Source organism: Bradyrhizobium elkanii WSM2783 (assembly GCF_000472865.1).
Lineage (GTDB): Bacteria > Pseudomonadota > Alphaproteobacteria > Rhizobiales > Xanthobacteraceae > Bradyrhizobium > Bradyrhizobium elkanii_A.
Map to the genome: position 1 here is coordinate 1 of NZ_AXAP01000049.1, position 55,460 is coordinate 55,460.

The 55,460-nt window shown below is 63.4% G+C and carries 52 protein-coding genes and 1 tRNA gene; 25 read left to right on the forward strand and 28 right to left on the reverse strand.

The genetic code is table 11. From position 1 onward, the window contains the following. Nucleotides 1–490 precede the first annotated feature (490 nt). From YY7_RS0132025 to YY7_RS0132060, 6 genes are all read right to left on the reverse strand, one after another. Nucleotides 491–757 carry a hypothetical protein gene (locus YY7_RS0132025; RefSeq protein ID WP_028166793.1) on the reverse strand — a complete coding sequence of 89 codons (267 nt, stop codon included), beginning with the start codon at nucleotides 755–757 and terminating at the stop codon, nucleotides 491–493. Nucleotides 758–1,429: 672 nt separating this feature from the next. Next, nucleotides 1,430–1,588: a hypothetical protein gene (locus YY7_RS60815; protein WP_155255395.1), complete on the reverse strand. Its 159-nt coding sequence runs from the start codon at nucleotides 1,586–1,588 to the stop codon at nucleotides 1,430–1,432. 180 nt (nucleotides 1,589–1,768) lie between these two features. Next, nucleotides 1,769–2,119 carry a hypothetical protein gene (locus YY7_RS0132040; RefSeq protein ID WP_028166795.1) on the reverse strand — a complete coding sequence of 117 codons (351 nt, stop codon included), beginning with the start codon at nucleotides 2,117–2,119 and terminating at the stop codon, nucleotides 1,769–1,771. Between the two features lie 174 nt (nucleotides 2,120–2,293). After that, nucleotides 2,294–3,475, reverse strand: coding sequence for an acetate/propionate family kinase (locus tag YY7_RS0132045; RefSeq protein ID WP_028166796.1), 1,182 nt, complete (start codon nucleotides 3,473–3,475; stop codon nucleotides 2,294–2,296). 31 nt (nucleotides 3,476–3,506) lie between these two features. After that, complete coding sequence (locus YY7_RS0132050; RefSeq protein WP_035691447.1) at nucleotides 3,507–5,915, reverse strand: phosphoketolase family protein; 2,409 nt, start codon at nucleotides 5,913–5,915, stop codon at nucleotides 3,507–3,509. A 294-nt stretch (nucleotides 5,916–6,209) separates the two neighbouring features. Then, nucleotides 6,210–6,449 (reverse strand): hypothetical protein, encoded by a 240-nt coding sequence (locus YY7_RS0132060; RefSeq protein WP_028166798.1) that lies wholly within the window; start codon nucleotides 6,447–6,449, stop codon nucleotides 6,210–6,212. Between the two features lie 205 nt (nucleotides 6,450–6,654). On the opposite strand from YY7_RS0132060, the gene YY7_RS0132065 reads away from it, so the two are divergent. Next, entirely contained in the window at nucleotides 6,655–7,431 is a 777-nt protein-coding gene (locus YY7_RS0132065) for a cyclase family protein (RefSeq protein ID WP_028166799.1), read from the forward strand. A gap of 98 nt (nucleotides 7,432–7,529) precedes the next feature. On the opposite strand, the gene YY7_RS0132070 is transcribed toward YY7_RS0132065, so the two are convergent. Beyond that, nucleotides 7,530–7,805 carry a hypothetical protein gene (locus YY7_RS0132070; RefSeq protein ID WP_028166800.1) on the reverse strand — a complete coding sequence of 92 codons (276 nt, stop codon included), beginning with the start codon at nucleotides 7,803–7,805 and terminating at the stop codon, nucleotides 7,530–7,532. A gap of 355 nt (nucleotides 7,806–8,160) precedes the next feature. On the opposite strand from YY7_RS0132070, the gene YY7_RS0132075 reads away from it, so the two are divergent. Continuing rightward, nucleotides 8,161–9,972 (forward strand): carbamoyltransferase family protein, encoded by a 1,812-nt coding sequence (locus YY7_RS0132075; protein WP_028166801.1) that lies wholly within the window; start codon nucleotides 8,161–8,163, stop codon nucleotides 9,970–9,972. A 183-nt stretch (nucleotides 9,973–10,155) separates the two neighbouring features. Here YY7_RS0132075 and YY7_RS0132080 read toward each other — a convergent pair whose 3' ends face one another. Further along, a complete protein-coding gene (locus YY7_RS0132080; RefSeq protein WP_028166802.1) occupies nucleotides 10,156–11,310 on the reverse strand; it encodes an OpgC domain-containing protein in 1,155 nt (384 codons plus the stop codon). A gap of 222 nt (nucleotides 11,311–11,532) precedes the next feature. Here YY7_RS0132080 and YY7_RS0132085 point away from each other — a divergent pair, with 222 nt between their 5' ends. Then, nucleotides 11,533–11,841, forward strand: a complete 309-nt coding sequence (locus tag YY7_RS0132085) for an ETC complex I subunit (protein ID WP_035691450.1) — start codon at nucleotides 11,533–11,535, stop codon at nucleotides 11,839–11,841. Between the two features lie 240 nt (nucleotides 11,842–12,081). Here the strand turns inward: YY7_RS0132085 and YY7_RS53415 are convergent, their stop codons facing one another. After that, the gene (locus YY7_RS53415; protein ID WP_035691452.1) at nucleotides 12,082–12,534 is read right to left on the reverse strand and encodes a DUF2000 domain-containing protein; all 453 of its coding nucleotides are present in this window, start codon (nucleotides 12,532–12,534) and stop codon (nucleotides 12,082–12,084) included. Nucleotides 12,535–12,626: 92 nt separating this feature from the next. On the opposite strand from YY7_RS53415, the gene YY7_RS0132095 reads away from it, so the two are divergent. Then, on the forward strand, nucleotides 12,627–13,043 hold the full coding sequence (locus YY7_RS0132095) for a MarR family winged helix-turn-helix transcriptional regulator (protein ID WP_028166804.1): 417 nt from the start codon (nucleotides 12,627–12,629) through the stop codon (nucleotides 13,041–13,043). Here YY7_RS0132095 and YY7_RS0132100 read toward each other — a convergent pair. Together YY7_RS0132100 and YY7_RS0132105 are read right to left on the reverse strand one after the other, a co-directional pair. Then, entirely contained in the window at nucleotides 13,040–13,504 is a 465-nt protein-coding gene (locus YY7_RS0132100; RefSeq protein WP_028166805.1) for an Lrp/AsnC family transcriptional regulator, read from the reverse strand. The two genes, YY7_RS0132095 and YY7_RS0132100, sit on opposite strands and share 4 nt — an antisense overlap. Before the next feature lie 26 nt (nucleotides 13,505–13,530). After that, complete coding sequence (locus YY7_RS0132105; protein WP_028166806.1) at nucleotides 13,531–14,181, reverse strand: TetR/AcrR family transcriptional regulator; 651 nt, start codon at nucleotides 14,179–14,181, stop codon at nucleotides 13,531–13,533. Between the two features lie 319 nt (nucleotides 14,182–14,500). On the opposite strand from YY7_RS0132105, the gene YY7_RS0132110 reads away from it, so the two are divergent. From YY7_RS0132110 to YY7_RS0132120, 3 genes are read left to right on the forward strand one after another with little or no spacing between them, the layout of a single operon-like run. Next, nucleotides 14,501–16,105, forward strand: coding sequence for a carboxyl transferase domain-containing protein (locus YY7_RS0132110; protein ID WP_028166807.1), 1,605 nt, complete (start codon nucleotides 14,501–14,503; stop codon nucleotides 16,103–16,105). A 2-nt stretch (nucleotides 16,106–16,107) separates the two neighbouring features. After that, the gene (locus tag YY7_RS0132115; RefSeq protein ID WP_028166808.1) at nucleotides 16,108–18,114 is read left to right on the forward strand and encodes an acetyl/propionyl/methylcrotonyl-CoA carboxylase subunit alpha; all 2,007 of its coding nucleotides are present in this window, start codon (nucleotides 16,108–16,110) and stop codon (nucleotides 18,112–18,114) included. Next, entirely contained in the window at nucleotides 18,114–19,013 is a 900-nt protein-coding gene (locus YY7_RS0132120) for a hydroxymethylglutaryl-CoA lyase (RefSeq protein ID WP_028166809.1), read from the forward strand. Before YY7_RS0132115 ends, YY7_RS0132120 begins: the two co-directional genes overlap by 1 nt. On the opposite strand, the gene YY7_RS56915 is transcribed toward YY7_RS0132120, so the two are convergent. The 4 genes from YY7_RS56915 to dctP form a co-directional block, all read right to left on the reverse strand. Next, nucleotides 19,008–20,093 (reverse strand): HD domain-containing protein, encoded by a 1,086-nt coding sequence (locus tag YY7_RS56915; RefSeq protein WP_028166810.1) that lies wholly within the window; start codon nucleotides 20,091–20,093, stop codon nucleotides 19,008–19,010. The two genes, YY7_RS0132120 and YY7_RS56915, sit on opposite strands and share 6 nt — an antisense overlap. A 144-nt stretch (nucleotides 20,094–20,237) precedes the next feature. Beyond that, a complete protein-coding gene (locus YY7_RS0132130; protein WP_028166811.1) occupies nucleotides 20,238–21,596 on the reverse strand; it encodes a TRAP transporter large permease in 1,359 nt (452 codons plus the stop codon). Next, entirely contained in the window at nucleotides 21,593–22,147 is a 555-nt protein-coding gene (locus YY7_RS0132135; RefSeq protein ID WP_028166812.1) for a TRAP transporter small permease, read from the reverse strand. Before YY7_RS0132135 ends, YY7_RS0132130 begins: the two co-directional genes overlap by 4 nt. After that, nucleotides 22,144–23,166, reverse strand: coding sequence for a TRAP transporter substrate-binding protein (dctP, locus tag YY7_RS0132140; protein ID WP_028166813.1), 1,023 nt, complete (start codon nucleotides 23,164–23,166; stop codon nucleotides 22,144–22,146). The genes YY7_RS0132135 and dctP overlap by 4 nt, the downstream gene beginning before the upstream one ends. A 320-nt stretch (nucleotides 23,167–23,486) precedes the next feature. On the opposite strand from dctP, the gene YY7_RS0132145 reads away from it, so the two are divergent. Further along, nucleotides 23,487–23,732 carry a pentapeptide MXKDX repeat protein gene (locus YY7_RS0132145; protein WP_028166814.1) on the forward strand — a complete coding sequence of 82 codons (246 nt, stop codon included), beginning with the start codon at nucleotides 23,487–23,489 and terminating at the stop codon, nucleotides 23,730–23,732. Between the two features lie 208 nt (nucleotides 23,733–23,940). Here YY7_RS0132145 and YY7_RS0132150 read toward each other — a convergent pair whose 3' ends face one another. Next, nucleotides 23,941–24,297, reverse strand: coding sequence for a DUF6481 family protein (locus tag YY7_RS0132150; RefSeq protein WP_028166815.1), 357 nt, complete (start codon nucleotides 24,295–24,297; stop codon nucleotides 23,941–23,943). A 215-nt stretch (nucleotides 24,298–24,512) separates the two neighbouring features. Further along, a complete protein-coding gene (locus tag YY7_RS0132155) occupies nucleotides 24,513–24,728 on the reverse strand; it encodes a hypothetical protein (RefSeq protein WP_028166816.1) in 216 nt (71 codons plus the stop codon). A 208-nt stretch (nucleotides 24,729–24,936) separates the two neighbouring features. On the opposite strand from YY7_RS0132155, the gene YY7_RS62140 reads away from it, so the two are divergent. The 3 genes from YY7_RS62140 to YY7_RS0132170 all read left to right on the forward strand — a co-directional run bounded on the left by YY7_RS62140 (nucleotide 24,937) and on the right by YY7_RS0132170 (nucleotide 26,952). Continuing rightward, nucleotides 24,937–25,113 (forward strand): hypothetical protein, encoded by a 177-nt coding sequence (locus tag YY7_RS62140; protein ID WP_165435193.1) that lies wholly within the window; start codon nucleotides 24,937–24,939, stop codon nucleotides 25,111–25,113. A gap of 106 nt (nucleotides 25,114–25,219) precedes the next feature. After that, nucleotides 25,220–25,453 carry a hypothetical protein gene (locus tag YY7_RS0132165; protein WP_028166817.1) on the forward strand — a complete coding sequence of 78 codons (234 nt, stop codon included), beginning with the start codon at nucleotides 25,220–25,222 and terminating at the stop codon, nucleotides 25,451–25,453. Between the two features lie 377 nt (nucleotides 25,454–25,830). After that, a complete protein-coding gene (locus tag YY7_RS0132170; protein ID WP_028166818.1) occupies nucleotides 25,831–26,952 on the forward strand; it encodes a helix-turn-helix transcriptional regulator in 1,122 nt (373 codons plus the stop codon). 610 nt (nucleotides 26,953–27,562) lie between these two features. Here YY7_RS0132170 and YY7_RS53430 read toward each other — a convergent pair. Continuing rightward, complete coding sequence (locus tag YY7_RS53430; protein ID WP_063623410.1) at nucleotides 27,563–27,829, reverse strand: hypothetical protein; 267 nt, start codon at nucleotides 27,827–27,829, stop codon at nucleotides 27,563–27,565. Nucleotides 27,830–28,158: 329 nt separating this feature from the next. After that, the gene (locus tag YY7_RS0132185) at nucleotides 28,159–28,497 is read right to left on the reverse strand and encodes an H-NS family nucleoid-associated regulatory protein (protein ID WP_028166819.1); all 339 of its coding nucleotides are present in this window, start codon (nucleotides 28,495–28,497) and stop codon (nucleotides 28,159–28,161) included. 255 nt (nucleotides 28,498–28,752) lie between these two features. On the opposite strand from YY7_RS0132185, the gene YY7_RS0132195 reads away from it, so the two are divergent. The 9 genes from YY7_RS0132195 (at nucleotide 28,753) to YY7_RS0132240 (ending at nucleotide 42,391) form a co-directional block, all read left to right on the forward strand. Next, a complete protein-coding gene (locus YY7_RS0132195) occupies nucleotides 28,753–29,223 on the forward strand; it encodes a protein-tyrosine-phosphatase (protein WP_028166820.1) in 471 nt (156 codons plus the stop codon). A gap of 605 nt (nucleotides 29,224–29,828) precedes the next feature. Continuing rightward, nucleotides 29,829–29,905: transfer RNA gene (locus YY7_RS0132205), tRNA-Arg, on the forward strand. Nucleotides 29,906–30,175: 270 nt separating this feature from the next. Beyond that, nucleotides 30,176–30,835, forward strand: coding sequence for a hypothetical protein (locus YY7_RS0132210; protein ID WP_028166821.1), 660 nt, complete (start codon nucleotides 30,176–30,178; stop codon nucleotides 30,833–30,835). Between the two features lie 287 nt (nucleotides 30,836–31,122). Then, nucleotides 31,123–36,330, forward strand: a complete 5,208-nt coding sequence (locus YY7_RS0132215) for an alpha-2-macroglobulin family protein (protein WP_028166822.1) — start codon at nucleotides 31,123–31,125, stop codon at nucleotides 36,328–36,330. An 83-nt stretch (nucleotides 36,331–36,413) separates the two neighbouring features. Next, on the forward strand, nucleotides 36,414–38,528 hold the full coding sequence (pbpC, locus tag YY7_RS0132220; RefSeq protein WP_028166823.1) for a penicillin-binding protein 1C: 2,115 nt from the start codon (nucleotides 36,414–36,416) through the stop codon (nucleotides 38,526–38,528). Between the two features lie 74 nt (nucleotides 38,529–38,602). Continuing rightward, nucleotides 38,603–40,348, forward strand: a complete 1,746-nt coding sequence (locus YY7_RS0132225; RefSeq protein WP_028166824.1) for an ArnT family glycosyltransferase — start codon at nucleotides 38,603–38,605, stop codon at nucleotides 40,346–40,348. A 3-nt stretch (nucleotides 40,349–40,351) separates the two neighbouring features. Then, nucleotides 40,352–41,209, forward strand: a complete 858-nt coding sequence (locus YY7_RS0132230; protein ID WP_028166825.1) for a phosphatase PAP2 family protein — start codon at nucleotides 40,352–40,354, stop codon at nucleotides 41,207–41,209. Between the two features lie 82 nt (nucleotides 41,210–41,291). Beyond that, nucleotides 41,292–42,053 carry a glycosyltransferase family 2 protein gene (locus YY7_RS0132235; protein ID WP_028166826.1) on the forward strand — a complete coding sequence of 254 codons (762 nt, stop codon included), beginning with the start codon at nucleotides 41,292–41,294 and terminating at the stop codon, nucleotides 42,051–42,053. Continuing rightward, nucleotides 42,053–42,391: a lipid-A-disaccharide synthase N-terminal domain-containing protein gene (locus YY7_RS0132240; RefSeq protein WP_028166827.1), complete on the forward strand. Its 339-nt coding sequence runs from the start codon at nucleotides 42,053–42,055 to the stop codon at nucleotides 42,389–42,391. The genes YY7_RS0132235 and YY7_RS0132240 overlap by 1 nt, the downstream gene beginning before the upstream one ends. Nucleotides 42,392–42,415: 24 nt before the next feature. On the opposite strand, the gene YY7_RS0132245 is transcribed toward YY7_RS0132240, so the two are convergent. Next, a complete protein-coding gene (locus YY7_RS0132245; protein ID WP_028166828.1) occupies nucleotides 42,416–43,828 on the reverse strand; it encodes a PLP-dependent aminotransferase family protein in 1,413 nt (470 codons plus the stop codon). Nucleotides 43,829–43,917: 89 nt separating this feature from the next. Between YY7_RS0132245 and YY7_RS0132250 the strand changes: the two genes are divergently transcribed. Together YY7_RS0132250 and YY7_RS0132255 are read left to right on the forward strand one after the other, a co-directional pair. Beyond that, complete coding sequence (locus YY7_RS0132250) at nucleotides 43,918–44,334, forward strand: cupin domain-containing protein (RefSeq protein ID WP_028166829.1); 417 nt, start codon at nucleotides 43,918–43,920, stop codon at nucleotides 44,332–44,334. A 25-nt stretch (nucleotides 44,335–44,359) separates the two neighbouring features. Beyond that, the gene (locus YY7_RS0132255; protein ID WP_028166830.1) at nucleotides 44,360–44,833 is read left to right on the forward strand and encodes a carboxymuconolactone decarboxylase family protein; all 474 of its coding nucleotides are present in this window, start codon (nucleotides 44,360–44,362) and stop codon (nucleotides 44,831–44,833) included. 39 nt (nucleotides 44,834–44,872) lie between these two features. On the opposite strand, the gene YY7_RS53435 is transcribed toward YY7_RS0132255, so the two are convergent. Beyond that, nucleotides 44,873–45,106, reverse strand: coding sequence for a hypothetical protein (locus tag YY7_RS53435; RefSeq protein ID WP_245287481.1), 234 nt, complete (start codon nucleotides 45,104–45,106; stop codon nucleotides 44,873–44,875). 437 nt (nucleotides 45,107–45,543) lie between these two features. Here YY7_RS53435 and YY7_RS0132265 point away from each other — a divergent pair, with 437 nt between their 5' ends. Next, the gene (locus YY7_RS0132265) at nucleotides 45,544–45,951 is read left to right on the forward strand and encodes a hypothetical protein (RefSeq protein WP_028166831.1); all 408 of its coding nucleotides are present in this window, start codon (nucleotides 45,544–45,546) and stop codon (nucleotides 45,949–45,951) included. Between the two features lie 75 nt (nucleotides 45,952–46,026). Here YY7_RS0132265 and YY7_RS53440 read toward each other — a convergent pair whose 3' ends face one another. Next, nucleotides 46,027–46,323, reverse strand: coding sequence for an EF-hand domain-containing protein (locus YY7_RS53440; protein WP_433994539.1), 297 nt, complete (start codon nucleotides 46,321–46,323; stop codon nucleotides 46,027–46,029). A gap of 58 nt (nucleotides 46,324–46,381) precedes the next feature. Continuing rightward, the gene (locus YY7_RS0132275; RefSeq protein WP_028166832.1) at nucleotides 46,382–48,076 is read right to left on the reverse strand and encodes a Na/Pi cotransporter family protein; all 1,695 of its coding nucleotides are present in this window, start codon (nucleotides 48,074–48,076) and stop codon (nucleotides 46,382–46,384) included. 280 nt (nucleotides 48,077–48,356) lie between these two features. Between YY7_RS0132275 and YY7_RS0132285 the strand changes: the two genes are divergently transcribed. Then, nucleotides 48,357–48,602 carry a PilZ domain-containing protein gene (locus YY7_RS0132285; protein WP_028166833.1) on the forward strand — a complete coding sequence of 82 codons (246 nt, stop codon included), beginning with the start codon at nucleotides 48,357–48,359 and terminating at the stop codon, nucleotides 48,600–48,602. A gap of 164 nt (nucleotides 48,603–48,766) precedes the next feature. After that, nucleotides 48,767–49,594, forward strand: coding sequence for a tetratricopeptide repeat protein (locus YY7_RS0132290; protein WP_028166834.1), 828 nt, complete (start codon nucleotides 48,767–48,769; stop codon nucleotides 49,592–49,594). A 13-nt stretch (nucleotides 49,595–49,607) separates the two neighbouring features. Here the strand turns inward: YY7_RS0132290 and YY7_RS0132295 are convergent, their stop codons facing one another. The 5 genes from YY7_RS0132295 to metC form a co-directional block, all read right to left on the reverse strand. Continuing rightward, on the reverse strand, nucleotides 49,608–50,897 hold the full coding sequence (locus tag YY7_RS0132295; protein ID WP_028166835.1) for an AAA family ATPase: 1,290 nt from the start codon (nucleotides 50,895–50,897) through the stop codon (nucleotides 49,608–49,610). After that, nucleotides 50,894–51,628: a CpaD family pilus assembly protein gene (locus tag YY7_RS0132300; RefSeq protein ID WP_028166836.1), complete on the reverse strand. Its 735-nt coding sequence runs from the start codon at nucleotides 51,626–51,628 to the stop codon at nucleotides 50,894–50,896. Before YY7_RS0132300 ends, YY7_RS0132295 begins: the two co-directional genes overlap by 4 nt. A gap of 16 nt (nucleotides 51,629–51,644) precedes the next feature. Next, nucleotides 51,645–53,096: a type II and III secretion system protein family protein gene (locus YY7_RS0132305; RefSeq protein WP_028166837.1), complete on the reverse strand. Its 1,452-nt coding sequence runs from the start codon at nucleotides 53,094–53,096 to the stop codon at nucleotides 51,645–51,647. A 14-nt stretch (nucleotides 53,097–53,110) separates the two neighbouring features. Continuing rightward, nucleotides 53,111–53,908 carry a Flp pilus assembly protein CpaB gene (cpaB, locus tag YY7_RS0132310; RefSeq protein WP_028166838.1) on the reverse strand — a complete coding sequence of 266 codons (798 nt, stop codon included), beginning with the start codon at nucleotides 53,906–53,908 and terminating at the stop codon, nucleotides 53,111–53,113. A 205-nt stretch (nucleotides 53,909–54,113) separates the two neighbouring features. Next, a complete protein-coding gene (gene metC, locus YY7_RS0132315) occupies nucleotides 54,114–55,307 on the reverse strand; it encodes a cystathionine beta-lyase (protein WP_028166839.1) in 1,194 nt (397 codons plus the stop codon). Nucleotides 55,308–55,460: the final 153 nt, after the last annotated feature.

Genomic DNA, 55,460 nt, shown 5'->3' on the forward strand with positions numbered 1-55,460 from the left:
ACCTCCGCCTCGATCGCCCGCGCAAGAAGCTGGCGTGCTCCATGCCGCAAAATACTCGTCAGTGGATCATCCATCGCGCCAGGCTGGCGAAGCTCTACAATCTTGCTATTCTCGTTCATGGCGTATCGCTCTGCATAAGAGGTTCTGGCTGGCTGGTTACCCGCCTCGATACGCCGCCCTTCTCAGGCCGTCATCACCCAGATTCCGCCATAGCTCCAGTCGTGAGGCTCAACCGCAGATCCCCTCATAACGGGGAGGTAGAAATGCGCCCTTGGCACCGACGAGGGGCCATAGACAACGGACCGCGAACTCTAGCCGCCAGCCAGCCATCGGTCCACTCCCTTCAGGGTGGAGTGGGCATCGCGCTGGAGATCAGGGAGCGTGTGAGGTCCGCTGGGCCCCTGATAGCGCCGCGGTAGCAGACCTCACCGAGGGGCCAGAAGCGGAAGTCGCACCGTTCGCGACAGCCATCAATCGATGCGCGTTCGCCTCACTTGAGGACGTGCGGAAAGTACTTTTCATCCCACTCGTCGGTCCGAAGGTAAACCTTTCCCCACTCAAGCACGCGATCGCCTTCGTGATAGGCTTTAGTGGCGACTTCAAGTTCTCCAACAGGCGCAGGGCCTAGATGAAAGTGCTCGTTCTCGAATGTAAGCGCTTGCAGCTTCTGGACGAGGAGGTCACGCCCCTCGGGATTGAGCCACATCTCAAACAGACCATCGGCAGCCAAACTTAAGGTGATGCGGGGTGGTGCCATGAGGTTTCTTTCTAAGAGGCACGATCAACAGGCTAGCTATGACGACGGCGACCGATCAACATCCAACTTTATGTGCCAATTGCCGACAAGCAGTTGATGTCGGAAGGCCTGCGAGAGCCTCCCTAGCTTATCTTCTCGCCTGACCTAAGCTGGCGGCTTTCGGGAGTATGTCTTTGGGTCAAGAAGTGCGGCCAAACCGGCGACAAGTGCGATCGCCGCGATAAACAGGACCGTGATAGGATCTATGAATAGATACAAGACTGCCGCTATTGCCAGCAACGTCAGAGCAGGACCGACGAGCGCAGGGTGCATCTTAAGCGAATTGATCACCCTGTTGCGAACTTCAGGAATGCAGGCCGCGGTGGCGACAAGGCCAACAATTACGACAAGCCATTTCGGCATAACTTGCGCGCCTCGTTAGTAGCATTACGAATACGTAAGCACCCTTTCGCTCCGATTAAAGAACATAGTGCAAATCACATGGTTTCCGGGGGATGGCCGCCTCGGGGCAAACTCAGACCTGTGGCTGTCAGGACGTTCGTTTAGCAAAGAACCGTGTGTCGCAATTCATTTCACCCGTGAAGCTGGTCCTAGTACTCTCAGAGGCTGACATCTAACCTTTGTGAGAACACACCCTAGCCATCACTCCCTTCAGGCGAGCGCGCAGGTACCTTAGTCGTTTGACGTGAGGAACGGCAGAACCGGCACGTCGATGCCGATGGCCAATTCGAGCACCGCGCCGATCGCAGCGATTGCCGCGCACAATTCAAGCAGGACGAATGCGAACAGCGCGCTGAGCCCAATAAGTGCGTTCTTGCGGCCGTTCCACATGATGTCACCTGCAATCCTGGCTGTCGGAAAGAAAGCTCGATTTAGCCCGGTCGGGTCATAAGCCGGAAATCTGGTACGGTAAACTCGCTTACCATCGCGGCCACCAAGCTCAAGACAAGCCTGATCTTAACCTAACCGATCAACCTTAACATCCGGCCGCGAGGTGCTTTTGCTGCCGCTTCAGCATCCGCGGCAGATCGATCCGATCATCTTGTCGACTTTGGCGTCCTCGCGATCGAGCGAGGGATCGGTGCCAAGCAGCGGGCCTTTCTGGGGACCGTTGGCGATGCCTTCGGAGGAAAGTGCGGTTCCGAGCGAGTTGGTGCCGGGCGTGGTGGGGCTGGTTCCGAAAGCGCCGCCGGTCACCGGCAGGCCCCCGCTGGTGGGCAGGCCGCTGCTCATGGGCATGCCTCCGTGCATCCCCATGCCACCCATACCGTGTCCCATGCCGCCTCCGCCGCCGCGTGCGAATGCTGCGGTGGTCGAAAGGCCGACGGCGAGGGCGATGCAGAGCAGGGATAGTTTCTTCATGGCGAGACTCCTGTCTTCGCGAGACGGCTGAGCCAGCCCGTCCGGCCGGCGCCAGTAGAAGTGAAGTAGGTGTTGTGGTGCCGCGCGAATGCGGTCTCGCTCATCAAATCCTTTGGCGCGAACCGTCCCGCCGGATCGCGGCCGTGAGAGCGACGGCAATGCCGTTCGTCATTCTCAACGATTTGTAATCAAGGCCTGGCTGTGAGCGGCGATAGCCGCTTCCTCATCGGTCGGGACTACCAGGGTTGCAACACGCGCCGTCTTCGCACCGATCCTGAGTTCATTGGCGCGGTTGGCGCGATCATCGATCTCCACGCCGAGCCAGCCAAGGCCGGCGCAGATCCGCTTCCGCACCTCGGGGCTGTTCTCGCCGATCCCGGCGGTGAAGACGATCGCATCCAGGCCGCCCAGGCTGTGGGTCATCGCGGCGATTGCCGCCCCCGCGCGGAAGGCGAACAGTTCGAGCGCCTCGGCGGCACGCGGATCGTCGCTCGTGGTGAGCACGCGCACGTCGGCGCTGATCCCGGACACGCCGAGCAGCCCGGACTCGTAATAGAGCACGTACTCGATCTCGTCGGCCGAGAGCCCACGCTGCTGCTGCAGGTAGAGCGGTAGGCCGGGATCGATCGCCCCGCAGCGCGTGCCCATCATCAGCCCGTCCAGCGTCGTGAAGCTCATCGTCGTGTCGATGCTGCGCCCGTTGCGCATCGCGCACAGGCTAGCGCCGCTGCCGAGATGGGCTGTCACGATCCGCCCCGTCGCCAGATCCGGTGCGATCTCGCGCAGGCGGCGGGCGATGAACTCGTAGGAGAGCCCGTGAAAGCCGTAGCGGCGCACGCCTTCCTGTTCGAAATGCCGCGGCAGCGCAAAGCGGCTCATGGGCGGCGCGACGCTGTGGTGAAAGGCGGTATCGAAGCAGGCGACCTGCGGCAGGTCCGGCCGCAGCTTCTGCATCGCCTCGATCGGCGCCAGACAGACCGGCTGGTGCAAGGGCGCGAGCGGGGTGAGCTCGCGCAGCGCCTGCAGGATGGCCGGCGTCACCTGCACCGGCGCAAAGAATTTCAGGCCGCCATGGACGACGCGGTGACCGACCGCGACGAGAGTTCCGCCGGCGAGGAATTCGTCGAGCCAGTGCAACAGATCCGAGAAGAAGCTCTCGTCGCCCGCTTCCGCCGCGGCGTGCCGCTCGAACAGTACGTTGCCGTGGAGGTCCTTCACGACCATCTGCGGCTGATGCTGATGATGGTCGAGCATGCCCTTGCACAGCAGTGCGGGATCGCCTGAGCCGCCGCTCGCAAACAGCGCCAGCTTGATCGTGGACGATCCCGCATTGAGGACGAGGAGGGCGTTTGGCATCTTCTTCAGCCTCAACGCTTGTGATCGGAGATCAGTCGCCGGCGTTTGCCGCAGTGCCATATGGCCAAGACCAGTCGCGGATATCGGGCATGTCCTCGCCGTGCTCGCGGACATATTTGCCGTGCTCGATCAGCCGGTCGAGGCAATGCTGCTTCACGGCCGCTGCGGAGGCCGCAAGTCCCGGCACGCGGTTGATGACCGCGATCGCCAGATGGAAGCGGTCGAGCTCGTTGAGCACGACCATGTCGAACGGCGTCGTCGTCGTTCCCTCTTCCTTGAAGCCGCGCACATGGATGCCGGAGTGGTTGGTGCGCGCATATGTGAGGCGGTGGATCAGATAGGGATAGCCGTGATAGGCGAAGATCACCGGCTTGTCGCGGGTGAACAGGGTGTCGAAGTCGCGGTCGGTGAGGCCATGCGGATGCTGCTCGCGCGGCTGCAGGGCCATGAGGTCGACGACGTTGACGACCCTGATCTTGAGCTTGGGGATCTGCTTCCGGAGAATGTCGACAGCGGCGAGTGTCTCCAGCGTCGGCACGTCGCCGGCGCAGGCCATCACCACGTCGACGTCGCTATCAGGTGTTTCCGTTCCGGCCCATGGCCACGCGCTGATTCCAGCCTCGCAATGAACTGCGGCCTCCTTGATCGTCAGCCATTGCGGCGCTGGTTGCTTGCCGGCCACGATGACGTTGATCCGGTCGTAGGTGCGCAGGCAATGGTCGGTGATCCATAGCAGCGAGTTGGAATCCGGCGGGAAGTAGACGCGTACGATGTCCGCCTTTTTGTTGGCAACGAGATCGACGAAGCCCGGGTCCTGGTGGCTGAAGCCGTTGTGATCCTGCCGCCAGACATGTGAGGTGAGCAGATAGTTCAGCGAGGCGATCGGGCGCCGCCAGGGCAGGCCGCGGGAGACCTTCAGCCATTTGGCGTGCTGATTGAACATGGAATCGACGATGTGGATGAAAGCCTCGTAGCAGGAGAACAATCCGTGTCGCCCGGTGAGCAGATAACCCTCGAGCCATCCCTGGCAGAGATGCTCGCTTAAGATCTCCATCACCCGCCCGTCCCGGGACAAATGGACGTCGTATGGCTCGATCTCCTCCATCCAGACCCGATCGGTCGCTTCGAACACGGCATCGAGCCGGTTGGAGGCGGTCTCGTCCGGACCCATGATGCGGAAATTGCGCGAGCTTTCGTTGCGCTTCATGACGTCGCGCAGGAATTTGCCCATTGTGCGCGTTGCTTCATCGATCACGCCGCCGGGCGTCGTGATCTCGATCGCGTAGTTGCGATAGTCGGGCAATTCCAGTTCGCGCCTGAGCGTGCCGCCATTGGCATGCGGATTGGCGCCCATCCGCCGCGCGCCGTTCGGCGCCAGTTTCTGCAATTCCGGAACCAGCCTGCCTTGCTCGTCGAACAGCGTTTCCGGCTGGTAGCCGCGCATCCATCGCTCCAGTATCGCGAGATGGGCTGGATTGCTGCGGACTTCGGCAATCGGCACCTGGTGCGCGCGCCAGAACCCTTCCACCCTGAGGCCGTCGACTTCCTTGGGTCCGGTCCAGCCCTTTGGGCTGCGCAGCACGATCATCGGCCATCGTGGCCACTCTTGTGATGGCGATGCGCCTCGCGCGGCCTGCTGGATGGCGCGGATGCGATCGGTCGCCGCATCCAGCGTGGCAGCCATCTGCCGGTGCATTGTCGCGGGATCCTCGCCCTCGACGAACATCGGCTCATGGCCGAAGCCCAGGAACAGATGGCGGATTTCCTCGTCGCTCATCCGCCCGAGCACGGTCGGGTTGGCGATCTTGTAGCCGTTCAGATGCAGGATCGGGAGCACCGCGCCGTCGCGCGCAGGGTTGAGAAACTTGTTCGAATGCCAGGAGGCGGCGAGCGGGCCGGTCTCGGCTTCGCCGTCGCCGATGACGCAGGCAACCAGGAGATCGGGATTGTCGAATGCCGCGCCATAGGCATGAGCGAGCGCATAGCCGAGTTCACCGCCTTCATGGATCGAGCCGGGCGTCTCCGGCGCGGCGTGGCTTGGGATGCCTCCGGGAAAAGAGAACTGCCGAAACAGCTTGCGCAGGCCGTCGACGTCGCGCGTGATGCTGGGATAGATCTCGGTGTAGCTGCCTTCGAGATAGGTATTGGCGACCATGCCGGGGCCGCCATGACCGGGGCCGCAGATATAGATGACGTCGAGATCGCGGTGTTTGATCACGCGATTGAGATGGGCATAGACGAAATTCAAACCGGGCGTCGTGCCCCAATGGCCGAGCAGGCGCGGCTTGATATGTTCCTTGCGAAGCGGCTCACGGAGCAGGGGATTGTCGAGCAGATAGATCTGGCCGACCGAGAGGTAATTGGCGGCGCGCCAGTACCGATCAAGCAGATCGAGTTCGGCGCTATCGAGAACGGCGGACGGGCTGCCTGCATCTTGCATTGAACGCCTCGTTGTTTCCTGGCGACGATTGCCAATCGTGACGGCTTTTGCTGGACGCGCTACTGTCTATTTCTGCGCGGTACGGGTGTTGAGCCAAATCAACCGCATCCAGCCATCATCAATCTGGCGCCATGCGCATGCGCCAGCCGCCCCATCTGTTCGACGACAACGAGCGCGGATCAGCGCCGTTCCGGCGCACGAAATGTCAAATTGTAGCGGCGGCGTTTGACAAAACTGCGATGCCGCGCTTTTGAGCAGAGGCGTGCACCCCGAGCCCGGTAGGATGCGTCGGCGCTACCGGCTGGAGATCAGTTTCAGCGGAGGCTGGAGGGTCGCTTCGAGTTCCACCCGCAGGCGCCGGACTCGGGGATCGCTCGATCGCTCGGCGCAGACCGTGTACTGATGGACGGATTGAGCCAGCGCCCGCCGCTCCGCCGCGGTCTTCGACACCGAGGCGAGCTTGAGCACGATGGCGCCCAGGTTCACCAGCATTTCGTCGAGCGTCCGGTCGATCTTGTCGAGCTCGTTCGTCATCCGCACTCCTTGCACGTCAATGAAGGCTGGTGAATGACGTTCCTGTGGCAACATCGGTAAGGCTAACCATTGGTAAAAGGCCCGCCGTGTGTGTCCGTAGCCCGAGTTGCGCTGCGCTCCACCCAGACTACGAGATTTCTGCTGACGTTGCAGGGATCGTTGTACTGATCCAGAATTTCATCGAGGAAACCCGAGAGGACAGACCATGGCGCGCAAACTGATCGACATCTCCGTCCCCCTGCAGAACGACGTGCCGGCCGATCCGCCGGGCAACCATCCGACCATCCAGTATATCGACCACCAGCAGGGCCTGCCGCGGATGCTGGAATTCTTCCAGGGGTTACGAGCGGAAGATCTACCGGACGGGCAGGGCTGGGCGGTCGAGCAGGTCAATCTCTCCACCCATAACGGCACGCATCTGGATGCGCCCTGGCACTTCCATCCCACGATGAACCGCGGCGAGCGCTCCTGGACCATCGACGAAGTGCCGCTGGAATGGTGTTTCCAGCCGGCCGTCAAGCTCGACTTCCGGCATCTACCGGACGGCTATGTCGCGAGCGCCAAGGATGTCGAGGAGGAGCTCATCCGCATCGGCCATACGCTCAAGCCGCTCGAGATCGTCGTCGTCAACACCAGCGCCGGCGCAAAATTCGGCCGGCCGGATTATGTCGTCTCCGGCTGCGGCATGGGCTATGAGGCGACGATGTATCTGTTGGAGCGCGGCGTGCGGCTGACCGGCACCGACGGCTGGAGCTGGGATGCGCCGTTCGTCTACACCGCGAAGAAGTATGCCGAGACGAGGGATGCCAGCCTGATCTGGGAAGGCCACAAGGCCGGCCGCCACATCGGCTATTGCCACCTCGAGAAGCTGCACAATCTCGAACTGTTGCCCTCGACCGGCTTCATGGTGTCGTGCTTCCCGGTGAAGATCGAGCGCGCGTCTGCCGGCTGGACGCGGGCGGTCGCGATCCTCGAGAGCTGAGCTGCGAGAGCTCTCTTGCCAAAAGAAAATCAGGTGCGCCGTTTCCGACGCACCTGATTTTTCCTTTGATCTAGTGCAGTAGCGTCGGGCTAACGCTACTACCTGCAGACGCGAACGCCGCGCGGGGTCCACCAGCAGCGCGGGCCACCATAGCCGCCGTAGTAGCCGTAGCCGCGGGGATACCAGCCACGCCGATAACCGCCGCGATAACCCCATCCGCCGCGACCGCGACCCCAACCGCCGCGTCCGCGATACTGCGCCTGCGCCGACGAGGTGGTCGCGCCGACCAGAATCGCCGAGGTGCCGGCGACATAGACGAACAGCAATGCCACCGCGGCAAGGCAGCGCGTCAGGAAATTGTAGCGTTTAACCATTCAGTAATCTCCCGGTCACTTCCAGACATCCAAACAATCCGAACTGTCTTGCTTAGACGTTTGAGACAGCCACTAGTTCAGATGCACTAAGACAAAATTTTGTCGAACGTTCTTGCGCTTCGCAAAAACTCTATTGGGCGGGTCGGGGGAGGTCAAGTTATAGTCCCGCTTGCAGAAATGCATCGTTTGTCTTGCCGTTCATCCGTCGTTCATCTTGTTCATCTTCGTCGTATCCAATGATTTGTGCGCCGCCGGACCGTGGCGAAAAAGATTTCGACAAAATCCCGCAGAGAACTTGATGTCGACACGATCGCGTATCCTAAGCCACGCGATGATTCCCGCCTGACGAGTCCCCATGCCCAAGCAGCACACCTACGTCCTCGGCCTCAACACCTACGATCATGACGTCAGCGCCTGCCTGTTGCGCGACGGCGCGATCGCCTTTGCGATCGCCAAGGAGCGGATCACGCGCGAGAAGCACGCGTCCGGATTCTACAAGGAGGCGATCGACTATTGCCTCAAGGCCGAGGGCATCACGCTCGATGATGTCGATCTGGTCGTCGGCAATTGCTACATCCTGCCGGTGCCGGAGCTGGAAGAGCGGCTGATCTATCAGGACATGGCCGGCTTTCTTCCGTATCCCGAGCGGCAGGAAGCGTCGAAACATCCGCTGTTTCGTTCGACCTCGGGCAAGGTGATATCGCTCTCCCACCATCTGGCGCATGCCTACAGCGCATTTGCGGTGTCGCCGTTCGATGAGGGTGTGGTGATGGTGGTCGACGGCGTCGGCAACTATCAGTCCGACGTCATGGAGCAGTATCCGAATGCGGATGCGGCGTCGCCGCTGGCGCGCGAATCCGAAAGCTACTACCGGTTCGAGGGCGAGAAGCTGGAGTGCCTGAAGAAGGTCTTCATGGAGCCTTCGCGCGGCATGCTCAGCGACGAGTTCTACAACATGCCGGGCCTCGGCGCGCTCTATAGCCGTGTCTCGTCCTACGTGTTCGGCGACTGGAACAAGTGCGGCGAATTGATGGGCCTTGCACCCTACGGCCGTCGCGAGCAGGTCAAGCATCTCCTCGACATGAGCGACGGCAAGTTGCACGTGCCACCATGGACCAGCGAATTCAATCAACCCTATCTGCTCGACAGCGGCAGTTGGGAGAAGAGCCCGGCGATGCGTCACTGGGAGGACATCGCCTGGCGCGTGCAGGACGACACCGAGAACGTGCTGCTCGCCCGCGCGCGCTGGCTGCGCGAGACCACGGGCGCCAAGAACCTCTGCATCGCCGGCGGCGTCGCGCTGAATTGCGTCGCCAACGGACGGATTGCGCGGGAAGCCGGCTTCGAGAACGTCTGGATCCAGCCGGCGGCGGGCGACGACGGCACCGCGATCGGCTGCGCTTATTACGGCTGGCTGGAGATCCTGAAACAGCGGCGCAACTTCGTGATGGAGCACGCTTTCGTCGGCAGGCCCTATAGCGAGGTGGAGGTCGCGGCCGCGTTGCAGAAGTTCCTGGTGCGTGTGCAGGTGGACGCCAGGCGCAGCGACGATATCTGCCGCGATACCGCCAAGCTGCTCGCCGACCAGCGCGTGATCGGCTGGTTCCAGGGGCCGTCCGAGTTCGGGCCGCGCGCGCTCGGCAATCGCAGCCTGATTGCCGATCCGCGCCGGGCAGAGATGAAGGACATCCTCAACAGCCGCGTCAAACACCGGCAGGCGTTCCGCCCGTTTGCGCCGCTGGTGCTGGCCGAGCGGATGACGGAGATCTTCGAAGGTGAGGAGGATTCGCCGTTCATGCTGATTGCCAAGCCGGTCCGTCCCGAGTGGCGCGACAAGATTCCGGCCATCGTCCATGTCGACGGCTCGGCGCGCGTGCAGACTGTGCGCGAGGCGACCAATCCGAGGCTCTACCGGCTCCTGAAGGAGTTCGAGGCGCTGACCGGGGTGCCGGTGCTGATCAACACCTCCTTCAACGTCAAGGGCGAGCCGATCATCGAGACGCCGGAGGACGCCGTGAACTGCTTCCTCGCCACAGGGGTCGACAACCTGATCCTGCACGACACGATCGTGTCGAAGGGCCGGATGCACAAGGTCGTCGCGCCGCTGGTCAGGACCTATGGCGATGTCGCCAGCATCGTCGCCTCGACTGCCCCGCCGCCGAGTTGAGATTACCTCGCCCCGCTTGCGGGGAGAGGTCGGATCGCATCGTAAGATGCGATCCGGGTGAGGGGGTCTCCGCGAGTCAGACTCTCACCGTTTTTGCGGAAGCAGCCCCTCACCCCAACCCTCTCAGGGCGAGTTCTGCTCGTCCCGGCCCCGTGAAGAACGGGGGAGAGGGAGAAGATGGCGCTACGTCGCCTTCGCCGGGGTCGGTGGCGTCTTCGGCAGCGGCTTGTCCTGCCGTTTCGACCAGGAGATGTAGTAGGCCACGATCGTCATGATCGCGATGCCGGTGACGCTGACGAAGATCTGCGCGAGCAGCGAGCCAGAGCTCATCGACAGCTCGAAGTGCCCGACAAAGGACAGGAACACGCCGACGCAGAACACCGCGAGCGACTGCTGGCCACAGACGATCAGCGGATCGAACACCTTCCATTCCAGTGCCGCCCAATCCTTCGGGATGAAGCGGATCACGAGGATGACGATCACCGCGAAGTGGATGAAGCGGTAAGGCGCGAGGTTGGTCTTGTCGTTCGGGTTGAAGGCCGAATAGAGCCAGTCCGGGAACATGGCGCCGAAATCCGGGAAGCGGCCGGCCATGGTCATGATCAGCGCGAAGATCATATAGGCGACGCAGAACCAGAGCGTGTAGGGCGAGTTGATGATGTTGGCATTCTGCCGCGCGCCGCCGAGTGCGCACCAGGCGCCGAACACGAACAGAACCTGCCAGGCGAACGGGTTGAAGTACCAGACGCCGGCCGGATAGGCCGGCAGGTTCCATCCCACCTGGCGCGACACCAGCCACAGCGCGATCGAGGCGAGCATGGTCAGGTTCGGTTGCCGCAGCATGAACCAGAGCACCGGCGGGAACAGGCCCATCAGCACGATGTAGAGCGGCAGCACGTCGAGGTTGACCGGCTTGAATTTAAGGAACAAGCCCTGGCGCAGGGTCTCGGTCGCGTTGTCGACGAGGCCGGCGACGTTGAATTCGTTGATCAGGTTGGAATCGCCGAAACGCAACGCCAGGTAGCTGATTGCGGCGATGTAGATCACAAACAGGATGATGTGGGCGACATAGAGCTGCCAGACGCGCTTGGTCAGCCGGGTCGCGCCGACGACGAAGCCGCGCTCCAGCATCATCCGGGCGTAGACGAAGGAGGCGGTATAGCCGGAGATGAAAACGAACAGGTCGGCGGCGTCGCTGAAGCCATAATTCCGCGTGGTGATCCAATTCACCACATTGTCGGGGATATGATCGAGATAAATCGCCCAGTTCGCGACCCCGCGAAACAGGTCGAGCCGGAGATCGCGTCCCTTTTCGGGCAGGGTGGCGTTGATTTTCATGGGTCCCGCTTCGAAGTGATGCTTTCGAGAAGGCCGCGCCGCGAGACATTCGAGCCCATCCGCGGCCAGATTGTCACAGCGCGGTAGAATGGCTATACCGAACGGAAAGGTAACATCCGGGTTCAGGAATCACCCATCACATCCGTGAAAGGTGTCTCTATACTATCCCGGGCGTTCCCTCCACACGCTCCATGTCGCACAATCCCGAAGGTTCGACGATCCATGACGACAGCTCGCATTTTTAAGCCCGCCAAAAACGCGATGCAATCGGGGCGTGCCAAGACCAGGGAATGGCAGCTCGATTACGAGCCGGAACAGCCGCGGATGGTTGAACCCCTGATGGGTTGGACCTCGTCCGGCGACATGAAGCAGCAGCTCACGCTGCGCTTCCAGACCAAGGAAGAGGCGATCGCCTATTGCGAACGCAAGGGCATCCCCTATCAGGTGCTCGAGCCGAAGGAATCGCTCCACCGGCAGATCGCCTATGCCGACAATTTCTCGTTCCGGCGCGGCGAGCCCTGGACGCACTAAAGCCTGTAAGATCAGGTTGAGTGGCATCCGCAAGGGATGCTGTGCTCCCTCTGCCGCTTGCGGGGGAGGGCGGGGTGGGGGTGTTTCCGCGATTCACACTGTTCGACCGTGGGGAGAGAGCCCCCACCCGGCGCTATGCGCCGACCTCCCCCGCAAGCGGGAGAGGTGAAGTGAACTCGCCGCCGATTCAACCAACTAACATCACGTTCTAGCAGGCGCGCCGTGGCGGGCCTGCCGGCCTTAGGGCGCCCGTAGCAGCGAATATTTGCCGACGATGCGGCCGACCCGCTTCCTCGTGCCGAACAGCATGATCCCGAGATATTCGATGCTATCCGGCGCAAGGCCGCTCATCATGCGCCGGAATTCGCCGTAGTCGTTGGTCTCTTGTCCCTGCACGGGGAAGTCGACGATCTCAATTCCCGCCTCGGTCGCCTTCTGCCGGATTCGCGGCAAATCCTCCTTCGGCGCGCCCAGCACGGGAATTCCGATCGGGATCAGTCCCGCATGGGGATTGCCCGCGGCATCGATCAGCGCATCGCCGACGAGGTGAGGGTGGCGGGCGCCCATCGTCAGGGCCATCACGGCGGCGGCGTTGGCGGCCTTGCCAAGTGGCAACCCCGCATCGATCACCGCCACGCAGCGTTGCGGCTCGGACGCGCCTTCCTCGGCATCGCGATCGGCAGGATGCGACATCACCAACCCCGCTGTACAAGTAACTCGTACACAAGTAACATGCGTGCGTGAAAAACGTCAACCCAGCACGCCCCGGCGGCTGTAAGGGAACGATGGACAAGATCGAGGACTGCATCAGCTTCCTGCTCGGAAAGGCGCAGCAGCGGGTGACACGGCGCGCCAAGGAATTGCTGGCCGAGCACGATGTGACGCCGGTGCAGTACGCCGCGCTATGCGTGCTCTGGGAAGAGGACGCGCAGACGGCGGCTGAGCTCGGCGCGCGCCTTGTGATCGACAGCGCGACCATGACCGGCGTCATAGACCGGCTCGAGCGCTCGGGTCTGATCAGGCGCCACGCCGATGAGAGCGACCGGCGCATCTACCATCTCTACCTGACGGAGCGCGGGCGGGCGCTGCGAGCCCCGCTGGATTCCGCGATGGAAAAGCTCAATGCCGAAGTCGCAGAACTCCTCGGCAGGGATTGGCCGCGCTTCCACCGCATGCTGCGCAAGGTTGGTGCGTCTGGCTAGGGAAGCGGGAGCGGCAGCGGTGCGTCCTTGGAGACGCCGAGCACCGGAAAGCTCCTGATGGTGCGCACCTCAGCCATCGCCGAGAACTGCAGGAGCTGCTGGTGCATGCCCTGAACACCGGTTGCCACGCATTTGAGCAGGAAGTCTGCCTCGCCTGAAATGCGCCAGCATTGCTGCACCAGGGGCAGACGGGCGATCGATGCCTCGAACGCCTCCAGCGTGGCCTGGTTCTGGCTGGTCAACTGTATCAGGACAAAGGACACCACCTCGTAACCGAGCGTCCGCTCGTCAAGGCTCGCACGGACGTCCCTGATCACGCCGCGGCTACGCAGCGCACGGACGCGGCGCAGGCAGGCCGGCGCGGAGATGCCAACCCGCTGCGCCAGATCGTTGTAGCGCAGCCGGCCGTCCTGCTGAAGCTCGGACAAAATCTTCCGGTCGATCTCGTCGAGCTCCGTCATGAATGCCTCATACCTTGACGAACGAACTATCCTGCGGCGACACGCCGTGTTGCCCTGCGGCCGATGCGGGCAGGGGGAGCAGCCGCCTGCGGCGCGATGCCCGACAGCACCAGCTTTTCATGGGTGGCGATGATGGCTTCCTTCGAGAGCCGGCCGCCGGGACGATACCAGGTGCAGGGCCCGGTCAGCATCGCCAGGATCGCAAAGGTCGCGACCTGGACATCCACCAATTCGAAGACGCCCTGCGCAACACCTTCCTCGAGGATATCGGCAAGGCGCCGCTCATAAGCCTCGCGCAAGGCGATCACCGCCGCATAATTCTTCGGCTCCAGGCTGCGTAGCTCGGAATTGGCGATGTAGACCTCGCGCTTGCGCGTCATGTGATAGCTGACGTGGAAGGCAACGAAGGCGCGGATTTTTTCCTCAGGACCGCTCTTGCCGTCGAGCGCAAGATCGAGCTGGCGCAGCAGCTCGTTGATATGGTGCTGCACCAGGTCGAACAGCAATTCCTGTTTGGTGCTGATGTGGTTGTAGAGCGAGCCCGCTTGGATGCCGACCTCGGCGGCGAGCTGGCGCAGGCTCATGGCCTCATAGCCATGCTCGAAGATCAGGCGCGTTCCGGCTTTGCGGATCGCCTCCAGCGTCGTTGGGCCGTGTGAGCCGATCGTGCGCGCCATCGGGACCCTCGCGGGAGCGTTAGAAAGAGCGGGAAACTAGCGAACGATCGTATGTTTATAGTCGGAAAATCAAGCGAAATCAATGTGCTATAACCTCGGTAATCGCTCAATGTCGACCTCTTGAGACAATGCTAAAAAAACGTATGATCGTTTCGATATAGGATCCATAGCGACGGGAGGAATCATGGCGTCGAAACCGGCGGCGGTGGTCAATTTCGCAAGGCGGGAATCATCCGGCTTGAGTGGCGGGCCCTATCGCGCGATGAGCCGCGATATTCTAGTTTGAAGATTGTCGAAACACGCGGCAGAAAAGCGCAACATGCAGCTTCATTCCACGATCGATCCCAAATCCCAGGAATTTTCCGGCAATGCCGAGGTGATGCGCGGCCTGGTGGCCGAGCTCCGCGACAAGCTGAGCCAGGTTGCGGGCGGCGGAGGCGAGGCGTCCCGTATCAGGCATACCTCGCGCGGCAAGATGCTGGCGCGCGACCGCGTCGACCTCCTGGTCGATCCCGGCACCGCGTTCCTGGAATTGTCGCCGCTCGCGGCCAATGGCCTCTATGGCGGCGACGTGCATTCGGCGAGCGTGATCACCGGGGTCGGGCGCATCGCGGGCCGCGAATGCGTCATCGTTGCCAATGACGCCACCATCAAGGGCGGCACCTATTATCCGATGACGGTGAAGAAGCACCTGCGCGCCCAGGATATCGCGCGGCAGAACAATCTGCCCTGCGTCTACCTGGTCGATTCCGGGGGCGCCTTCCTGCCGTTGCAGGACGAGATATTCCCGGACGAGCGCCACTTCGGCCGCATCTTCTACAACCAGGCGCAGATGTCGGCCGCGGGCATCCCACAGATCGCGATCGTGATGGGCTCCTGCACCGCCGGCGGCGCCTATGTGCCGGCGATGTCGGACGAGAGCATCATCGTACGCAATCAGGGGACGATCTTTCTCGGCGGCCCGCCGTTGGTGAAGGCCGCGACCGGCGAGGTCGTCACCGCGGAAGAACTCGGCGGTGCCGACGTGCATTCGCGGCAGTCCGGCGTCACCGACCACTACGCGCAGAACGATGCGCACGCGATCGGCATTGCCCGGCGCATCGTCGCCACATTGAAGCCGTCGGCGCGCGCCACGCTCAACACGCGCGAGCCGCGAGAGCCTTTGTATCCGGCCGAGGAGATCTATGGCGTGGTCTCCTCCGACGGCCGCAAGCCGTTCGACGTCCACGACATCATCGCGCGGATCGTCGATGGCTCCGAGTTCGACGAGTTCAAGCGGCTTTATGGCACCACGCTGATCTGCGGCTTCGCCCATATCTGGGGATTCCCGGTCGGCATCATCGCCAACAATGGCATCCTGTTCAGCGAGAGCTCGCTCAAGGGCGCGCATTTCATCGAACTGTGCTGCCAGCGCGGCATTCCGCTGGTGTTCCTGCAGAACATCACCGGCTTCATGGTCGGCAAGAAATACGAGGCCGGCGGCATCGCGCGCGACGGCGCCAAGCTCGTCACCGCGGTTGCGACCGCCAATGTGCCGAAATTCACCGTCGTGATCGGCGGCTCCTATGGCGCCGGCAATTACGGCATGTGCGGCCGCGCCTACAGTCCGCGCTTCCTCTGGCTGTGGCCGAATGCGCGCATCTCCGTGATGGGCGGCGAGCAGGCTTCGATGGTGCTGAGCCAGGTCCGGCGCGACAATATCGAAGCCAAGGGCGATACCTGGTCGGCGGAGGAAGAGGAGAAGTTCCGTGCGCCCATCCGCGCGCAATATGAGAGCCAGGGCAATCCCTATTACGCCACCGCGCGGCTCTGGGACGACGGCGTGATCGATCCTGCCGACACGCGCATCGTGCTTGGGCTCGGGCTATCGGCCGCCGCCAATGCGCCGATCGAGCCGACGAAGTTCGGCCTGTTCAGGATGTGACGATGGACCGCTCAAAGCTCTACCGGCGTTTTCGCACCCTGCTGATCGCCAACCGCGGCGAGATCGCTTGCCGCGTGATCCGCACCGCCAAGGCCATGGGCCTGCGCACCGTCGCGGTTTATTCCGAGGCCGACCGCGATGCCCTGCATGTCGCGCTCGCCGACGAGGCCGTGCTGCTGGGCCCGGCCCGGGCGCGCGACAGCTATCTCAACATCCAGCGCGTGATCGAAGCGGCGCGCGAGACCGGGGCCGAGGCTGTTCATCCCGGCTACGGCTTCTTGTCCGAGAACGCGGAATTCGCACAAGCCTGCTTCGAGGCAGGGTTGGTGTTCGTCGGCCCGACGGCCGAGATGATGAACGCGATGGGCTCGAAATCCGGCTCCAAGGCGCTGATGGAGAAGGCGGATGTGCCGCTGGTGCCCGGCTATCACGGCGAGGCGCAGGACGAGGCCACTCTGGCAAAAGCCGCGGAGCGTATCGGTTTCCCGGTGCTGGTGAAGGCCTCGGCCGGCGGCGGCGGCCGCGGCATGCGGGTGGTCAATTCAGCAGCCGAGCTGTCGGCTGCAATCATCAGCGCCAAGCGCGAGGCCAAGGCGGCATTCGGCGACGACCGCATGCTGATCGAGAAATACGTCCAGAACCCGCGCCATATCGAGGTGCAGATCATCGGCGACAGCCATGGCAATCTGCTCTCGCTATGGGAGCGCGAATGCACACTGCAGCGCCGGCACCAGAAGGTGATCGAGGAAGCGCCGTCGCCGACGCTGAATGCCACCCAGCGCGAGACCGTCTGCGCCGCCGCGCGAAAGGCGGCCGCGGCTGTCAATTACGTGGGCGCCGGCACCATCGAATTCGTCTCCGATGGCAGGGACGTGTTCTTCATCGAGATGAACACGCGCCTGCAGGTCGAGCATCCCGTCACCGAACTGATCACCGGCGTCGATCTCGTGGAATGGCAACTCCGCGTCGCCTTCGGCGAGAAGCTGCCGCTAACCCAGAACGAAATCAAGCTGAACGGCCACGCCATCGAGGCGCGGGTCTATGCGGAAAATCCGCAGAAGAACTTCATGCCGTCGGTCGGACGCATCAAGACCTGGCGCACGCCGGGGGAGGGCGACGGCTTGCGCATCGATGCCGGCTATCGCAGCGGCGATAACGTCTCGCCGTATTATGACGCGATGCTGGCAAAGGTGATCGCGTGGGCGCCGACGCGCGAGATCGCGATCGAGAAGCTCAATCGCGGGCTGGAAGAAGCCGACGTCCGCGGCATCGTCACCAACATCCCGTTCCTGTCGGCGCTGGTGACGCATCCTGCTGTGGTTGCGAATGCCATCGATACCGGCTTCATTGAGCGCGAACTGAAGAGCCTGACCGCAGAACGTGGGGCTGCCGGTGCGTTCGAGCTGTGCGCCGCGGTCGCTGCGATCTTGAATGAGGAGCAGAAGGCTGCACGGAAGGAGGCGCATTCGCCGTGGCAGACCTTCGGCTGGATGCCGGTCGGCCAACGGCAGCGGGTGTTTTCGTTCCGGCAGGGGCAGGGCGCGGAACAGAAGGTGACGCTGCGCTATGGCAACGGGCCGTCGACGGTGTTGGTCGGCGATCGCACGTTCGCGCTGGCGCTGGCGCCGTCCGCGGATGAGGGCTTTGATCTGACGCTTGATGGCACGAAATCCGGTGTCGTGGCCGTGATCGAAGGTCATGAGCTCTATTTGCGCACCCGCAACGGCCGCTTCGACCTGCACTGGGTCGATCCGTTCGGCGGCGAGACCGAGGAGCAGGTCGGCGAGGACAAAATCGTCGCGCCGCTGCCGGGCACCGTTGTCGCCCTGCTTGCCGAAGAGGGCGCGATGTTGGAGAAGGGCGCGGCGATCCTGACGCTGGAAGTGATGAAGATGGAACAGACGTTGCGCGCGCCGTATGCCGGCGTGCTGAAGAAGCTGAAATGCAAGGTGGGCGATATCGTCGGCGAGGGCGTCGAGCTCGCCGAAGTCGAGCCGGTGGCCGCGTGATGAGCGAGCCCGTCCGCATCGTCGAGGTCGGCCCGCGCGACGGGCTGCAGAACGAGAAGACGCCGATCAGCGTCGCCGATCGGATCGCCTTCATCGAGCGACTGATCGGCGCCGGCTTGCCGATCGTCGAGGTCGGCGCCTTCGTGTCGCCGAAGGCGGTCCCGCAGATGGTGGGATCGGCCGAGGTGCTGCGCGGCGTCAGCCATCTTCCCGGCGAATTCCACGTGCTGGTGCCGAACGAGAAGGGCTATGAGGCCTCGCAGGCCGCCGGCGCCAAGGTGATCGCGGTGTTTGCCTCGGCCTCCGAAGGTTTCTCGCGCGCCAATATCAATTGCTCGATCGCGGAATCGATCGAGCGCTTCAAGCCGGTGCTGGCGCGCGCCAAGGCCGACGGCATCAAGGTGCGCGGCTATATCTCCTGCGTGCTCGGCTGCCCCTTCGACGGCGAGGTGAAGCCGCAGGCGGTCGTCGACGTTGCCAGGACGCTGTGGGATCTCGGCTGCTATGAGATATCGCTAGGCGACACCATCGGCGTCGGCACGCCGGTCAAGGCGCGGCACCTGATGCGAGCGGTCGCAGGCGAGGTACCGGCACAAAACCTCGCGATGCATTTCCACGACACCTACGGCCAGGCGCTCGCCAACCTCTACGCCGGCATGGAGGAGGGCGTCCGCGTCATCGATTCCGCCGCCGGCGGCCTCGGCGGCTGCCCCTATGCACCCGGCGCCACCGGCAATGTCGCGACCGAGGACGTCGTCTACATGCTCGAGGGCATGGGCATCAAAATCGGCGTCGACATGGACAAGCTGCTCGCCGCAACCAACGAAGTGAGCCGTTTGCTCGGCCGTCCGCCGGTAAGCCGCGTCGCCAACGCGCTGAACGCGAAGAAGAAGCTATGAGCTAAGCGCTATGTCGCTCGGCGGCTTTAAGCTTATTCCCAATTCCCCTAGCAGTTCGGCGGCTTTTTCCATTCTCCCACCCTGAGTTTTCGAGCCTTTTCGCCTAACAAGTTCCCCGCGCCAATCGGATACTTTCTCTACTCGCGCGAGCCAATGTATTGTTGCCGCTAGCTCCAGAACGATGGAATTGCACGAAGCAAAGTGTTGAAGAATTCCTTTCACCGTGTCGGCTGGAAGAGCTCCAACTTGATGGATGTTCCCAGTCGGCTTATCAGCTTTGAAAATGCTGAACGGGGAACCGTCCGACACGCGATACCCAATTTCCTCGAACAATATCCCGCTGAATTTACTGTCCGATATTCCATTGGTTACCTCGTCCGAAAACGGACCGAAGTTGTAGTAGTAGTACGATGCACCGCTTCGCAAACCGAGAGCGTCCAGAAGATAGATTGTCTTTTGCATGCGAGTTCGGCCAGCCCCAGAGCCTGTCATTAGTTTGTCGCGCTGTAGATAGTCCAATCGATCAGCATCAAACGAACTCGAAACAACTGCAGCGTAAAGGTCTGCGGGCTCACTTTTCAGCAACTCCGCGACTTCTTCAGCCATACTGGCGCCGAACGACTTCGAGAGAATTTTTCGAACTTGGCCGGCTGGATTGGTAATGATTTCGGCGGTCCACTGTTCGTGGCTCTTGTACGCACCTGGGGTACCGCGAAGCCTCGATTTTTCCGCTTCTTCGAAGGCGTGGCTGAAGGGACCATGGCCAAGATCGTGCAGCAGCGCCGCAAGCAGAGAAACACGCATTCGATGCGGGGTCGATTGCTGTACTGGAATTTGACTTATTGCTACCTTCATCAAGCGGCGTGCGACGTGAAACACGCCGACGCAATGTGCAAAGCGAGTATGTGTGGCTCCCGGGAAGGTAAATTCAGAAACTCCAAGCTGCTTCACTCTCCGGAGACGTTGAAACTCTGGAGTGTCTAGGAGTTCCCATGCAGCTCGGTCGATCTCATCGGATAAATTGAACACGATAAGTCCGTGGATTGGGTCGCGAATTCGTTTCGTCGGCTCAATCGACATTTCTAGAACATTTCATGAACGTTAGGAAGGAGCAATCACTTATCAGCACATTCTTTCGCGATTCGCGATTGAAAATGGTTAACAAAACCACCGTATGTAGTTGCTCTAGCCCGACTTGGCACAAGAGATGCGTTGTCTCTCCCGCTATCGTACGCCTTCCGGCCCCATCACGAGATTCGGCAGCCATGTCGAGATCCCCGGAAAGAAGCAGAGCAACAGCACCGCCAGCATCATCAGGAGCACGAACGGCAGCGTGCCCCAGATCACCTCGCTCAAGGGAATATCGGGCGCGACGTTGCGGATGACGAAGATGTTCAATCCGACCGGCGGATGGATCAGGCCCATTTCCATCACGATGGTCATCACCACGCCGAACCAGATGATGTCGAAATTGGCGGCGCGGAGCGGCGGCAGGATGATCGGCGCGGTCATCAGGATGATCGAGACCGGCGGCAGGAAGAAGCCGAGCACGATCACCATGAGGAGGATCGCCACGAGCAATTCCCAGCGCGGCAGGTGCATCGCGACGATCGCCTCCGCGGCCGACTGCGAGATGTGCAGATAGCTCATCACGTAGGAATAGAGCAGCGACATGCCGATGATCATCATCAGCATGGTCGACTCGCGGATGGTGGATTTCAGGATCGGCTCGAGGTCGCTCGGCTTCCAGACGCTATAGATCACCGCGATCAGCCCGAGCGCCAACAGCCCGCCGAGGCCGGCGGTCTCCGACGGCGTCGCGTAACCGCCATAGAGCGCGATCATCACGCCGGTCAGGAGCAGCACGAACGGCAGCACCCGCGGCAGCGCGTTGAAGCGGTCGGCCATCGTGAACTCGTCGCGCTGCAGGATCGCGGCATCCGCACCGGTCGCGTCATAGGCGGCGCGCGCGGCCGCATACTCCTTGCGGAAACGGAACATCGCGTAGATGCCGAACAGCGTCACCAGCAACAGGCCCGGTCCGATGCCGGCGAGGAACAGGCGCCCCAGCGATTTCTCCGCCGCGACTGCGAACAGGATCATGGTGATCGAGGGCGGCAGCAGGATGCCGAGCGTGCCGCCGGCGGCGATGATCCCTGCGGCAAAGCCGCCGGAATAGCCGCGCTTGCGCATCTCGGGGATGCCGGCCGAGCCGATCGCCGAGCAGGTCGCCGGCGAGGATCCCGCCATCGCGGCAAACAGCGCGCAGGCGAACACGTTGGCAACCCCGAGGCCGCCGGGCACGCGATGCAGCCAGGCGTGCAGCGCCGAATAGAGATCCTGGCCCGCGCGGGATTTGCCGATCGCCGCGCCCTTCAGGATGAACAGCGGGATCGACAAGAGCGTGATCGAGGCCATCTCCTCGTAGACGTTCTGCGTCACCGTATCGAGCGAGGCCGTCGGCATGTAGATCGCCATGAACACGACCGCGACTGCGCCCAAAGCAAACGCAATGGGCATGCCCGAGAACATCGCAAACAGGGTGGCAAGCCCGTAGCTGATGCCGATCCCAAGTACAGTCATCGGCGCGCACCACCCAGCAGGGGAATGATGATCTGCAGCAGGAGCTGCAGGCAGAGCAGCGACATACCCAGCGCCATCAGCACGTAGGGGATCGCAAGCGGCGGCGACCACATCGAGTTCGAGACTTGGCCATCGACATAGGCTTCATGCGCCAACGTCCAGGATTTCCAGGCAAAGAAGGCACAGAAGGCCAAGCTTGCGACATCGACCAGCCACAGCCTGATGCGATTTGCGAGCGGCGACATCAGCCCGACAAAGGCCTCGATGCTGACATGGCCGCGCTGGGCCTGCACATAGGCCGCCGTCATGAAGGTCGCGCCGACCAGGAGGAATACCGCGGCCTCGTCCTGCCAGTAGTTCGGGCTATGAAACAGCGCGCGGCCGAGCACGCTGTAGCTCAGGATCACGCAGGCCGCGATCAGCGCGATGGAGGCGAAGACCACGATGATGTTGTTGCAGATGCCAAGCACGCGCGACAGCGCTGCCACGAGTGCATTGCCCGTGACGGCGGTCTGGCGTTCGGCTTGATCCGCGACCGGACCATGCATCATGCGGCGACGTCGCTTGCGAGCTTCAACAGATTAGCTGCCGTCGCGGTTTTAGCACCATAGTCCTTCCAGGCGGTATCGCGCGCAATGTCGCGCCACTTGTTGACGGTGACTGCGTCAAGCGCGCTGACCTTTGCCCCGGCCTTCTCGTAGACCTTGGCGACCTCGACATCGTCGTCCTGCGCGCCCTTCTTGCCGAAGGCCTCGAGCTCCGCGCCGACCGCAAGGATGACGTCCTGCTGCTTCTTCGGCAGCTTGTCGAAGATCGCTTTCGACATCATCAACGGCTCCAGCATGAACCAGTAGGAGGTGCCGGCGCCGGAGGTGAGCGATTTCGCGACTTCCTCCAGGCGGAACGAGATCAGGCTGGTGGAGGAGGTGATGCCGGCGTCGCAGGCGCCGGTCTGCATCGCAGCATAAAGCTCGTTGGAGGGCACCGACAGCACGGCTGCGCCGGCCGTCTGCAGCACCATGTCCATCTCGCGGGAGCCGCCGCGTACCTTCATGCCCTTGGCGTCCTCGGGCGCCACGATCGGCTTGGAGCGGCTGGCGACGCCGCCGGCCTGCCAGACCCAGGTCAGGAGGATGATGCCCTTATCCGCCAGGAAGTCGGAGAGCGCCTTGCCGACCGGCTCCTTCTTCCAGCGCAGGCCCTGGTCGTAGGTCGTGACCAGGCCCGGCATCAGGCCGATATTGGTCTCCGGCAGCTCGCCCCCGGCATAGGGCATCGGGTAGAGGCTGATATCGAGCGCGCCCTTGCGCATGGCCGAGAACTGCGCATTGGTCTTGATCAGCGAGGAATTCGGATAGACTTCGGCAGCGATCTCGCCGCCCGAGCGCTTCGCCACCTCAGCGGCGAACATCCGGCACAGCCGGTCGCGAAAATCGCCCTTGTCGATGGTGCCGCCGGGGAACTGGTGCGAGACTTTCAGCGTGGTCGCGGCATGAGCGGTTCCGACGCTGAAGCGTAGCACCGCGGGCGCGGCAAGCGCCGTGGCAAAAAGGTGACGGCGAGTGAGCATAAAGTTTCTCCCATTGGCAAAAGCTGTTCTTGTTTGGCGATAAGGCGGAACTTGAGGGCCGCATTTAGGCGAATTTGCCAGAATTTTCTCTAATCTGATAGTTTGAGGCGGCCTGGTGCATTGACGCCAAGCGTCACACCTGGAGCGGGTATTTTTGCACCGCACTGCGGCGGACGATGTGCCAAGGCCTAATTTTCGGGCAGCGCCGCTCCGCAACTCTTTCAAGACTTTGTGAGAGGGTAACAAGGGCCGTTCCGGCCGCGTCGAGGGGAGAGCGGCAGACGTCGCTCCACGATCACCCCTCAGCAAGGATGACCACCATGACCTTCTCGACCCGTATCGGCCTCAGCGTCTCGGCCGCTCTCGTCGCCCTCAGCGTCGCGCTCTCGCCTGCAGCCTTCGCTCAGGACAAGATGGGTAAGGACGACGCCATGAAGAAAGACACGATGTCCAAGGATACGATGTCCAAGGATGCCATGTCGAAGCATGACGGCATGAAGAAAAGCGACGGGATGATGAAGAAGGACGACGCGATGAAGAAAGACGACGGCATGAAGAAGAACTGATCGCCGTCGCGTCCTCACTTCGTTTTCCGGATGCGGGGACGAAATTCGAGCAGCTTGAAGGAGGCTAACCCGGGTGAAACGCCAGCGTAACCCGGACCGCTCGTAGACCAGGATGCAAATGTCCCGGGTTGGGCGTTCCGCTCCACCCGGGCTACGAGATCTCCGCTTCAGTTCGTGCTGCGTGCGGCGCGTGAGAGGCGGAAACGCCTCACCGCTTTTTCTTGCCGCGTTCCTTGCGGGCGGCGTAGCGCGCGTCGCGCTTGGCCTTCTGCTCGGCCTCGAGCGCGGCTTGCCGCGCGGCTTCCTCTTCCTTCTCGCGAGCGATTCGCGCCGCTTCCGCGGCTGCAGCCTCTTCCGCGAGGCGCTGTTGCTCGGCCTTGGCCGCCTCGCGCGCAAGCCGAGCCTGCTCGCGGTTGGCCGCGATCGTGGCGCGCTCGGCGGCGCGCGCCTGCACCCCGGGATCATCGGGCCCGGGGCGGGAACGGAATTTTTGCAAAATGTTCTGCCGGGACTGCTGCGCAGCCTTCTGGCGGTCGGAAAAGTTCGGTTCCTTGAAGCTGCTCATAGAGAGCCTTGTTATCTTCACTGCTGATTGGAGGAATGATGAAAATCGGGTTCGGCGCAGCACATAAGTGAACCCGGGGCAAAATGCCAGCGTCCAATTTGGCATGCCAAACGCGGGAGCTATCCGTAGTCAGCAATGTGCGCGCGGGAGAAGCGAGCCCATCGCCGAGAGCAATACGGTCATGCGCGTCGAACTTCGCTAAAATTCTAGCCGAGCTAGAAGCTGTCGCGGTGGCGGGAGGTTCCCAGCACCCTGGCGACCGTCTGCGCCGTCATGGCCACGCGATCGGAGGTCCGCTGCGCTTCGAGCTTGTCCCGGGCTTTCTCGCGGATCAGGAGTTGGATCAATTCGAGCCGCTTGCTCTCGTCGACCGCTTCCGCCAGCAGTTTTTTGTAACGATGATAGTCGTAGCCCGTTTCTTGTTTACCCATGTTGTTTACCCATGGCGCGCTCCGCACACGCGCTTCCCGGAAGGCGCGCAGTGTTGAGCAGCGCGGGGACGCGCGCAACGGATTTGCGACACTTATGCCCAGGCTTTGCAGATTTGATCTGAAGTTGTTGTGATCACACGGGTACTTGCGAAGCAGCTACTGCAACCACGATCTCTTCTGCGGTGACGGTGCGGGAACCGACACGATCATGACAGACCCAAGGGGAGGCGGCAGCCGCCGCGGCGCGATTGCCGGTCTCTTGATTGCGGCCGCGATGCTGGCAGCGGGCTTGTGGCTGGCGCGCGAACTGACCGCGGCGAGCAAGATGCAGGACTGCCTGATGTCCGGGCGGACCAACTGCAACGTGATCCAGCCGGCGCAATAAGCGGCGGGCGCCAGCGCTAAAACGCCGCGGGGCGACTGTGATTCCGATCACAGGAAGAGGGGCGACGAGGTCCTATGCTCCGCGCAAACTGAACAGGAACGATCGCATGATCCACCAACTCTATAGCCGCAAGGGATTAGCGCTGCTGGCCGCCATCGTCGTGATCGGCCTTGGCGTGGCGCTCCTGTCAGCCGGCAGCCTCTCTCAGGAGACGGTGGCGAGCGCGGCGCTCGGGCCGGGGTGGCAATGCAGCCGCATCGCCTTTGTCATGACGACCTGTACCAGGGATGCAAGGCCGGAGCGCGCGCGTGCGCATGCGGAGCAGCCGTCGCCCGGCTAGGCTTCCCGTTGACTGACAGGTCAGCGCGCATCACGTGTGACCGCCGCAACATAACCGCGGACGTGACCGCTATACCCTGAGATTCGCGCGGACCTTCCCGCGTTGGCGCGAGGCGGGCTTTCGTGGTCTAGTGCGTGCATTGCACGAAGCGACTGGCGTTCGACACTCTTGGAGTTTTCCGTCCGGTAAGCAGTGATTTGCGCCTCACGGGATGGCTGACCGCGATCGGCCGTCAGTGGTTGCGCTTACCCATGCAAAGGCCGTGATCGTACGGACTTGCCCGTTATCGTTTCCTGACATCCAAATGCATTGTGCGGGGCATTCAATCCTCGTGATTGATTGCCGCGCGTTCACTCGTCATTCGGTTTGTCGGTTCAATGTCGCATCATCTGCTGAAGGCCATCGACGCCATCTATCAATCCGCGGCGGAGCCGTCGCATTGGCCGGTGGCCCTCCAGAGCATTGCCGATTGCCTCGACGATGTCGGCGCTATTCTGCTCTATGGCAGGGACGACGGAAGTTTTGGCGCCATCCAGTCCGCCTCGCTCGATGTGATCGCGGAAGAATACATGCGCGAGTGGACGTTTCGGGATATCCGCGCGATCCGTGCGCGCGAGCGCGGCTATTTCTTCAATCGTGATGTCCTGACCGACCGTGACGTCGTCTCCGACGAGGACATCGCAACCGACCCCTTCTATTCCGAGCTGCTTCGGAAACACGGCCTGAAATATTTCGCCGCCGCAACGGTCTCGCCGGATGCGAAGATCGAGGTGGCGATGAGCATCCAGCGCGCGAGCAGCAAGCCGGTCTATAGCGACGCCGAGCTCGATCTCGTGGCCCAGCTCGGCCGTCACGTCGAGCGCTCGCTTCGCCTTGGCATTCGCCTGATGGACTCCGAACTAAGCAAGCTCGGCCTCGGCGCCGCGCTCGCGAGGTTGGGAACCGGGGTCTTTGTGCTCGATTCGGTCGGCCGCGTGATCTTCTCCAACCCTAAGGCGGAGTCGCTGCTCGGGGATGGGCTCGAGATCGTGGAGGAGAAGCTTGCCGCGGGATCGCTCGCGCTGAATTCGCCGGCCTCCGCGGCGATGAAACGTCTCGCGGCGTACCGCGCCGAGGATGTTCTGGCTGGCGAAAAGCCGATCATCGTGCACCGGCGGACGTCGGGACGGCCGCTTGCGCTCTATGTCCTGCCGGTCTCGATGGCGGCCAACAGCATCAACCAGTTCCTGACCCAGGCCAGGCTGCTCATCCTTGTCGTCGACCCCGACAACAGCAGCCCACCGGACCCGTCGCTGATCCGCGATGTGCTCGGCCTGACGCTGGGCGAGGCGAGGGTGACGGCGCTGGTCGGCACCGGCCAGTCGCCGCGCGACGCCGCCGACAAGCTCGGCATCACCGAGGAGAGCGCCCGGACCATCCTCAAGCGCGTGTTCTCGAAGGTAGGCGTGTCGCGGCAAGGCGAACTGGCGGCGCTACTGGCGCGGCTGGTGCTCAGATAGCACGGTTGCCGGCGCAAGACCCAGCAGACAGGCCGTATCGCCCTCGAACGCCAGAGAAAATCACCGGACAGTTCCCATTTGGGGAATGTCGGCGCGCCCGCGACCGGTGAAGAGATCAGGCTGACCGACGGTCTGGTGAGGCGGGCGCCAGCAGCGCCTCACCTCCGACGATGGCAACGAGACCAAGCTTTGGGAATTGGCGCGCCCGGGTTTTGCTCGGGGCGTGGTTGGCGGGGCCAAACCACGCGGCGGCATTGATCTTCGCCGCTCGCGTCAGCTCTGCCCCAATTCAGACCATTGTTCCAGGGCCGAAAACGGCGGCGAATTCACCGGCAGGACATTCCGGCTTCCATCTCGCCCCAGAAGCCGCACTGCGTGGCGGGCCTTGCGTGCAGTTCGTTCCGGAGTACCAACAGGCAGGCCCCCACGAGAAGGGCGGCCGAGAGCGTGACAAGCAGTTTTCGCATCGAGTTCCAGTGAATCGCGGACGGGAATCTGCGAGCCGCCTTAAGGCATGCCGGCGACGCCAGCAAGGCGCGCTGGACGCAAACCTGCCCATCTTCTCTGGCCGCCAATAACCGGCAGCCCGCCTATCCACCCGAACAGGGGGCTACGCCGTTGCCGTCAGTTGGCCCAGGCGGTCGCTCAGCGCCCGGATGGTCGATTTGAGATTGTCCCGTCGCGTCGAGAGCGTTCTGGCGAGCAGCGGATATCGCGGGTCCGCAGCGTTGCTGACCCCTCCGGAGGCTTCCTCCGTCGCGATATCGCAATCGAGGATCCGGACAGACCTTTGCAGATCCTCGAGCATCGTCTGGATGACGAGGACGTCACGTAACGCGGTGATGCTGGAATTCCCAGTCTGAGACGCGGCACCCATGGGCATTGCTCCCGCTTGATCCAACTCGGCGCAGCCTCGTCGGGGGCTGCAGTGTCGGAGCAGCGATTAGCAAGACCTTTGCCAAATTCGGCAACCAGGGATTAACCATGCCAAAGCGCCTCCCGCGTGCCTCTCCAGCGGTCGTGCGAGCCGCGGAGCCTTGCCCCGGAAGACGTCTCGCCCGAGCGCGCTACTCATCAAACGGCCCCAGGGTGCGCTGGGGCCGCCAACCTTGGAGGTTTTCCTCCGGCCGGTGGGGGTAGGGGGCGTTCGACCGGAGGCTGGGATTCGACGCTGGCCCCGCGGTTTCGTTCCTCGCCCGCCGGACACTACCTGCCGATGCGCGCCAGGCGGCCGGCGATCCGGCTCTTTTTCCGCACCTTGATTCTGAAATCCTCGATCCGTTTTCCCAACCTCAGCTGCGCGACCAGCCACCGCGGCTTCTTGCCTCGACCAGCCCAGGTTTCTGATGGCTGAGCAGGATTACGGTACTTGGGCTGTATCTCCGGATATGGCCGACGCGCCGAAGCGGGGACCCGCAGCTTCTTCAGACGATCTTCCAACTGCGCCTTCATCGACAGAATCTTCTGTCGCAGGACGCCAGCGAGTTCGACACGCAACGTCCACAGACGGTCAGAACTCATCCGCTTGAGTTCGGTTCGTCTCATGACATGACTCCATCACGATCCCAACCTCATAATGATCGCTCATTATCCACCCGCCTCCCGCTGGGTACGCTGCGACAAAACGTGCCTCAACAATGACGAATCCGTGTAAGGGCGCATCATCGTCTGCAAGATGATTTGATGATCAAATTCGTACCTTGCGAACCGCTCTGCGGCCGTCGCGCAATTGCGCAAGAAAGCGACCATCGATATCAATCGGTGTAGCGGCGCCCCCTCTCAGCTCATGATTCTTTCGCGATGGCTCATCAACTGTTGTTCCTGTGCACAGGCAATTATTACCGCAGCCGGTTTGCAGAAGAGCTATTCAATCACCGCGCAGGGCTGGCCGAGTTGAACTGGCGCGCCTTCTCGAAAGGGGCCGCGGAAAGAGGATCGCCCGACAATGTCGGCCCAATGTCGCCTTTCGCTCTCGATGGTCTCCAGGCGAGGGGCGTCCGGCCGGTCGGAAACTTGCGGTACCCTCAACCCTGTACCCTGCCTGACCTGGAGAGCGCGGATCTCATCATCGCGCTGAAGGAAGCAGAGCATCGGCCGCTCATCGAACGGCGTTTTCCGGAGATGGCGGACAGGGTGGGATACTGGCATGTGGACGACGTGGACGTCGCCAAGCCTGCCATTGCCCTGGCCTTGATCGACCACCTCGTCGCAGATCTATTGGGCTCGCTTTCGGACGCGCGTCATAACCGCAATCCAGAGCTTCGGTTCTGATTCCATCAGAACCGAAGCTCTAGTGCGCGCTCCGCCTGGCCTTGGTCGTTCTCTGCTGCCGGTAAGCCTTGAATTGAGTCAATATCTGCTGCGGATTTAGTTTTTCCGCTTGCCTGACCTGCTCTCTCAACCATTCCAACTCGGCGAGCTGTTCGAGTAGATCAGGTGAAAATAGTTCCAATAATGATCGTCGGTTCCTGGAAATCCGGAGCTTCTGCCGCAATTACGCAACTCCCATACGCACGCGTGCATTCTCTGGATACCTTTTACGCTGAGCGGTGATCGCGATATATCCGGGAAACCACTGCCACTACTTAAGGCTGAGATTCCGCGTTGCAGCGACCGGATCGAACAGCATGAAGACCAGGACTTGAGTGCCGTTGCCAAGTTGCCGGGGCTCCGTCACCGAGGCGGCGACACCACGCCGGCGGTTTATCGACCCCGTCGAACAGGCGCAGGATCGGTGGGCGTCAGGAAGACCACGTCGCGGGTCTCCGCCTGGATCCCAGCGTCATGTTTTTACTGTTATTTTCAGCTCTGCCATGCTGGCGGCAGGTCCACGATTATATTATTGAAAGGCTCGATGGCCGATACCGCGCCAAGACGGTCCCATAGCTCAACTGGATAGAGTAGCGGATTTCTACTCCGCGGGTTGCAGGTTCGAATCCTGCTGGGATCGCCATTCGCCGAATCACCCGCTGCCATCTTCACCACCACAGTCCAGTCAGGGCTGACGGCAGCCTCCTTGAAATCAGACAGGCGGGCCTCGCAATCCCCGAGATGCGACCGGCCAGGGCAGGCCCGCAGGGCCAACCGAATTGCAGCGCCGACGCAATCTCCCTCGCACAGATGAGGGCCGCGACCGTAATTCGCACACGGTCGAATTGTTTCCAAATGTTTCTGACAGTAGGGAGATGAGCACTGCCGAGAAAAGCTTGGACGGGAGGGGTCGATGACCTTGATGCAGAGAGTAAAACGCAAGCTGTTCCCGCCCCGCGAAGTCATCGAGGGCTATGAGAGCGAGGAGTTGGTCGAGACGATCTTCAACAAGACCATTGCTTACGATCCTACCGGCGACTGGCCGCTGGTGACCGGGATCAATTCAGTGCTCGATTTCGGAGGCGGTGCCGGCCTGCATTACAAGCTCGCCCGCAAGCAGGCGCCGGACATCCGCTGGGCGGTGGTGGAAACGCCGGCCATGGCGCGCCGCGCGCGTCAGTTGGCGACCAATCGGCTGATGTTCTTCAGCGATATCCGCGAAGCCGCCGACTGGCTCGGAGACATCGAGCTGATGCACTCGAACGGCGCCATCCAATACGTCCCGGAAGCAATCGAGACCGTCCGCACTTTGTGTGCCACGCGGCCGGCGGCGATGGCATGGTATCGCGTGCCGATCAGCGACGCCAATGCCAAGGCAGAGGTGCAGACATCCTTCCTCAGCGACAATGGACCGGGAGCGCTGCCGACGTCGAAGGACAAGCTCGTCAAGTACGCCAGGAACTGGATTCCGGCGCAATCATTCCTCGCCGCGCACGAGGGCTATCGCGTCGCCGAGCACGGTCCGGATCCGCGCGAGCACGGCACCCAGCAATTCCGCTTCGTTCGACACTAAGGCTGGGTACCCGCCCAGCCTGCCGATGCGAAAGATCCGATTTTTCTGCAACCCGATCCGAACCATTTTCTCGTATCGGGCGACAAAGGCGTGCGGGTGGAGCGCGGGTTGCGGTCCACGGTCACCGCCTGCCGTGCCGGCGCTCCGCCGGTTGGGCAATAACGACTGGTTTGGCAATGCCTGTTTGCGACTTCTTCGCTACGTTGTTTCCGCGCCATCAGTCTGTCACCTTTTCGCGCCGTTTTATTCGTCACGCGGCGTTCGTTCGCCGCCCCGGGAGATCCGTCATGATTGGTTTGGTTCGTGTCGCAGCTTTTTGCGCAGCGCTGGCGCTTGGCCTCGCGACGGCGCAGGCGGCTGACAAGGCGTTCAAGCGCGACGACCTTGCCGATTCCGCGATCAAGCTGGAGGCGCAGATCAAGAGCGAGGCGGGGCCGGTCGCCAAGAGCACGGCGACGCTAAAGACCGATGCGGATGCCGCCTTCCGCCGCGCCGACTTCCGCTCCGGCTTGCAGATCCTCGGCCAGATCGCCGCCACCACGCCGGAGGACAGCAACAACTGGCTGCGGCTCGCCCGCACCATCTTCCAGATCCGCACGTCGACCTCGAGCGAGCAGACCTTCCTGCTCGAGCGCGCCTCGACCGCCGCCTACATCGCCTACCAGCGTGCTGGCAACCAGGCAGAGGAGGCCGATGCGCTGGCCGTTCTCGGCCGGGCATTTTCGGATCGCAAACTGTGGCGGCCGGCGCTCGATGCGCTCCGGATGTCGCTCGACATGCGCGAGGTCGCCGAGGTCCGCGGCCAATATGAGAAGATGCGCGACGAGCATGGCTTCCGGCTGCTCGACTACAGCGTGGATTCCGATGGCGCCACGCCGCGGGCATGCTTCCAGTTCTCCGAGGAATTGGCCAAGCGCGTCGATTTCGCGCCGTTCGTGGCGCTTGCCGGCAACGACAAGCCGGCGCTCACCACCGAGGGCAAGCAGCTCTGCGTCGACGGGCTGAAGCACGGCGAGCGCTACAACATCAACCTGCGCGCCGGCCTGCCGTCGACCGTGAAAGAGGTGCTGCCGAAGTCGGCCGAGTTCAACATCTATGTCCGCGACCGCAAGCCGTTTGTGCGCTTCACCGGTCGCGCCTATGTGCTGCCGCGCGCCGGCCAGCGCGGCATCCCCGTGGTCAGCGTCAACACGCCGGCCGTCACCATCAACGTGTTCCGGATCGGCGACCGCAACCTGATCAACACGGTGATCGACAGCGACTTCCAGCGCACGCTGAGCAGCTACCAGCTCTCCGACCTCGGCGACCAGCGCGGCATGAAGGTCTGGTCCGGCGAACTCGCGACCGCGACCACGCTCAACCAGGACGTTGTCACCGCGTTCCCGGTCGACCAGGCGCTCGGCGACCTGCAGCCCGGCGTCTATGTCATGACCGCCGCCGCCAAGGGGCCGAGCAGCGATGATGACGGCACGCTGGCGACGCAATGGTTCATCGTCTCCGACTTGGGGCTGTCGGCGTTCTCCGGCAATGACGGCATCCATGTCTTCGTCAATTCGCTGGCGTCCACCGAGCCGGTCGCGAAAGTCGAAGTGAAGCTGGTCGCCCGCAACAACGAGATCCTGGCCACGCGCAAGACCGATGAGACTGGCCACGTGCTGTTCGAAGCCGGGCTGGCGCGCGGCGAGGGCGGCCTGTCGCCGGCGCTGCTGACCGTGATGAGCGAGAAGGCGGACTATGCGTTCCTGAGCCTCAAGTCCAACGCGTTCGATCTGACCGATCGTGGTGTCGCAGGTCGCGCGGTGCCCTCGGGCGCCGATGCCTTCGTCTATGCCGAGCGCGGCGTCTACCGCTCCAACGAGACCGTCTATCTGACCGCGCTCTTGCGGGACGGGCAGGGCAACGCCATGACCGGCGGCCCGCTGACGCTCGTCATCGAGCGTCCCGACGGCGTTGAATTCCGCCGCGCCGTGCTGCCCGACCAGGGCGCCGGCGGCCGCACCATGGCCGTCGCGCTCAATTCGGCGGTGCCGACCGGCACCTGGCGCGTGCGTGCGTTCACCGATCCGAAGGGCTCTTCGGTCGGCGAGACCACCTTCATGGTCGAGGACTACATCCCCGAGCGGATCGAATTCGACCTGACCGCCAAGGACAAGGTCATCAAAGCTGAAGTTCCAGTGGAACTTAAGGTCGACGGTCATTTCCTTTACGGCGCGCCGGCGTCCGGGCTGCAGCTCGAAGGCGACATGCTGGTGACGACGGCGGCCTCGGGGCGTCCCGGCTATCCCGGCTACCAGTTTGGCGTCGCCGACGAAGAGAGCGCCAGCAATGAGCGCACCCCGATCGAGAACCTGCCGGAGTCGGACGCCAAGGGCACGGCCGTCTTCCCGGTGAAGCTGGAGAAGGCGCCGACCTCGACCCGGCCGCAGGAAGCGCAGATCTTCGTCCGCATGGCGGAGACCGGCGGTCGCTCGGTTGAGCGCAAGATCGTGCTCCCGGTGGCACCGGCGAGTTCGCTGATCGGCATCAAGCCGCTATTCGGCGACAAGAGCGTGGCCGAGGGCGACAAGGCCGAGTTCGACGTCGTATTCGTCGATCCCGACAGCAAGCAGCTCGCGCGCAACGGTCTGCGCTACGAACTCCTGAAGATCGAGTCGCGCTACCAATGGTACCGCCAGGGCTCGTCCTGGGATTTTGAACCCGTGAAGTCGACCAGCCGTGTCGCCGATGGCGATGTCAATCTCGCCGCCGACAAGCCGTCGCGGCTGTCGTTCGCGCCGCAGCCGGGCCGCTACCGCCTCGACGTCAAGTCCAGCGATGCCGACGGCCCGCTGACCTCGGTGCAGTTCGATATCGGCTGGTATTCCGACGGCAGCGCCGACACGCCGGATTTGTTGGAGACCTCGATCGACAAGCCGGAATACCAGTCCGGCGACACCATGGTTGTGTCCGTCAACGCCCGTTCGGCGGGGCGGCTGACCGTGAACGTGCTCGGCGATCGCCTGCTGACGACGCAGACCGTTGACGTCAAGGAAGGCACGCAGCAGGTCAGGCTCACCGTCGGCAAGGACTGGGGCACCGGCGCTTATGTGATGACGACCTTGCGCCGTCCGCTCGATACCGCCGCGCAGCGCATGCCGGGCCGCGCGATCGGCCTGAAATGGTTTGGTATCGACAAAAAGGCTCGCACGCTCGCGGTGACGCTCTCGCCGCCGTCGCTGGTGCGGCCGGGCTCGGCGTTGAATATCCCGGTCAAGCTCGACGGGCTCAATCCCGGCGAGGACGCCAAGGTCGTGGTGGCTGCCGTCGATGTCGGCATCCTCAACCTCACCAATTACAAGCCGCCGGCGCCTGATGATTACTATCTCGGCCAGCGCCGCCTGACGGCCGAAATCCGCGACCTCTACGGGCAGCTCATCGACGGCATGCAGGGCACGCGCGGCCAGATCAGGACCGGCGGCGATTCCGGCGGCGCCGAATTGCAGGGCTCGCCGCCCACGCAGAAGCCGCTTGCGGTCTATTCCGGCATCGTCACCGTCAGCGCCGATGGCACCGCCGAGATCAGCTTCGACATTCCGGAATTCGCCGGCACAGCGCGGGTGATGGCGGTGGCATGGAGCGCCACCAAGCTCGGCCGCGCCACCACCGATGTCATTGTGCGCGATCCCGTGGTGCTGACCGCGACGTTGCCGCGCTTCCTGCTCAACGGCGACCGCGGCACCATGAGCATGGATATCGACAATGTCGAGGGCGCAGCCGGCGACTACATCATCAACGTCAAGGCGTCCGGTCCGGTGAAGCTCTCGGGCAATCCTGCCACCACGGTGAGGCTCGCCGCCAAGCAGCGCACCTCGCTGTCGCTGGCACTCGATGCCGGCGGCGCCGGCGCCGGCAATCTCGATGTCGACATCACAGGCCCGAACGGCCTGACGCTGGCGCGCCACTACGCGCTCGATGTCAAGCCAGCGACGCAGGTGCTCGCGCGGCGCTCGGTCCGCACGCTGGCCAAGGGCGACAGCCTGACGCTGACGTCTGATATGTTCACCGACCTCGTGCAGGGCACAGGCGGCGTGTCGGTGTCGGCGAGCCTGTCGACCGCGCTGGACGCCGCCACCATCCTCAAGGCGCTCGACCGCTATCCGTATGGCTGCTCCGAGCAGATCACGAGCCGCGCGATGCCGCTGCTCTATGTCAACGATCTCGCCGCCGGGGCGCATCTGGCGATGGACACCGCGGCCGACCAGCGCATCAAGGACGCGATCGAGCGGCTGCTCGCCCGCCAAGGCCCGAACGGCTCATTCGGTCTGTGGTCGGCTGGCGGTGACGACGTCTGGCTCGATGCTTACGTTACCGACTTCCTGACCCGCGCCCGCGAGAAGGGGTTTGTGGTGCCGGACGTGCTGTTCAAGAGCGCGCTCGACCGCATCCGCAACGCCGTCGTCAACGCCAACGAGCCGGAGAAGGACGGTGGCCGCGATCTCGCTTATGGCCTCTACGTGCTCGCCCGCAATGGCGCGGCCCCGATCGGCGACCTGCGCTACCTCGCGGACACCAAGCTGAACAACCTCGCGACCCCGATCGCCAAATCGCAACTCGCGGCCGCGCTGGCGCTGGTCGGCGACCGGACGAGGGCGGAGCGGGTCTATGCCGCCGCGCTCGAGGCGCTCAATCCAAAGCCGGTGCTTGAGTTCGGCCGCACCGATTACGGCTCGGCGCTGCGCGATGCCGCCGCGCTGGTCTCGCTCGCCGGCGAGGGCAACGCAGCGCGTGCGACCATGATCGGCGCCGTCGCGCGCGTCGAGGCGGCGCGGGGGCTGACGCCTTACACCTCGACCCAGGAAAACGCCTGGCTGGTGCTGGCTGCCCGCGCGCTCGCCAAGGAAACGCTGAGCCTCGACGTCGACGGACAGCCGGTCAAGACAGCAGTGTTCCGCAGCTACAAGGCCGAGGCGATGGCCGGCAAGCCGATCAAGATCACCAACACCGGTGAAGCGCCGGTGCAGGTCGTGGTCTCCGTGTCGGGCTCGCCGGTGACGCCGGAGCCGGCCGCTTCCAACGGCTTCAAGATCGAGCGCAACTATTTCACGCTCGACGGCAAGCCGGCCGACGTCAGCAAGGCGAAACAGAACGATCGTTTCGCCGTGGTGCTGAAGATCACTGAAGCCAAGCCGGAATACGGCCACATCATCGTGTCGGACTATCTGCCGGCCGGCCTCGAGATCGACAACCCGCACCTCGTATCCTCCGGCGACTCCGGCACCCTCGACTGGATAGAGGACGGCGAGGAGCCCAAGCACACTGAGTTCCGCGATGACCGCTTCACCGCGGCGATCGACCGTGCCAGCGACGCCAAGTCGGTGTTCACGGTGGCCTATGTCGCGCGCGCGGTCTCGCCGGGCAAATACGTGCTGCCGCAGGCCTATGTCGAGGACATGTACAACCCCTCGCGCTACGGCCGCACCGGCACCGGCACTGTCGAGGTACGCGCGGCGAAATGAGTGGTCGCTTGGACCAGCAACACTCTCCGTCATGCCCGGGCTTGACCCGGGCATCCACGCCTTCGCCCGCCGCGGAGAAGAACGTGGATGGCCGGGACAAGCCCGGCCATGACGCCGGTGGTGGCAGGCGGCTCGTCACACGCATCGCCGCGCTTGCTGCGGCTGTTCTTATTGTCACTGCAACTGCCTTCACCGTCTGGGCCATCTCCCTCGGCCCATTGCCGCTGGCAGACGCGCGAAAGGTCTCCACCACCATCGTCGACCGTAATGGCAAACTGCTGCGTGCCTACGCGATGGCGGACGGTCGCTGGCGGTTGCCGGTCGATGCGAAGACATCCGTCGATCCGACTTATCTGAAGCTGCTCTTCGGCTACGAGGATCGCCGCTTTTATTCCCATCGCGGCGTCGATCCGCTGGCGCTGTCGCGCGCCGCGTTGCAACTCGTCACCTCCGGCCACATCGTCTCCGGCGGCTCGACCATCACGATGCAGCTCGCGCGGCTGATGGAGCCCCGGCGCGAGCGCTCGCTCTACGCAAAACTGCGCCAGATCGTGCGCGCCGTGGAGATTGAACGGCAACTCGACAAAGACGAGATCCTCAACCTCTATCTCGCGCTGGCGCCGTTCGGCGGCAATCTCGAGGGCGTGCGCGCGGCATCGATCGCCTATTTCGGCAAGGAGCCGAAGCGGCTGACATTGGCGGAGGCGGCGCTCCTGGTCACGCTGCCGCAATCGCCGGAGCGGCGACGGCTCGATCGCTATCCGGACGCCGCGCGCGAGGGGCGCGACCGCGTGCTCGATCGCATGGTGGAAGAGGGCGTGCTGCCCGTGGATGATGCGGCGCAGGCCAAGTCGGAAGCCGTGCCGAAATATCGCAAGCCGATGCCGATCCTGGCGCCGCATTCCGCCGACCAGGCGCTCGCGACGATGAAGGATGCGAGCCTCATCCGGCTGACGCTCGACGCCACGCTGCAGAAGAATCTGGAATCGCTCGCCCGCGATCGGGCCGTCGCGCAAGGGCCGAACATCTCGGTCGCGATCATCGCGGTCGACAATGAAAGCGGCGACATCCTCGCCCGCGTCGGCTCGCCCGATTATTTCGATGAACGCCGGGCAGGGCAGGTCGACATGACGCGCGCGGTGCGCTCGCCCGGCTCGACGCTGAAGCCGTTCATCTATGGTCTCGCCTTCGAGGACGGCTTTGTGCACCCCGAGAGCTTGATCGATGACCGCCCGATCCGCTTCGGCTCCTACGCGCCGGAAAATTTCGACATGACCTTCCAGGGCACCGTGCCCGTGCGCAAGGCGCTGCAATTGTCGCTCAACGTGCCCGCGATCGCGCTGCTCGACCGCGTCGGCGCGAGCCGGTTGTCGTCGCGCCTGAAGCAGGCGGGCACCAGCCTGGTGCTGCCGAAGGACGAGGCGCCCGGGCTGGCGATGGGGTTAGGGGGCGTGGGCATCACCCTGCAGGATCTGGCGCAGCTCTATGCCGGCTTCCCCCGGCTCGGCACCACCAAGCCGCTTCGCGAAATCATGCTGGCACAGGACGAGCGCGAGCCGATGCGGCTGATGGACCAGGTTGCCGCGTGGCAGGTCGGCAATGTCCTGATCGGCACGCCACCGCCGGAAAACGGCGTGCACAACCGGATCGCGTTCAAGACCGGCACCAGCTATGGCTACCGGGACGCCTGGTCGGTCGGCTTCGATGGTCGTATCACCATCGGCGTCTGGGTCGGCCGTCCCGACGGCGCGCCGGTGCCGGGGCTGATCGGGCGCAGCGCGGCGGCGCCGATCCTGTTCGACGCCTTTGCGCGGACCGGCAGGATTCCGGCGGCGCTGCCGAGGGCGCCGAAGGGAACGCTGGTCAGCGGCAACGCCAAGCTGCCGCTCCCGCTGCGCCGGTTCCGTCCCCTGGGGGAACTGGTCCGGGCGGGCAGCGATCAGGCACCGCATATCCAGTTCCCGGTGAACGGCTCGCGCATCGATGTTGATCGGGCGGCCTGCGGCGAGGTCACGCCAATGCCGGTCAAGGTCGCCGGCGGTGTCCTGCCGTTAACCATGCTGGTCAACGGGGTCGCGATTGGCGATCTCGATAGCCGCCGCCAGCGCCTGATCGATCCGCCGGGCCCCGGCTTTGCGCGATTGACCGTGATCGACGCCACCGGGGCCGCCGATACGGTGGTCATCCGGGTGCAGTGACCCGGAGCCCACACAGGGGACAAAACGGAACCTCTGCGGTTGTTTGGCCTACGGTTTCATCGTATGCGAAGCCCATGGTTGAGACCGTCAATGTCAGACGTTTCGGAGCAGGGCAACAGCCTGTAAAACCTGCGCATTCCAGCCGCAGGCTGGCGCTCGCATTCGAGTTTGCGACCGCCAATCATAAGCGCTCGGTCCTGTTCCTGGTGCTGTGCTGCCTGATCCTGTTCCTGCCCGGCTTCTTCGCCATCCCGCCGATCGACCGCGACGAGGCGCGTTTTGCACAGGCGACCAAGCAGATGGTCGAGAGCGGCGATTTCGTCGACATCCGCTTCCAGGACGACGTCCGCTACAAGAAGCCGGTCGGCATCTACTGGTTGCAGGCCGCAGTCGTTGAAACGGCGTCCGCCCTCGGCATGCCGCGGGCGCAGACACGGATCTGGCTCTACCGGGCGCCGTCGCTGATCGGCGCGATCGGCGCCGTGCTTCTGACCTACTGGACCGCGCTTGCCTTCGTCACCCGGCGCGGGGCGGCGCTGGCGGCCCTGATGATGGCAAGCTGTGTGCTGCTCGGGGCCGAGGCGCGTCTGGCGAAGACCGATGCAATGCTGCTGCTGTCAGTCACGGCCGCGATGGGGGCGCTGGCACGGGTATATCTGTCCTGGCAGCGCGGCGAGGATCCCGCGCATCCGCCGTGGGCGCCGCTTGCGATCTTCTGGACTGCGCTGGCCGGCGGCATCCTGCTCAAGGGGCCGCTGATCCTGATGTTCGTCGGGCTCGCCATCGCGGCCCTGGCGATCCTCGACCGCTCGCTGGAGTGGTTCTCCCGCATGCGCCCGGTCTGGGGCCTGATGTGGTGCCTGGTGCTGGTGCTGCCGTGGTTCGTCCTGATCTTCTTGCGCGCCGGCGAAACCTTCTTCGCCGACTCCGTCGGCGGCGACATGCTGAGCAAGCTCGGCGCGCAGGAATCCCACGGCGCGCCGCCCGGGCTCTATCTCGTCCTGTTCTGGATCACGTTCTGGCCGGGCGCGCCGCTGGCAGGTATGGCGGCACCGGCGGTGTGGCGGGCGCGCCGCGAGCCCGGCGCGCAGTTTCTGCTGGCCTGGCTGATCCCGTCCTGGATCGTGTTCGAGGTGGTGCTGACGAAATTGCCGCATTACGTGCTGCCGCTCTATCCCGCCATCGCGATCCTGACCGTCGGTGCGCTGGAACGGCGCGTGCTGTCGCGCTCCGTCTGGCTGATCCGCGGCTCGGCCTGGTGGTTCGCGATTCCCGCGATCGCCGCCGTGATTGCGGTGGCTGGCGCAATCAAGCTGACCCATCAGCCGGCGTTTCCGGCCTGGCCGCTCCTGGCTGGTGCCATGATCTTCGGCCTGGCCGCCTGGTGGATGTTCGAGGACAGCCGCGCCGAGCGCTCGTTCCTGAATGCGGTGATCGCGGCGATGCTGCTTGCGATTGCCATCTATGGCCTGGTGGTGCCGTCGTTGAAGCCGCTGTTTCCGAGCGCCGAGGTCGGGTACCTCCTGCGCTACGCCAATTGTCCAAGTCCGAAGCTGGCCTCAGCCGGCTATCACGAGCCGAGCCTGGTCTTTTCGACCGACACCTCGATCGTCCTGACCGACGGTTCGGGCGCTGCGGATTTCCTGGCGCAGGGCGCATGCCGGTTTGCGCTGGTGGAGGCGCGTTCCGAGCGCAATTTCGTGCAGCGGGCCGAGGCGATCGGTTTGCGCTACAGCGCGGCGATGCGCATCGATGGCTATAACATCTCGCAGGGCAGGCCGATCTCCATTGGCATCTACCGTTCCGAGGACGTGCAGTAGAAAATGTCGGCGCCGGTCGTTCGCCACGAATCCGCAAGCTATCCAGCGCGCTTGGCCACGCTGACGGGGCGGTCGCTTGCCCAGCTTGTGCGCGCGCCGTCGCATTCGCGTCGCGCCGAAGCCGGACGGCACGCGGCGCGGCACGGGCTGGCGCTGATCGCGATCATCGGCGCCGCCATCATTGTGCTGATGCTTGCGTTCGATGTGCCCGAGATCAAGCTGATGCCGCCGCGCGGTACCGCAAGCCTGTGGTGGGTCCGCATTCTCACCGATTTCGGCAAGGATGCCTATGTGCTTTGGACCGTGGCCGGACTGTTGATCCTGGTTGGGATCATTGCGCCGGCGCTGCACGGCATTCGGCGATCCCTGTTGCTCGGAATGGGAACGCGGCTGCAGTTCCTGTTCTTCGCGGTGTTGTTCCCGGTCCTGGTCGGCGACCTCCTGAAATGGATCGTCGGGCGCGGCCGGCCGTTCGTCGGCGGCGAGCCCAACGCCTTCAACTTCTCGCATTTCGCCGGCAGCGAGGCCTATGCGAGCTTTCCCTCCGGGCATGCGACCACTGCCTTTGCGCTGGCCTTTGCGGTCTCCGCACTGTGGCCACGGCTGCGGTTCGTGATGCTGATTTATGCGCTCGTGATCTGCGCCACCCGTCTGGTATTGCTGGCACATCACCCGAGCGACGTGGTCGGCGGCGCGCTGGTCGGCGTGATCGGCGCCATGGCGGTGCGCTACTGGTTTGCGGCCCGGAGGCTTGGCTTCGCGATCCAGCGTGACGGCACGATCTACCCCCTTGCCGGCCCGTCACTGGACCGCCTCAAAAGGGTTGCCAAAAGGGTTGCCGGCCGCGCTTCCGCCCCATAAAAGCGGGCGCCGTCCCGCCCTATCAGGCGGTTCCGGCCGCAAGGCCGTCCAGAGAGCAAAAAATCCAGCCAAGAGTGCCGAATTGCCTTCTTCCGACCAGACTGCGGTGGCCGTCTCCATCGTTGTGCCCGTGCGCAACGAGGCCGAGAACATCGCGCCGCTGATTGCGGAGATCGCTGCCGCGCTCGGCCGCCGCTGGGTCTACGAGATCATCTATGTCGATGACGGTTCGACCGATGCGACCGCATCGCGGATCGGCGCGGCCATGAAGGAGCGCTCCAACCTGCGCCAGCTCCGGCACGTCGTCTCTTCAGGGCAATCGGCGGCGGTGCGCAGCGGCGTCCGTGCCGCGCGGGGCGCGATCGTCGCGACGCTCGATGGCGACGGCCAGAACGATCCCTCGTTCCTGCCGGACCTGATTGCCGCAGTCGAGAGCGGGGGCGGCCGCATCGGGCTTGCTGCCGGCCAGAGGGTAGGGCGCAAGGATACCGGCTTCAAGAAATTGCAGTCGCGCATCGCCAATGCCGTGCGCGGCGCGATCCTGCGCGACGGCACCCGCGACACCGGCTGTGGATTGAAGGCATTTCCGCGCGAGGTGTTCCTGATGATGCCCTATTTCGATGGGCTGCATCGCTTCCTGCCGGCGCTGGTCCGCCGCGAGGGCTTTGAGATCGCCTATGTCGACGTGGTCGATCGTCCCCGCCATTCCGGCGTCTCGAACTACGGCTTCTTCGACCGGCTCTGGATTGGGATCATGGATCTCGCCGGCGTCTGGTGGCTGATCCGCCGCAAGAGGCCGACGCCCGTGGTCACGGAAGTGACCGAGGTGACCGAGGAGCAGTGATGCTGATTCAGTACGGTGAGGCGCTCGGCAACTACCTCTACGACGTCTTCGTCGCCAAGTTCGATTTCTGGCTTGCGTTCGGCCTGGTCGCGCAATTGCTGTTTACCGCGCGTTTCCTGGTGCAGTGGATTTCGAGCGAGCGCGCCGGACAGAGCGTGGTGCCGATGGCATTCTGGTTCTTCTCGATGGGCGGCGGATTGATGACGCTGATCTATGGCATCGCCAAGCGTGAGCCGGTCATCATTCTTGGCCAGGGACTGGCCACGATCATCTATGTCAGAAACATCATGCTGATCGTGAAGAGTCGCGGGAAGGGATCGAGGACGCTGGATCGCTGAGGGAACGCGGTAACCGCAAGACTCTCACTTGAAGCGCTCGATGATCCCGCAAAGACGATCGCAGGATCTCGCCAGATGCTTGTTTGGCACCGTCGCGATGCCCAGAAGAAGCCCCGATCGTCCGGAATCCGGCCGTGCGTACCAAGTTGACAAAGCGGATGGTGCCATTCCGAACGCGAGGGTTTCCCTGGCGATGCATGTGTCCGGCGCGCCGTCGGGTAATCGCAGCAGCACCGCCAATCCCGCCGTTGTGATGCGGGCAGCCTCGACGTGCGGCCGCAGGCACTCCAGCAAGGCGTCGCGCTGAGCAAAGTAGGCACGTTTGGTGCGCCGAAGATGGCGCAGGTAGTGGCCTTCGCGCATGAATTCGGCGGTCGCGAGCTGCACGGACGGCCCGGGCGGCGGCGCCAGGCACGCGGCGACCTCCGCGAAGCGCGACGAGAGCGAGGCGGGCGCGACGAGGAAGCCGAGCCGCAAGGTCGGACTGATGGTCTTGCTGAAGGAGCCGATGTGGATGACGCGCCCGGCGCGATCAAGTGAGGCGAGCGCCGGCGCGGCTCGCCCCCTGAGCTGCAGTTCGCTCAGATAGTCGTCTTCGATCACCCATACGCTTGCTTGAGCGGCCCAATCGAGCAGACGCAATCGGCGTTCCAGTGATAGAGTAACCCCGAGCGGCGCCTGCTGCCCGGGGGTGACGACAACCAGCTTGGCGTCCGGGGCGTGGCGCAGCCCATGGTCGACATCGATGCCGCTGTCGTCGACTGGTATTGGTACAAGCGATAATCTTGCGAGCTCCAGGCCGTGGCGGGTGAACGGGAAGCCGGGGTCCTCTGTCCAGGCTTTCTGTCCCTCGAGGCCAAGGACGCGTAGCGCCAGTCCGAGTCCGCCGCTGTATCCCCCGGTTATGATGACCTGCGAGGCCGAACATTCGATACCACGGGCGATGGCAAGATAGGCGGCGATTTCCCGCCGCAGTTCAAGTTCACCGCGAGGGTCCGGGTAAATGGGTGCTGCGCGCGCCTCGGTGCGAATGGCATGGGCGCGGATTCGTGCGAACAGCGTGGCCGGAAATGTTTCCTTTGCAGGTACCCCCATCTGAAAGATGGCCGGCCCCTGGGTCATCTCCCGATACGTCTCCATGAACGAGCCCGGATCAGGCGGCTGCTCGGAGCGGGTGACTGCGCGAGGCCGATCCGCGACATGGGTGCCGGCGGCCCGCGAAGCGACGATGAGCTGCGCTGCGGACAGCTTCTCGTAAGCGGCGCGCACAGTGCCGCGGGCGACGCCAAGCTGCGCCGCAAGGTCCTGCCAGGACGGCAGGCGCGCGCCGGGTGCGAGCACGCCGCTCTCGATCGCCGCGCCGATACCCCTTCGGATCTGCTCAGCCAGCGGCGTCTTCGCAGAGCGGTCGAGTTCCAATTTGAGCGGCTTGGTCACGTGGCTCGTAGTACACGATTTTCGTGCGTTCTTGGTGCTTTTTTCCGACCTAAGGGGAGGACATTTAATGGAGCGAAAGGAGAAGAGCCATGAAGATACGAACTGTCATCGCCGCAGCATCCGCTGCCATTGCCATTGCATCTGCTTCGCCCATTTCCGCCCAAGATGTCGGCGGCAAGGTCACGACAAACTTCGAGCAGACGATACCCAACGTTCCCGGCAAGTCTCTGATCGCGGTGGTCGTCGACTATCCGCCGGGTGGAGCCTCGGCTCCGCATACCCACGCAAAATCGTCATTCATCTACGCCTATGTCATTTCCGGAAGCATCGAGTCGAAGGTGAACGACGGAGCAACGCGGGTCTACAAGGCGGGCGAGAGTTGGTCCGAACCACCCGGCGCCAGCCATTCGATCAGCCGCAATGCGAGCAGGACCGAGCCGGCAAAGCTGCTCGCTGTCTTCGTCGTCGACACCGACGACAAGGCACTGACCACACCAGTCAAATAGAGCCTGAAGATCAAGGAGAATAACGATGACCAAGCGTCTCGATTACAGCCAAATCGCGCCGAACGGGGTAAAAGCCCTTGGCGGCGTCTACGGCTATATCATGCAGAGCGGTCTTCCCGCCGAACTGGTTGATCTGGTTTACCTACGGGTTTCGCAGATCAACAACTGTGCCTATTGCCTCGACATGCACACCCGCGACCTCATCAAGAAGGGTGTGAAGGTCGAGAAGCTTGCGCTGGTGCAGGCTTGGGCGGAGGCTGGCCATCTCTTCAGCGAGCGTGAGCGTGCCGCGCTTGCCTGGGCCGAAACGGTGACACGTGTGTCAGAGACCGGCATACCGGATCAAGCATTCAAGGCCGCGCGCACAGTCCTTGAGGAAAAGGATCTGGTCGATCTCACGATCGCGATCGGCTTGATGAATGTCTACAACCGGTTGGCCATCGGCTTCCGGAACACGCCACAGGCAGTACTCGAAAATAACAGGGCTCTCGTTCAGTAATCGACGCCCGGTCGTCGACACCGGGCATCCAAGTTCGTGCTATTTGATTTCCCACGACGTGTTGTGCGGGATGTCCATCGCAAAATAGTCGCCCGGGCCTGCCAGCGCAGGCATATTGATGCAGGCAAATGGTTCGCTCCCGGTGATCCCCTTATACTTCCCGGTACCGCCGGTGATGATATGAGTGCCGCAATCCATCTTCGCCTGGGACTTGTCGAGATCGCGCGTATCGAAGGTCGAGAAAATCTTGTCGCCCTCGCTGTCGGCCAGCACGCAGGCACCGTGTCGCCGGATGAGACATTAAGCGCCAAAGCGCCGCACGTATCGTCAGTTGTCCTGACGTTATTGCGCCATGCGGAATCTTACGCGCTGGTCGATCTCTCGTCGGATGAAATTACGTCGGATATGATTGACGCACTTCTGCGTGGCTCGTAGCGTTTGCGGCCTCACAGTGCACGCCTCCGAACGTATGGCAATCGTGTCTTCGGGCGACGCAACCTGTTTCCCAGGTGCGTCAGGTCACGTAGAATGTAGTTGCCCTTCAGGCGGGACGTGCCGAAATCACCGTCCGGGGCGAACGAGCAGCACTGGCGCCATCGGCAGGCACGCGCTCTTAAGAGACCGTTTTTTTTCGGTTCGCACCACCATTCACCACGAACTTTGCGCGCCGCTTTTGCAGCGGCTCGTTGCGCAACGTCGGGAGAAAAGCGATGAGCAAGATCGATCGAAGGTCCGCGCTGGGAATCGGCTTGGCAGCGGCTTCGGCGGCTATGATGAAGCCAGCCGCCGCTCAAACCTCGGGCTACAAGGACACCACGCCGTGGCCAGGTGTCGTGGTCCGTGCCTACGACGGTGAGACACCATCCATCATTCCCGGCTTTAAGACCGTCTCAATGCGCGATGTCATTATGCAGCCGGGATCGAAGACGATGGGTCCCCCGATGATGAATGCCATGATCTGTCATATCCCGGAGGGGGAGCTTCGGATTGAACAGGAAGGAAAGACCTTTACGGCCAAGAAAAACTTTGTCTGGACCTGCAACAAGGACACAAAAGAGCAGGCGTACAACGATGGGAATGTGGTCGCGATAATGCGGATCACGGACCTGAAGGCTTAAGGCTCGCTTGTTCGTAAAAGATCAATTGCAGGAGCGGATGGCGCACGAGACGAGGCGCCACCCGCTCGGAGCCGATCACCTCGTCCCGTGTATGAACGCTTGCATCTGCTCCAGGGTAAGCTTGCCATCTCTATTGCTGTCCATCGCCTTGAAAATCCGTTCGTGAGCTGTCTGAAACTCCTGCAGTGAGATGGTCCCATCGCTGTCGGCGTCCATCAGAGCGAACATCATACGCATCATAAAGGGTGGACCCATCGCGCTACCACCCATCATGCCGCCCCCCATCATATGTCCTCCCATCATGCCGTGCCCCATCATACCGCCTTGTCCCATCGTGCTCGCGCCGTCCTGGCCGGTGGGATGGGATTGCATTTGTTGCTGATCTGGCTGAGGCGTCATTCGGCGGGGTAGGGCCTGACGCAGCGATCAACTACCGCGGCGTCGGCTGTGCCACGGTCGCCGGCAGCGCACCGACATCACTTTCGGTGCTGCGATCGGCGGCGAGTTCGCCGGCGGAGACGAGCGCGGTATAGGCGACCGAGCAGATGTGCGAATGGATACGGCGGAGGTCGCGCAGCACGTCGAGGTGCAGCGACGTGGTCTCGATGGTTTCGGGGCGGCCCTCGCGCAGGCGTTCGAGATGCCGCTCGGTGGCGGCGAACTCGGCGTTGCGCAGCGCGGCTTTTTCGGCAACCAGCTTGCGCGCCTCATTGACGTCGCCCGACATGAACACGCCGAACGCGATCCGGAGCGAGTCCAGCGTGCGCTTGTGGAAGGCCGAGAGCTCCTCGTTGCCCTCGGGCGAGAACTGCAGACGGCGCTTGATCTTCTTGGTGGCGAGCTCGCTCAGGTTCTTGTCGATGATGTCGCCGATATGTTCGAGGTTGATCGCAAACGAGATGATCTCCATCGCGCGCTGGCCTTCGCGCTCGTCGAGACTGCCGCGGGTGAGCTTCGTGACATAGAGCTTGATCGCCTCGTCGAGGCTGTCGACGCTGTTGTCCATCCGCGATACCTGGTCGACCAGCACCCGGTCGCCCGTCATCATCGCCGCCATCACCTTGCGCAGCATCTCTTCGACGATATCGCCCATGCGCAGTGCTTCGCGCGCGGCGTCGGCGAGCGCAAGCGACGGCGTTTCCAGCGCGCTCTCGTCGAGATGGCGCGGCCGGGCCGGATCGGTATCCCGGATGCGGCGAGGCAGCAGCATTCTGAGCAGCCGTGCCAGACTGTCGAGCACGCCAATGAAGAGAACCGCTGTCGCGACATTGAAAGCGATGTGGAACATCGCGGTTGCCTTGGCGAGATCGGGCTGGAAAGCGTACAGATGCGCGGCGACCGGACCGAGGAACGGGGCGACCACGAGGATGCCGATGACGCGATTGATGAGATTGCCGAGCGGCAACCGGTAACTCGCCGGATCGTCGCGCCGCGCGCCTTCGAACAGCGGATTGATCGCGCTGCCGAGGTTGGCGCCGAGCACCAGCGCGAACGCCGCATAGGGCGTGATGAACTGCGAATAGGCGAGCGACATCACCAGGAGCACGCTGGCGACGCTGGAATGCACCAGCCAGGTGACGGCGGCGCCGATGAAGATGCAGAGCACGGGATCGCCGGTGATCGCATTCATGACGACGCGCACGCCGGGCGCATTCTCCGCCGGCGCCAGCGTGTCGAGGAGGATGTGCAGCGCCAGCAGCATCAGTCCGAGCCCGATCGAGACGCGGCCGATATCCTTGATGCGCGAGCGCGGCCCGCTGCGGAACGCGACGAGCCCGATGATGAAGAGGAGCGGGGCGATTGCGGCGATGTTGAACGACAGGATCTGCACGATCAGCGTGGTGCCGACATTGGCACCCAGCATGATTGCCAGCGCCGGAACCAGGCTCACGAGCCCTTCGGATGCAAACGAACTTGTGATCAGGGCGGTGGCGGTCGAGCTCTGAAGCAGGGCGGTGAGGCCGAGGCCTGCGCCGAAAGCGGTGCATCGGTTGTTCAGCGCTTTTGCCAGCAGGATGCGCAGATCCGGCCCGAATGCGCGCAGAATCCCGCTGTGGACCATGTGCAGGCCCCACAGCAGCAGTGCCACGCCACCCATCAGATCGAGGAGAACCATGCTTCCCATGCTCGTCAGTTTCCTGGAAGTCCGGACAAAGGGTCAGGCTATCGCCAAACGACGGCGGATCAACCCATTTGTTCCCAAGGAATGGATGCGGGAGTTCATCTGTGCCAGTGCCCCGTTTGCCCGAGATTACGTCATTTCGAGGAAAAGGCCCGCAGAGCCGGTAAATGGAATCTGAAGCCCACAGTTCAACTGCGAGCAGTCCCGCTAGCCGGATTCCAACGATTTCTCGCTACAGCAGAAGAACAAACGGGCTAATCAATGAGCAGGGGCCGGGGTCGACATGTTCGTCAATCGACGTAAGAGCGAGCGTCGTCTGTGCAGGAGTCTCGCCAAGATCCAGTTCGGCACCGGCACCCTGCCGCGGGACTGCATGATCACTGATATCTCCGATGGCGGCGTCAAGGTGATCGCCGAATATGCGGAAATTCCCTCTGAGTTCACGATCATCCTGTCGAACGGCAGCCCGCGCCAATGCCGTCTCGCCTGGCGGATCGGCTGCGAGTTCGGCGCACAGTTCGTCGATTAGACTGCAAGTTGTGCCGCTGTCGATGATGCCTGTCGTCGGTAGCAACAAAGGCGCGAAGATGGTTCGATATCGGGTCGAACATCCTGTGTAGCGCGCCTCCTTAACCCGGATTTAGGGTTAAGCTGCGAAGCATTCTGGGCAATCGCCGACCGTGGTCAGGGTACATGTCCCAGAAGTTGCTTCACCGATCTTCCGCCGCAAGGCTCCTCGTCGGCGCGGCAGCATCGGCGGCCCTGGTGCTGGCGCTTAGCGGCTGCCAGACCTCCCTCCCTTCCGACATCACCGGATCGCTCGGCGACACGGCCGAGGACAGCCGGCCAAGCGCCGACCCGCGGCGGGACCTTCAGACCTATCACGAGCGCTTCAAGGCCAATCCGAAGGACGCTGCCGCAGCCTTGCAATACGCCAAGGCCCTGCGCGCCACCGGGCAGCGCGCGCAGGCGGTCGCGATCCTCGAGCAGGCCTCGATGAGCCAGCCGAACAACAAGGCGCTGATCGCCGGCTATGGGCGCGCGCTCGCCGACAACGGCAATTTCCAGCAGGCCTTCGACGTGCTCGGCCGCGCCCACAGCCCGGATGATCCGGATTGGCGGATTCTGTCCGCGCAGGGAGCCGCGCTCGATCAGCTCGACCGCCACGACGAGGCGCGGCAATACTATGCGAGCGCGCTCAAGATCGCACCCGACGAGCCGTCGGTGCTGTCCAATCTCGGGCTGTCCTACGTGCTGTCGAAGGAATTGCCGCTGGCCGAGGAGACGCTGCGCAAAGCCCGCAGCCGCGCGCCGAACGATCAGCGGATCAAGGCCAATTTGGCGCTCGCAGTCGGCCTGCAGGGCCGCGCCGGCGAGGCCGAGAGCATCGTGAAGGCGGATGTGCCGCCCGAGGAAGCCGTCGCCAATGTCGCCGCATTGAAGCGTGTGCTGGCCCGCAAGGAAGGACCGCGGGGAGGTACCGAGAAGATCCCAGTGGCGGCGGTCGGCAGCTCCGATTGACGCGCGGTGCCTACTAGGCTGAGGCGCCTTTCGATCGGGCGCCGACCGCGCGCAATTTCTTCATGATCGGTGACAACAGCGAATTGCGCTGGGCCCTTGTGTCGGCGCGCCCGGTCATCCGCTGCGCGATCTGCAGGAACGTCTTGGCGATGCGATGATTGGAGGCGATCTCCGCGATCATCTGGCCGTTATTGGCGGCGGTGCCGAACAGTTTCGAATCGAATGGAATGGTGGCGATCGGCTGGCTGTCGATGGTCTTGGCGAAGGCGCGCACCTCGATCTCCGGCCGCTTGGTCATGCCGACCTGGTTGAGGCAGTAGAGCGGAGGACGGTCGTTGGGCCGCGCCGCCTTCAGCGTGTTCATCATATTCTTGGTGTTGCGCATGTTGGCGAGATCGGGCTCGGCGACGATCAGGATGTCGTCGGCGCCGATCAGGGCGCGGCGGGTCCAGGCGGTCCATTGGTGGGGCACGTCGAGCACGATGCAGGGCGTCGTCATGCGCAAGGTGTCGAAGATGGCATCGAACGCGTCGGCGCCGAAGTCATACACTTGATCCAGCGTCACCGGCGCCGCCAGCAGGCTGAGATGGTCGGTGCATTTGGCAAGCAGGCGCTCCATCAGCGCGCTGTCCGGGCGCTCCGGCTGGAACACCGCATTGGCGATGCCCTGGACCGGGTCCTGGTTGTAATCGAGGCTGGCCGTGCCGAATGCGAGGTCGAGATCGATCACGACCGAATCAAGCCCGACGTCGCGCGCGATCGCCCAGGCGATGTTATGCGCGACCGTGGACGCGCCGACGCCGCCCTTGGCGCCGCAGACCGCGATCATCCTGCCGACAGTGATTGCCTCGGACGCCGAGAACAGGCCGCAGATCGAGCGCACCACGTCGAGCACCTCGACCGGGCCGACCACATAGTCGTTGACGCCGCGGCGCACCAGTTCGCGATAGGGCGCCTTGTCGTCGGCCCTGCCGATCACGACGACGCGGGTGCCGGCGTCACAGACGGCCGCGAGCTCGTCGAGGCCGGCGAGGAAGTCGCTGCCGCTCTCGGTCTCGAGCACGATGACGTTCGGGGTCGGTGCCGTATGATAGGCGTCGATCGCCGCAGCGATGCCGCCCATATGCACCGAGAGATGCGCCTTGGCGAGACGGCGGTCCTCGCTCGCGGCCTTCACGGTTGTCGCGGTTGCCACCGTCGCGCAGAACGCCTGCACCGACACGCGCGGGGCAGGAGCGATATAGTCGTCGGCATGCGGCGCGGCCTCGGTCTCGTTATCAGGATGTTGTGCGCGGCTGATCATTTGCCTGTGTCGCTGAGCTTGGCCTTGTCGGCTTCGGGGTAGGTAGTGGTGGTCGAAACACCCTTGCGGTACCTCTCGAACGCCACGTCACGCCGCGGCGAGTAGGCTGGCGTCTCGGCGCGGGGCTGCTCGAGGTCGGCGGGATTGTCGATCATCGCCGCCAGGTTGCGCTGGCTCGCGCAACCCAGATTGTAGTACGGCCTGTTCTGGTTGTAGCCGAAATCGTCGATCGAGGGGCCGAGATCCTCTGGCCACAACCCGCAAGGACCCGCGACGGCGGCGATCTTCGGATAGCTCAGACGGATCGTCGCCAGGGTGCGCGGATCGTCGGGATGATAGTTGCGCAGCGTGATGGCGCGCGCGGGCACGCCGCCGGCCGTGAGCAGCGAGCGGATTTCCTGGTAGGTCGCGCCGGCTGTCCGCGCGTTCTGCGTATCGACCGGCACTTCGGCGATGATCGCGCCGGTGCCTTCGCGGGTCCAGGTTCGCGCCAGTCCCATCACATCGGCGCGCTGCGGGGCGGTCAGACCGGGCCGGTCGTGTCCGACAAAGATGACCATCGAGCGATCGGCTTCGGTGACGGCAATCGGATGCCGCAAACGGTAGTCGTTGGGAACGCTCGCGGTCGTGAGCTCGTCGCCGCCGCTGCGGCAGGCGGCAAGCGCAACCGACACACCGACAAGGGCGCCCAGCCGGTACAAGGTGCGATGGTGATCTGCTCTGCCCGTCATCGTTGCGCCCCCAAGCTCAGTCAATGATGAAGCCGAAATTGGCGGGATAGGCTCCGACCGGCTCGGCGCGGGCCGCCACGCCGTAGATGCGGTTGATGCGGGCGAGCAGCGTCGATTGCGAGTCGGCGGCAGGCGCGAACCCGTCATCGGGCCGCGACAATTCCTTCTGGGCCACCGCACGCACGACATAGGGCGTGACCAGCACTATCAGCTCGGTCTCGTTGTTGACGAAGTCCTGGCTCCTGAACAGCGCGCCGAGGATCGGCAACTGGTCGACGCCGGGCATGCCGTTGATGGCCTGCTTGGTCTTCTGCTGGATCAGGCCGGCCATCGCCATCGAGCCGCCGGAGGGAATCTCCAGCGTGGTCTCTGCGCGGCGGGTGGTGATCGAAGGAATGGTCAGCGACGCGCCGCCCTGGTTCAGCGTGATGGCGTTGTCGGTGGAGAGCTCGGACACTTCCGTCATGACGCGCAGGCTGATCCGGCCCTCGGTCAGCACCACCGGGGTGAAGTTGAGGGAGATGCCGAACTTCTTGAACTGGATCTGGGTCGTGCAGACATGCGTGACCGGATCGCAGGAATAGCCGGCGGGGATCGGAAATTCGCCGCCGGCGATGAAGGTCGCCGATTCCCCGGAGATCGCGGTCAGGTTGGGCTCGGCCAGCGTCCGCGCCACACCCGCGCTTTCCATCGCACGCAAGGTGGCGGTGACGGTCGGGAGGCCCTTGGCGACCGCCGAGACGGCGGCGCCATTGTCCGCCACCAGCGGGCGGCCAAAGGCCGTGAACGGGGTGGAGTTGTTGAAGTTCACGATCGCCGTGCCGTAGTTCATGTTGGCCGAAAGATCGACGCCCATCTGCTTGACGATGTCGCGCCGCACTTCGGAAACATTGACCTTCAGCATCACCTGGTCGCGGCCGCGCACCGTGATGGAGTTGACGACCTTGTCGGCGCCGCCGACCAGCCGCGCCGCGAGGTCGCCGGCCTGCTGCGCCTCGATCGGAGACGACACCGAGCCGGTCAGGATCACGCCGTCGCCGACCCCTTCGATCTGGATGCCCGGCAGCGTCTGCTTCAGCGCGGCGCGCACGCCGTTGAGATCGCGCTTCACCGCGATGTCATAGGCGGCGACCTGCTGGCCGTCGGCATCGAAGAACACGACGTTGGTCTGCCCGACCGCCGCGCCGATGATGTAGGCACGCTGCGCGGAGCGAACGACCGCGTTGGCGATCTTGGGATCGGCAACCAGCACGTCCTTCACGTCGCGCGGCAGGTCAATGATCACGGATTTGCCGACGCCGAGCGCCAGGAATCGGGTCTTGGCCGGCGAACTCGCAACCGGTTGCGCGCCTTCGGTCTCGGGATCGGCGGCAATGACCGGCGAGAGAGTCAGTGCGGCCGCGGCCGAAAGCAAGAGGATGCGGACCAGCGAAGACCGCACCGCAAATCTGGTTCGACCGCATTTCATGGCAGGCGTCCTTCTCACTTCTGTGTCGTTGTCGAGCTCGGGACGCCGTAGCGAACCACGTTGATGCTCTGGCCCCGCTTCGGGGGCTGATCTTGTGAGGCGTTGTCGGCCACGTTGACGTCGGCGATGCTGCGTAGCGCGAGCGACAGGACGCCGGATTGGCGCGACCGCGCCAGCGTCTCGGTCTGCTCGGGCTTCAATTCAAGCGTGACGGTCTTGCCGAGCAGGGAATTGGCACCGTCTTTTTCTTTCGGCGCCTGGTCGATGGCGAGCACGCGGATATTGCTCAGGATGATCTCCGAACGGACGAGATCCGCGCTGTGCTGGTCCGGGTTCTTCTCGCGCTTGCTGAGGATGATGTCGACGCGGTCGTTCGGCAGGATGAAGCCGCCGGCAGCAGTCTCTGCCGAGATTTCCGTCGAGACGGCGCGGCTGCCTGAGGGCAGGATTGCCGCCATGAAGCCCGATCCGTCCGCCTTGACGAGCTTCTGCTCCCGGATCGGCTCGCCGGCGATGAGCGGCGCGCGCGCGATAGAGCCGATCACGTCCTTGATGGCATCTGGCCTGTTGTTACGGCGGATGAAATTGTTGCTTGCGGTCGCAGCCGGCCAGGCCTGCCATTGCAGGTTCTCCTGCTTGACCGACTGCCCGAGGCCGATGTCGGACTGCGCGACCAGAACTTCGACGGTCGCCAGTTGCTGCGCGACCGGCGCGGCCGGACCAGGCTTGGTCTCGAACTGGGGAACCAAATAGACCACGCCACCGCCAGCACCAAGCGCGATGGTCAGTACGACGATCTGTGCGGTCTTCATACGCTTGACTGCTTACGCTTACCCCAGACTGCCAACGCAGCACGGCGATGGCAGCCCAACCCGGGAGCATGACTAAGGCAGCAAAGGTGTAAGGGAACTTGATGAGCGGGATGATTTGCCTGACGAGGATTGGAGTTCTTCGTCATGGTGAACGCGCGGTTATTTGGCCGCGCCGAAAGCCCGCAAAATTCCGGTACTTGCGCGCTTACATCGCCGCCTTGAGCGCCGCAAAGCCACGATCGAGATCGGCCTTGAGGTCGTCGATGCTCTCGAGGCCGATATGGAGCCGCAGCGTCGGGCCGCCCGGCGCCCATTTGGTCGCCGTGCGATAGTCGCTGCAGTCGAAGGGGATGACCAGGCTTTCGAACCCGCCCCAGGAATAGCCCATGCCGAACAGCTTGACGGTGTCGAGCAGGGCGTCGACTGCTTTCTGTGGAGCCGGCTTCAGCACGATGCTGAACAGCCCGCAAGCGCCGGTGAAATCGCGCTTCCAGATCGCGTGGCCGGGATCGGTTTCGATCGCAGGGTGCAGCACCCGCGCCACTTCCGGACGTGCCTGCAGCCAGCGCGCCATCTCCAGCCCCGAACGATAATGCTGCGCGAGCCGGACCGAGAGCGTGCGGAGGCCGCGCAGCGCCAGATAGACATCATCGGGCCCGGCGCAGACGCCGAGCAGGCGGATGCCCTCGGCGAGCAGCGGCCACGCCCGGGCATTCGCCGAAATGGTGCCGAACATGATGTCGGAGTGCCCGCCGATATATTTCGTCGCGGCCTGGATGCTGATGTCGACGCCTTGCTCCAGCGAGCGGTGATAGAGCGGCGTTGCCCAGGTGTTGTCGTCGATCACGAGCGCGCCCCGCGCATGCGTGACGGCAGCGATGGAAGGAATGTCAGGCATCTCGAAGGATTGCGAGCCGGGCGCTTCGACCAGCACCGCGCGGGTGTTCGGCTTGAACAGCGCTTCGATGCCGGCACCGATCAGCGGATCGAAATAGGTGGTCTCCACCCCGTAGCGCGCCAGCATGCCGTTGCAGAAATTGCGCGAGGGGCGATAGACGTTGTCGCAGACCAGGAGATGGTCGCCAGCCTTGAGCACCGACAATAGTGCCGTGCTGATCGCCGCGAGGCCAGACGGCGCCAGTCCGACGCCGGCGCATTGCGGCCCCTCCAGCCCCATCAGCACGTCCTGCAGCGCCCGTGTCGTCGGCGTGCCGTGGCGGCCATACTGATACTCGCCGCGATGGGCATGGAGGTCGTCCGCGGTCGGATAGAGCACGGTGGAACCATGGACGACCGGCGGATTGACGAAGCCCTTCTGGGCCTCGGTGTCCCGGCCCGCGGTCACCAGGCGGGTTTCGGGCTGTTGTGGGGGGAACGGTCCGTCGTTGGAAAAGCTCATGCGCTCGCCGTTAAAGACTTTTTGCCGCAGCAGCCATGACGCGTCGGAAGAAGCGGGCCCGGGCCGGGTTTTTAATAACAGGACAGGGAAGAGCCACGTCAACCCCTTGACCCGGCTCGCCAGTCACTATGTGATGCGCCCAACTTCTAGTCG

Excerpts from the sequence above, each read along its gene's own strand:
- YY7_RS0132025 (WP_028166793.1), bottom strand. The coding sequence starts at position 757 with ATGGCACCACCCCGCATCACCTTAAGTTTGGCTGCCGATGGTCTGTTT.
- YY7_RS60815 (WP_155255395.1), bottom strand. The coding sequence starts at position 1,588 with ATGTGGAACGGCCGCAAGAACGCACTTATTGGGCTCAGCGCGCTGTTC.
- YY7_RS0132040 (WP_028166795.1), bottom strand. The coding sequence starts at position 2,119 with ATGAAGAAACTATCCCTGCTCTGCATCGCCCTCGCCGTCGGCCTTTCG.
- YY7_RS0132045 (WP_028166796.1), bottom strand. The coding sequence starts at position 3,475 with ATGCCAAACGCCCTCCTCGTCCTCAATGCGGGATCGTCCACGATCAAG.
- YY7_RS0132050 (WP_035691447.1), bottom strand. The coding sequence starts at position 5,915 with ATGCAAGATGCAGGCAGCCCGTCCGCCGTTCTCGATAGCGCCGAACTC.
- YY7_RS0132060 (WP_028166798.1), bottom strand. The coding sequence starts at position 6,449 with ATGACGAACGAGCTCGACAAGATCGACCGGACGCTCGACGAAATGCTG.
- YY7_RS0132065 (WP_028166799.1), top strand. The coding sequence starts at position 6,655 with ATGGCGCGCAAACTGATCGACATCTCCGTCCCCCTGCAGAACGACGTG.
- YY7_RS0132070 (WP_028166800.1), bottom strand. The coding sequence starts at position 7,805 with ATGGTTAAACGCTACAATTTCCTGACGCGCTGCCTTGCCGCGGTGGCA.
- YY7_RS0132075 (WP_028166801.1), top strand. The coding sequence starts at position 8,161 with ATGCCCAAGCAGCACACCTACGTCCTCGGCCTCAACACCTACGATCAT.
- YY7_RS0132080 (WP_028166802.1), bottom strand. The coding sequence starts at position 11,310 with ATGAAAATCAACGCCACCCTGCCCGAAAAGGGACGCGATCTCCGGCTC.
- YY7_RS0132085 (WP_035691450.1), top strand. The coding sequence starts at position 11,533 with ATGACGACAGCTCGCATTTTTAAGCCCGCCAAAAACGCGATGCAATCG.
- YY7_RS53415 (WP_035691452.1), bottom strand. The coding sequence starts at position 12,534 with ATGTCGCATCCTGCCGATCGCGATGCCGAGGAAGGCGCGTCCGAGCCG.
- YY7_RS0132095 (WP_028166804.1), top strand. The coding sequence starts at position 12,627 with ATGGACAAGATCGAGGACTGCATCAGCTTCCTGCTCGGAAAGGCGCAG.
- YY7_RS0132100 (WP_028166805.1), bottom strand. The coding sequence starts at position 13,504 with ATGACGGAGCTCGACGAGATCGACCGGAAGATTTTGTCCGAGCTTCAG.
- YY7_RS0132105 (WP_028166806.1), bottom strand. The coding sequence starts at position 14,181 with ATGGCGCGCACGATCGGCTCACACGGCCCAACGACGCTGGAGGCGATC.
- YY7_RS0132110 (WP_028166807.1), top strand. The coding sequence starts at position 14,501 with ATGCAGCTTCATTCCACGATCGATCCCAAATCCCAGGAATTTTCCGGC.
- YY7_RS0132115 (WP_028166808.1), top strand. The coding sequence starts at position 16,108 with ATGGACCGCTCAAAGCTCTACCGGCGTTTTCGCACCCTGCTGATCGCC.
- YY7_RS0132120 (WP_028166809.1), top strand. The coding sequence starts at position 18,114 with ATGAGCGAGCCCGTCCGCATCGTCGAGGTCGGCCCGCGCGACGGGCTG.
- YY7_RS56915 (WP_028166810.1), bottom strand. The coding sequence starts at position 20,093 with ATGTCGATTGAGCCGACGAAACGAATTCGCGACCCAATCCACGGACTT.
- YY7_RS0132130 (WP_028166811.1), bottom strand. The coding sequence starts at position 21,596 with ATGACTGTACTTGGGATCGGCATCAGCTACGGGCTTGCCACCCTGTTT.
- YY7_RS0132135 (WP_028166812.1), bottom strand. The coding sequence starts at position 22,147 with ATGATGCATGGTCCGGTCGCGGATCAAGCCGAACGCCAGACCGCCGTC.
- dctP (WP_028166813.1), bottom strand. The coding sequence starts at position 23,166 with ATGCTCACTCGCCGTCACCTTTTTGCCACGGCGCTTGCCGCGCCCGCG.
- YY7_RS0132145 (WP_028166814.1), top strand. The coding sequence starts at position 23,487 with ATGACCTTCTCGACCCGTATCGGCCTCAGCGTCTCGGCCGCTCTCGTC.
- YY7_RS0132150 (WP_028166815.1), bottom strand. The coding sequence starts at position 24,297 with ATGAGCAGCTTCAAGGAACCGAACTTTTCCGACCGCCAGAAGGCTGCG.
- YY7_RS0132155 (WP_028166816.1), bottom strand. The coding sequence starts at position 24,728 with ATGGGTAAACAAGAAACGGGCTACGACTATCATCGTTACAAAAAACTG.
- YY7_RS62140 (WP_165435193.1), top strand. The coding sequence starts at position 24,937 with ATGACAGACCCAAGGGGAGGCGGCAGCCGCCGCGGCGCGATTGCCGGT.
- YY7_RS0132165 (WP_028166817.1), top strand. The coding sequence starts at position 25,220 with ATGATCCACCAACTCTATAGCCGCAAGGGATTAGCGCTGCTGGCCGCC.
- YY7_RS0132170 (WP_028166818.1), top strand. The coding sequence starts at position 25,831 with ATGTCGCATCATCTGCTGAAGGCCATCGACGCCATCTATCAATCCGCG.
- YY7_RS53430 (WP_063623410.1), bottom strand. The coding sequence starts at position 27,829 with ATGGGTGCCGCGTCTCAGACTGGGAATTCCAGCATCACCGCGTTACGT.
- YY7_RS0132185 (WP_028166819.1), bottom strand. The coding sequence starts at position 28,497 with ATGAGACGAACCGAACTCAAGCGGATGAGTTCTGACCGTCTGTGGACG.
- YY7_RS0132195 (WP_028166820.1), top strand. The coding sequence starts at position 28,753 with ATGGCTCATCAACTGTTGTTCCTGTGCACAGGCAATTATTACCGCAGC.
- YY7_RS0132210 (WP_028166821.1), top strand. The coding sequence starts at position 30,176 with ATGACCTTGATGCAGAGAGTAAAACGCAAGCTGTTCCCGCCCCGCGAA.
- YY7_RS0132215 (WP_028166822.1), top strand. The coding sequence starts at position 31,123 with ATGATTGGTTTGGTTCGTGTCGCAGCTTTTTGCGCAGCGCTGGCGCTT.
- YY7_RS0132225 (WP_028166824.1), top strand. The coding sequence starts at position 38,603 with ATGGTTGAGACCGTCAATGTCAGACGTTTCGGAGCAGGGCAACAGCCT.
- YY7_RS0132230 (WP_028166825.1), top strand. The coding sequence starts at position 40,352 with ATGTCGGCGCCGGTCGTTCGCCACGAATCCGCAAGCTATCCAGCGCGC.
- YY7_RS0132240 (WP_028166827.1), top strand. The coding sequence starts at position 42,053 with ATGCTGATTCAGTACGGTGAGGCGCTCGGCAACTACCTCTACGACGTC.
- YY7_RS0132250 (WP_028166829.1), top strand. The coding sequence starts at position 43,918 with ATGAAGATACGAACTGTCATCGCCGCAGCATCCGCTGCCATTGCCATT.
- YY7_RS0132255 (WP_028166830.1), top strand. The coding sequence starts at position 44,360 with ATGACCAAGCGTCTCGATTACAGCCAAATCGCGCCGAACGGGGTAAAA.
- YY7_RS0132265 (WP_028166831.1), top strand. The coding sequence starts at position 45,544 with ATGAGCAAGATCGATCGAAGGTCCGCGCTGGGAATCGGCTTGGCAGCG.
- YY7_RS53440 (WP_433994539.1), bottom strand. The coding sequence starts at position 46,323 with ATGCAATCCCATCCCACCGGCCAGGACGGCGCGAGCACGATGGGACAA.
- YY7_RS0132275 (WP_028166832.1), bottom strand. The coding sequence starts at position 48,076 with ATGGGAAGCATGGTTCTCCTCGATCTGATGGGTGGCGTGGCACTGCTG.
- YY7_RS0132285 (WP_028166833.1), top strand. The coding sequence starts at position 48,357 with ATGTTCGTCAATCGACGTAAGAGCGAGCGTCGTCTGTGCAGGAGTCTC.
- YY7_RS0132290 (WP_028166834.1), top strand. The coding sequence starts at position 48,767 with ATGTCCCAGAAGTTGCTTCACCGATCTTCCGCCGCAAGGCTCCTCGTC.
- YY7_RS0132295 (WP_028166835.1), bottom strand. The coding sequence starts at position 50,897 with ATGATCAGCCGCGCACAACATCCTGATAACGAGACCGAGGCCGCGCCG.
- YY7_RS0132300 (WP_028166836.1), bottom strand. The coding sequence starts at position 51,628 with ATGACGGGCAGAGCAGATCACCATCGCACCTTGTACCGGCTGGGCGCC.
- YY7_RS0132305 (WP_028166837.1), bottom strand. The coding sequence starts at position 53,096 with ATGAAATGCGGTCGAACCAGATTTGCGGTGCGGTCTTCGCTGGTCCGC.
- cpaB (WP_028166838.1), bottom strand. The coding sequence starts at position 53,908 with ATGAAGACCGCACAGATCGTCGTACTGACCATCGCGCTTGGTGCTGGC.
- metC (WP_028166839.1), bottom strand. The coding sequence starts at position 55,307 with ATGAGCTTTTCCAACGACGGACCGTTCCCCCCACAACAGCCCGAAACC.